The 51,534-nt window shown below is 69.7% G+C and carries 34 protein-coding genes and 1 pseudogene (1 of these 35 cut by a window edge); 12 read left to right on the forward strand and 23 right to left on the reverse strand.

Annotation, left to right across the window (positions count from 1 at the left end; genetic code table 11):
• From AB0O34_RS06530 to AB0O34_RS06540, 3 genes are all read left to right on the forward strand, one after another.
• A protein-coding gene (locus tag AB0O34_RS06530; RefSeq protein ID WP_363913320.1) for an MFS transporter crosses the window boundary here: on the forward strand, positions 1–922 show its 3' portion. 632 nt of this gene lie to the left of the window's left edge; only the last 922 of its 1,554 coding nucleotides appear in the window; its start codon lies beyond the left edge, outside the window; its stop codon occupies positions 920–922.
• Positions 923–982: 60 nt separating this feature from the next.
• Complete coding sequence (locus AB0O34_RS06535; protein WP_363913322.1) at positions 983–1,744, forward strand: DoxX family protein; 762 nt, start codon at positions 983–985, stop codon at positions 1,742–1,744.
• A 403-nt stretch (positions 1,745–2,147) separates the two neighbouring features.
• On the forward strand, positions 2,148–2,720 hold the full coding sequence (locus AB0O34_RS06540) for a dihydrofolate reductase family protein (protein WP_363913324.1): 573 nt from the start codon (positions 2,148–2,150) through the stop codon (positions 2,718–2,720).
• A 267-nt stretch (positions 2,721–2,987) separates the two neighbouring features.
• Here AB0O34_RS06540 and AB0O34_RS06545 read toward each other — a convergent pair whose 3' ends face one another.
• The 4 genes from AB0O34_RS06545 to AB0O34_RS06560 all read right to left on the reverse strand — a co-directional run bounded on the left by AB0O34_RS06545 (position 2,988) and on the right by AB0O34_RS06560 (position 8,908).
• Complete coding sequence (locus tag AB0O34_RS06545; protein ID WP_363913326.1) at positions 2,988–3,332, reverse strand: hypothetical protein; 345 nt, start codon at positions 3,330–3,332, stop codon at positions 2,988–2,990.
• 250 nt (positions 3,333–3,582) lie between these two features.
• The gene (locus tag AB0O34_RS06550; RefSeq protein WP_363913328.1) at positions 3,583–4,590 is read right to left on the reverse strand and encodes a LacI family DNA-binding transcriptional regulator; all 1,008 of its coding nucleotides are present in this window, start codon (positions 4,588–4,590) and stop codon (positions 3,583–3,585) included.
• The gene (locus tag AB0O34_RS06555) at positions 4,587–7,457 is read right to left on the reverse strand and encodes a glycoside hydrolase family 3 C-terminal domain-containing protein (RefSeq protein WP_363913330.1); all 2,871 of its coding nucleotides are present in this window, start codon (positions 7,455–7,457) and stop codon (positions 4,587–4,589) included. The genes AB0O34_RS06550 and AB0O34_RS06555 overlap by 4 nt, the downstream gene beginning before the upstream one ends.
• Before the next feature lie 239 nt (positions 7,458–7,696).
• Positions 7,697–8,908: an ROK family transcriptional regulator gene (locus AB0O34_RS06560; RefSeq protein WP_363913332.1), complete on the reverse strand. Its 1,212-nt coding sequence runs from the start codon at positions 8,906–8,908 to the stop codon at positions 7,697–7,699.
• Positions 8,909–9,240: 332 nt separating this feature from the next.
• Here AB0O34_RS06560 and AB0O34_RS06565 point away from each other — a divergent pair, with 332 nt between their 5' ends.
• The 3 genes from AB0O34_RS06565 (at position 9,241) to AB0O34_RS06575 (ending at position 12,982) form a co-directional block, all read left to right on the forward strand.
• A complete protein-coding gene (locus tag AB0O34_RS06565; RefSeq protein WP_363913333.1) occupies positions 9,241–10,947 on the forward strand; it encodes an extracellular solute-binding protein in 1,707 nt (568 codons plus the stop codon).
• 162 nt (positions 10,948–11,109) lie between these two features.
• Positions 11,110–12,030 carry an ABC transporter permease subunit gene (locus tag AB0O34_RS06570; RefSeq protein WP_363913391.1) on the forward strand — a complete coding sequence of 307 codons (921 nt, stop codon included), beginning with the start codon at positions 11,110–11,112 and terminating at the stop codon, positions 12,028–12,030.
• A gap of 46 nt (positions 12,031–12,076) precedes the next feature.
• On the forward strand, positions 12,077–12,982 hold the full coding sequence (locus tag AB0O34_RS06575; RefSeq protein ID WP_363913335.1) for a carbohydrate ABC transporter permease: 906 nt from the start codon (positions 12,077–12,079) through the stop codon (positions 12,980–12,982).
• Positions 12,983–13,089: 107 nt separating this feature from the next.
• Here the strand turns inward: AB0O34_RS06575 and AB0O34_RS06580 are convergent, their stop codons facing one another.
• From AB0O34_RS06580 to AB0O34_RS06600, 5 genes are all read right to left on the reverse strand, one after another.
• The gene (locus tag AB0O34_RS06580; protein WP_363913337.1) at positions 13,090–13,338 is read right to left on the reverse strand and encodes a hypothetical protein; all 249 of its coding nucleotides are present in this window, start codon (positions 13,336–13,338) and stop codon (positions 13,090–13,092) included.
• A 131-nt stretch (positions 13,339–13,469) separates the two neighbouring features.
• Positions 13,470–17,180 (reverse strand): hypothetical protein, encoded by a 3,711-nt coding sequence (locus AB0O34_RS06585; protein ID WP_363913339.1) that lies wholly within the window; start codon positions 17,178–17,180, stop codon positions 13,470–13,472.
• A 488-nt stretch (positions 17,181–17,668) separates the two neighbouring features.
• Entirely contained in the window at positions 17,669–17,938 is a 270-nt protein-coding gene (locus AB0O34_RS06590) for a hypothetical protein (protein ID WP_363913341.1), read from the reverse strand.
• Between the two features lie 254 nt (positions 17,939–18,192).
• A complete protein-coding gene (locus tag AB0O34_RS06595; RefSeq protein WP_363913343.1) occupies positions 18,193–18,393 on the reverse strand; it encodes a DUF397 domain-containing protein in 201 nt (66 codons plus the stop codon).
• Entirely contained in the window at positions 18,384–19,214 is an 831-nt protein-coding gene (locus tag AB0O34_RS06600) for a helix-turn-helix transcriptional regulator (RefSeq protein WP_363913345.1), read from the reverse strand. Before AB0O34_RS06600 ends, AB0O34_RS06595 begins: the two co-directional genes overlap by 10 nt.
• 238 nt (positions 19,215–19,452) lie before the next feature.
• On the opposite strand from AB0O34_RS06600, the gene AB0O34_RS06605 reads away from it, so the two are divergent.
• On the forward strand, positions 19,453–19,881 hold the full coding sequence (locus tag AB0O34_RS06605; protein ID WP_363913347.1) for an ATP-binding protein: 429 nt from the start codon (positions 19,453–19,455) through the stop codon (positions 19,879–19,881).
• Between the two features lie 242 nt (positions 19,882–20,123).
• Here AB0O34_RS06605 and AB0O34_RS06610 read toward each other — a convergent pair whose 3' ends face one another.
• Genes AB0O34_RS06610 through AB0O34_RS06630 form a run of 5 tightly spaced genes read right to left on the reverse strand, consistent with a single transcriptional unit; the run spans position 20,124 to position 28,580 of the window.
• Entirely contained in the window at positions 20,124–23,084 is a 2,961-nt protein-coding gene (locus AB0O34_RS06610) for a glycoside hydrolase family 3 C-terminal domain-containing protein (protein ID WP_363913349.1), read from the reverse strand.
• Positions 23,085–23,141: 57 nt separating this feature from the next.
• Positions 23,142–24,029, reverse strand: coding sequence for a carbohydrate ABC transporter permease (locus AB0O34_RS06615; protein ID WP_363913351.1), 888 nt, complete (start codon positions 24,027–24,029; stop codon positions 23,142–23,144).
• A complete protein-coding gene (locus AB0O34_RS06620) occupies positions 24,026–24,964 on the reverse strand; it encodes a sugar ABC transporter permease (protein ID WP_363913353.1) in 939 nt (312 codons plus the stop codon). Before AB0O34_RS06620 ends, AB0O34_RS06615 begins: the two co-directional genes overlap by 4 nt.
• Positions 24,964–26,274: an extracellular solute-binding protein gene (locus AB0O34_RS06625; protein WP_363913355.1), complete on the reverse strand. Its 1,311-nt coding sequence runs from the start codon at positions 26,272–26,274 to the stop codon at positions 24,964–24,966. The genes AB0O34_RS06620 and AB0O34_RS06625 overlap by 1 nt, the downstream gene beginning before the upstream one ends.
• Positions 26,262–28,580, reverse strand: coding sequence for a TIM-barrel domain-containing protein (locus tag AB0O34_RS06630; protein ID WP_363913357.1), 2,319 nt, complete (start codon positions 28,578–28,580; stop codon positions 26,262–26,264). The genes AB0O34_RS06625 and AB0O34_RS06630 overlap by 13 nt, the downstream gene beginning before the upstream one ends.
• Before the next feature lie 205 nt (positions 28,581–28,785).
• Here AB0O34_RS06630 and AB0O34_RS06635 point away from each other — a divergent pair, with 205 nt between their 5' ends.
• Positions 28,786–30,738, forward strand: coding sequence for a beta-galactosidase (locus AB0O34_RS06635; RefSeq protein ID WP_363913393.1), 1,953 nt, complete (start codon positions 28,786–28,788; stop codon positions 30,736–30,738).
• Positions 30,739–31,327: 589 nt separating this feature from the next.
• On the opposite strand, the gene AB0O34_RS06640 is transcribed toward AB0O34_RS06635, so the two are convergent.
• From AB0O34_RS06640 to nrdR, 5 genes are all read right to left on the reverse strand, one after another.
• Positions 31,328–32,239 carry an MBL fold metallo-hydrolase gene (locus tag AB0O34_RS06640; protein WP_363913359.1) on the reverse strand — a complete coding sequence of 304 codons (912 nt, stop codon included), beginning with the start codon at positions 32,237–32,239 and terminating at the stop codon, positions 31,328–31,330.
• 188 nt (positions 32,240–32,427) lie between these two features.
• Positions 32,428–33,615 (reverse strand): Cmx/CmrA family chloramphenicol efflux MFS transporter, encoded by a 1,188-nt coding sequence (locus AB0O34_RS06645; protein WP_363913361.1) that lies wholly within the window; start codon positions 33,613–33,615, stop codon positions 32,428–32,430.
• Between the two features lie 52 nt (positions 33,616–33,667).
• Positions 33,668–34,240 carry a TetR/AcrR family transcriptional regulator gene (locus AB0O34_RS06650; RefSeq protein WP_363913363.1) on the reverse strand — a complete coding sequence of 191 codons (573 nt, stop codon included), beginning with the start codon at positions 34,238–34,240 and terminating at the stop codon, positions 33,668–33,670.
• A gap of 259 nt (positions 34,241–34,499) precedes the next feature.
• Complete coding sequence (locus AB0O34_RS06655; protein WP_363913365.1) at positions 34,500–37,373, reverse strand: vitamin B12-dependent ribonucleotide reductase; 2,874 nt, start codon at positions 37,371–37,373, stop codon at positions 34,500–34,502.
• Between the two features lie 135 nt (positions 37,374–37,508).
• Positions 37,509–37,970 carry a transcriptional regulator NrdR gene (gene nrdR / locus AB0O34_RS06660; protein WP_363913367.1) on the reverse strand — a complete coding sequence of 154 codons (462 nt, stop codon included), beginning with the start codon at positions 37,968–37,970 and terminating at the stop codon, positions 37,509–37,511.
• 649 nt (positions 37,971–38,619) lie between these two features.
• On the opposite strand from nrdR, the gene lexA reads away from it, so the two are divergent.
• Complete coding sequence (gene lexA / locus AB0O34_RS06665; RefSeq protein WP_363913369.1) at positions 38,620–39,333, forward strand: transcriptional repressor LexA; 714 nt, start codon at positions 38,620–38,622, stop codon at positions 39,331–39,333.
• 106 nt (positions 39,334–39,439) lie between these two features.
• Here lexA and leuS read toward each other — a convergent pair whose 3' ends face one another.
• Positions 39,440–41,908 carry a leucine--tRNA ligase gene (gene leuS / locus AB0O34_RS06670; protein ID WP_363913371.1) on the reverse strand — a complete coding sequence of 823 codons (2,469 nt, stop codon included), beginning with the start codon at positions 41,906–41,908 and terminating at the stop codon, positions 39,440–39,442.
• 470 nt (positions 41,909–42,378) lie between these two features.
• Here leuS and AB0O34_RS06675 point away from each other — a divergent pair, with 470 nt between their 5' ends.
• Entirely contained in the window at positions 42,379–44,025 is a 1,647-nt protein-coding gene (locus AB0O34_RS06675) for a hypothetical protein (RefSeq protein ID WP_363913373.1), read from the forward strand.
• Positions 44,026–44,056: 31 nt separating this feature from the next.
• Here AB0O34_RS06675 and AB0O34_RS06680 read toward each other — a convergent pair.
• The 3 genes and pseudogenes from AB0O34_RS06680 to AB0O34_RS06690 all read right to left on the reverse strand — a co-directional run bounded on the left by AB0O34_RS06680 (position 44,057) and on the right by AB0O34_RS06690 (position 48,243).
• Positions 44,057–45,336, reverse strand: a pseudogene (locus tag AB0O34_RS06680) (cytochrome P450).
• Positions 45,337–45,390: 54 nt separating this feature from the next.
• Positions 45,391–46,650 carry a cytochrome P450 gene (locus AB0O34_RS06685; protein WP_363913375.1) on the reverse strand — a complete coding sequence of 420 codons (1,260 nt, stop codon included), beginning with the start codon at positions 46,648–46,650 and terminating at the stop codon, positions 45,391–45,393.
• Positions 46,651–46,698: 48 nt separating this feature from the next.
• Entirely contained in the window at positions 46,699–48,243 is a 1,545-nt protein-coding gene (locus tag AB0O34_RS06690) for a GMC family oxidoreductase N-terminal domain-containing protein (protein WP_363913377.1), read from the reverse strand.
• A 180-nt stretch (positions 48,244–48,423) separates the two neighbouring features.
• On the opposite strand from AB0O34_RS06690, the gene AB0O34_RS06695 reads away from it, so the two are divergent.
• A complete protein-coding gene (locus AB0O34_RS06695; RefSeq protein WP_363913379.1) occupies positions 48,424–49,977 on the forward strand; it encodes a long-chain fatty acid--CoA ligase in 1,554 nt (517 codons plus the stop codon).
• Positions 49,978–50,091: 114 nt separating this feature from the next.
• A complete protein-coding gene (locus AB0O34_RS06700; protein WP_363913381.1) occupies positions 50,092–51,399 on the forward strand; it encodes a M14 family zinc carboxypeptidase in 1,308 nt (435 codons plus the stop codon).
• Positions 51,400–51,534 lie beyond the last annotated feature (135 nt).

Consider the following 51,534-nt stretch of genomic DNA (forward strand, 5'->3'; position numbering starts at 1 on the left):
GTGGGACGCGCCGAGCGCGGTGCTCTCCACCCTCGGCATCCTGTTCCTCGCCTTCGGCCTGAAGGAGGCCGGGCACGGCGCGACGCTCGGCTTCGGCCCCGCGATCGCCATCCTCCTCACGGGCGTCGGGCTGCTCGCGTGGTTCACCGCCCGCCAGCGCGGGCTCGCCCATCCCCTGCTCGACATCGGCCTGTTCGCCCAGCGCGGCTTCGCCGTCGGGGTCCTGTGCGTGCTGCTCTCGGTCTTCGCGCTGGTCGGCCTGGAGCTGATGCTCGCGCAGTACCTCCAGCTGGTCCTCGGCGACAGTCCCCTGCGGGCCGGGGTGCGCATGCTCCCCCTCATGGTCGCGGCCATCGCGGGAGGGCTCTGCGCCGCGCACATCCTGCAGCGCCTCGGCCTGCGCGCGACCATGGCGGGCGGCCTCGCCCTCGCGGGGCTGTCCCTGGCGCCCACCATCGCCTGGGGCACCGAGCAGCACCCGCTCATGCTCTGCCTGTGCTTCGCCGGCATCGGCTTCGGCGTCGAGGTCGCGCTGCTCGCCGCCTCCGACACGATCATGGCGTCCGCGCCGGAGTCACGCGCCGGCGGAGCGGCCGCGATCGAGGAGACGGCGTACGAGCTGGGCGCCGGCCTCGGAGTCGCCGTGCTCGGCACGATCACCACGATCGTGTACGCGCCGTCCGTGGGCACCGTGCCCGGGGTCGAGCCCCAGGCGATGGGACAGGCCAGGGAGTCGCTCGCCTCGGCGGCCCATATCGCCGGAGAGGTCGGCGGGCCGGCCGGCGGCGCCCTGATGGAGGCGGCGCGGGCCGCGTTCGTCACGGCGCTGCACTCGACCGTCGTGGTCAGCGTGGTGCTCCTGGGCGTCACCGCGCTCACCGCCGTGCTCCTGCTGCCACGCCGCGGATCCACCCGTGCATGACGGAAGCGATACAGGGCAATTGTCTGTGCAACGCGGACCGACCCCGAGAGAATGGCAACCGTGAGACGAACCTTGCAGGATCTCGCTTCGCTGGCCGCCCGGCTGGGCGTCGGCGGGATCTTCTTCGCGAACGGCTGGCACAAGCTCGAGTTCGGGCTGACCGCGACGAGCGAGCAATTCGCGAAGATGGACGCCCCCGGGCCCGGCATCTGGGCCGCCACGACCATGCTCATCGAGCTCATCGGCGGGGCACTCCTGGTCGCCGGCCTGGCCGTGCCCGCCTGCGGGCTCATACTCTTCGTCGAGGCGCTCGCGGTGTTCGTGCTGGTGAGCGGGGACACCGGCCTTCCGCTGACCGGCGGGGACATCAACCTCATCGTCGCGCTCGGCGCCGCCTCGGTGCTGCTGGCCGTCGTCGGGGCCGGGCGGCTGTCCATCGACCACCTGGTCGTGATCCGGCGGCGCGACGCGGAGGCGGCCGACGAGATGGCCGCCGACGCCGAGGCGGACGACGTGATCTCCTCGTGGCGCGAGACCTCACGCGAGACCACTCCGCCCAAGGACGCCAAGACGGTGGACGCCGACGTGAAGACCCCCGCGAAGGGTCCGGTGACGTTCCCCGAGGAGAAGCCGTCGTCCGGTGACACCGGGGAGGTCACCGCCCCGCGCAAGACGCGGCCCCGCCGACCCGCGCGGCCCGCGGGCGCCGCGGAGGACACCCCGGCCGAAAGCTCGGGCGACGCTCCCTCGGCGTCCGCAGACAAGCGCGACCGCCTCGTCGCCGGCGGCCGGAAGGCCACCACCGACACCGACGCCGGCTAGGCGCCTGACACCGCTCCATCCCGGCTCCTGACCACCGCTTCACCCCGGCCCCTGCCGGACCACCGCCCTGGCCATGCCGGACCACCGCGCCGGCCCCTGCCGGACCACCGCCTCGGCCCCTCTCGCCTCCGCCTGCCTCCGTGCCTTCCCCGGAGCCGGGGGTCTCGTCGCGCGCCCCTTCCAGCGTGCCGCCGCCCCCCTCCCCTCACCGACAACTATTTTCGTCTTGAAAGTTAGTATCGTCGGCCACAGGGTAGTCCTGTTTTCGCAAGAGCCTCTTCGAAAGCGGGCGACATCAAGCGATATAAGCGACACCGAAAGGAGCAGGGACCGAGAAGGCGTTTAAACAAGGCCATGCACATCCATATATTTGATTGCCCGAACGCAGTCACAAGGAGATCCCATGCGAAAGATAATCGTGTCCCTGTTCACGACTCTTGACGGCTTCGCCACGGGCCCGAAAGGGGACATGGGCTGGGTTACCGATAATTTCGGGGAGAACACCGGGAAGTATGCCCATGACCAGCTATTCGCAGCGGACCTTCTCCTTCTCGGACGAGTCACCTATGAGATCATGGCCGGTTCCTGGCCGTCCATGACCGACGACTCCGGGTTCGCCGACAGGATGAACGAGCTCCCCAAGATCGTGTTCTCCAGGACTCTCAAGGAGCCTCTCACCTGGAACAACGCGACCCTCGCCAAGAGCGACATCAAGCGCGAGGTGTCGCGGCTGAAGGACGAGCCGGGCGATGACATCCTCATCTACGGCAGCGTCAGCATCGTACGCGAGCTGATGAAACTCGGCCTGGTCGACCGGTTCCGTCTCTGGGTTCACCCCGTCACGCTGGGGGCCTCCGGCGCCGATTCCATTTTCGACGGATACGACAAGAACGAGCTCAAGCTCGTCGACACGACCATCCTCGATTCGGGGGTGGTCCTGCTCGATTACGAGCCCGTGACGACCTCCGGCGCCTGACGACCACCACGCGAAGCGAACTTCCCAGACATAACGCTCCACGGCCCTCTTCCTTCGACCCCGGCTCCACCGGAAACGGCATCGCCTCGACCGGACACCGAGAACTCCTCCGGCCGAGGCGATACCCCATGGGAACCCCCCGTTTTCCGGTAGGACCGGAAAGATGTCGCCCTGCTCGTGGCGGCCCTCACTAACGAGCACACGAGCCGCGCCCCCGGGCCAGCCGTTCACGCGGACGGCCACTGGACGAGCGGGAGAGCCGGTTGCTCAGCGGCGCAGGGACGCTCTGAGCCTGGTGACGTCAGGATGCGGCTCCCAGCCACGGCCGGCACAGGTCGCCAGGGCCACGCCCGCCGCCTCGCGCAGCGATTCGAGCAGCGCCGCCGGGTCGATCTCCTCGGCGGCCCGGACGGTTGCCCCGTGCCCTCTCAGCTCTACCGCGTACCCATCCCCGCCACGCCTGACCAGTGCTTCGTACGGGCCGTCCATGAAGGTCAGTGCGCATGTGGCGGACGCGCCTCGGACGAGGTCTCCCAGCTCGGCCAGCCACCAGGCGAGGATCGTGACGGGAAAGTCGAACCATCCGGCTTCCGGGAAGTCCTCGCCGCCCACCCGCAGCCAGACGGGGCCGACGATGCAGCCACGTGCCCGGCACGGGTGCCGTCGGCCATGAGCACCGGCGTGTCGCCGGTGAAGCTGTTGCCCAGGCACGCGTTTCCGAGCTTGCCGAGCTGGAACGCCTTGCCGACCACTGACGCCCGAGGTCAAGCCCCGTGGGAAGATCCGGGCCTGGCACGAAGAGCGCCGGGCCGCGCGGGAAGAGCCTGCGCCGGAGAGCCTGGTCGCGGCGAAAAGCCGGTTCTCAGTGTCTTCTGGTGCTGTCGCGGATGGTCAGGCGGGGTTCCAGGAGGGTGGAGTCGGGGACGGTGACGCCCTCGAGCTTGGCCATCAGCAGGCGGACCGCCTGGTGGCCGACGTCGGCGGCGGGGATGAGCACCGAGGTCAGCGCAGGGCTGGCCCGCTCGGCGACGTCGTCGGGACAGATCGCCACCACCGACACGTCCTCCGGCACCCGCCTGCCCAGCACCCGCAGCGCGCCCAGAACGTGGCCGACCGCCGCCTCATTGTGCACGACCAGCCCGGACAGCCCGGGATGCTGTTCCAGCAGCGCCTTGACGGTGGCGCACACCTCGTCGAAGCTCTCCTCGCACGGCCAGGCGATCGTCGTCATGCCGTGCCCCTGACCGGCCTCGGCGAAGCCCTCCATGGTGCGCTCGGCGTACCCGGTGCCGCGCTTGTAGACGACGGTCGGGGCGCCGAGCAGCGCGATCTCCCGGTGGCCGAGCGAGGCGAGGTGGTCGGCGCAGACGGCGCCCGCACGCGCGAAGTCGAGGTCCACGCAGGTGAGCCCGGAGGCGTCGGCCGGGAACCCGATCAGCACGCTCGGCTCGCCCAGCTCGCGCAGCAGCGGCACGCGCTGGTCGTGGATCTCCACGTCCATGAGCACGAGCCCGTCCACGAGCGCGCTCGCGGCGACGCGCCTGAGCCCGTCGGGGCCCTCGTCGGCGGTCATCAGCAGCACGTCGTGGTCGAACTGGCGTGCCGTGGTCACCACCGAGGTGGCGAACTGCATGAGAACGGGCAGGTGCATGCCCGCGCGCAGCGGCAGGACCAGCGCGATCACGTTCGATCGCTTGCTGGCCAGCGCCCTCGCCCCCGCGTTCGGGTGGTAGCCGAGCGCGCGGACGCTGCGCATCACGCGCTGGCTGGTCGTCGCGGAGATCGCCCGTTTGCCGCTCAGCACGTACGACACCGTGCTGACGGCGACCCCGGCGTGCTTGGCGACGTCGGCGATGGTGACCGTTCTCAACGATCGCCCCCCGTGGCTCCCGGCCCGGTCGCCTGTGCGGTTCTCTGTGCGGGCGCCGGTGTGAAGGCCAGCTCGCTCACCGTGACCCCCTCGTTCTCGAACACGACATAAAGATCATGCACCCCGGCGGCGCCCGCAAGCGGGCATCCGACGCCGACGAGGTCGTACCTGTTCCTCGATGGTGCCACCGACACGGCGCCGACGACCTCCCCGAAGAGCGGATCATCGAGCCGCAGCGTCAGTACGCCGCCCTCGGTGCTCGCGACCGTCAGCTCGCACGCGGCGGCGCCGCCGGCGAAGTCGACCTCCTTGAAGGCGATCCACCCGCCGGGGTCGGTCCCCCGCACGGCGTCTCCGGCCACCCGGGTTGCGTCACGGAGCACGATTCCGTCGTACTCGTCGTTGTCCGCCGCGTCCAGAGGGCGGGCGTAGGGATCGCGCGCCGGGATCCGCTCGCCGGCCACGTCAAAGCGCCCGCAGAGCCGGATGTCGCGCGCGGAGCTGCCCACCAGCACCTTGTGCGGCGCGTCCTCCACCACGAACCTGCCCCGGGTGACGTCCCAGAACGCCAGGTCCGCCACCTGGACGGCCATGGTCACGGTACGGCTCTCGCCGGGCGCGAGCCGTACCCGCTCGAAGCCGCGGAGCTGGCGCAGCGGCTGCTTGACGCGGGAGCGCCGCTGGTGGGTGTAGAGCTGGACGACCTCGGTGCCGGGCCGGGACCCGGCGTTGGTGACGGTGACGGTGACCGTCAGCGTGTCGCCCGGCCCCACCGTCGCCGCCGACAGCCGCAGGTCCGAGTACGCGAAGCGCGTGTAGCTGAGGCCGTGCCCGAAGGGGTAGAGCGGTGTGCCCCGGTAGTACAGGTAGGTCGAGTCGGTGGCGATGATGTCGTAGTCGAAAAGGTCGGGCAGCTCGCGCGCCGAGCGGTACCACGTCTGGGTCAGCCTGCCCCCGGGGTCCTCGTCGCCGAACAGCACGGCGGCGAGCGCGTGGCCGTACTCCTGCCCGCCGTGCGAGGACCACACGATCGCGGGCACGTTCTCCTCGGCCCAGGTGACCGCGAACGGGTAGCCGCTGCTGACGACCAGCACGGTGTCGGGGTTGGCCGCGTGGACCGCCTGGACCAGGGCCTCCTGGGCGGGCGGCAGCCCGAGGCCCGCCCGGTCCTCGGTCTCGCGGCCGTTGACGAGCGGGTGGTCCCCGACGACCACCACGGCCACGTCGGCGGTCGCGGCCAGCTCGGCGGCGGCCTGGGCGCCGCTCTGGACGAGCTCCAGGGTGAGGACGGCCGCCGCTTCCGGGTCGTCGGTCAGCCGCAGGGTGCCGTCCTGCGCCAGCCCGACATGGCGGCCGGTGAAGATGTGGCGGAGCGCCAGGGCGCCCCTGGGCCGCTCGTCCAGCCGGAAGGTCTGGCGCACCTCCCATCCGTTGGGGCCCGGCTGGTCGTTGACGAGCAGGCCGTCTTCGCCGGCCGAGACGTACCTGCCGTTGGCGACCGCCCGCAGCGCGTACGAGCCGCCGCCCCAGTCGAACAGGTCGAACCAGGTGACCCGCGCCTCGCACGCGGGCCTGACCGCGAGTGGCGCGCCGCCGTCCTCCCCGGCCGCCACGTACCCGCCCGCGGCGTGCAGGGCCACCCGGTCGACGCCCTCGCGGAACTCGGTGACGCACCGCTTGGACAGTCCGGCGCGGGCCGTCACCGCGTACGGGAGCGTCCCGCTGTACCAGTCCTCCATCAGGGTGTCGGCGAGCGGGCCGATGACCGCGATCCGCGCGGGCTCCGCCAGCGGCAGGATGCCCTCGTTCTTGAGCAGCACGATCGACCGCGTGGCGGCCTGCCGCGCGAGCGCCTGGTGCTCGGGGCGGTTGACGACCTCCCCGGTGATGTCGTCGTACGGCGTCGCGGGGTCGAACTCGCCGAGCCGGAACCGGATGGCCAGCGCGTGACGGACGGCGGTGTCGACGTCGTCCTCCGCCAGCAGGCCGAGGTCCACCGCCTTCCTGATGTGGTTCAGGGTGTCGCCCGGCCGGTCGTCGTCCTGCGTGAAGCTGTCCAGGCCCGCCTTGACGGCCGCCGCGTACGCCTCAGGCGGGTCGTCGTAGTAGGCCTGCAGGCCCGTCAGGTTCGCGGGCGCGTGGGCGTCGCTGACCACCAGCAAATCCTCATCCGTCCAGGACCGGACGAGGTCGTTGATCAGCGGGCTCAGCGTCGCCGGGCGGCCGTTGACGAGGTTGTAGGAGGGCATCAGCGACACGGCGGCACCGGCCTCGATCGCCGGGCGGAAGGCCTTCAGCTCGTACTCGTGCAGCACCCGGGGCGGCAGGCCGCTGGAGGTGACGCACCGGTCGGCCTCGTTGTTGTACGCCAGGAAGTGCTTGAGCGTGGGCGCGGTCTTCATGATCGGCAGGTCACCGCGCAGGCCCCGGGCGTAGGCGGTGCCCATCACGCCGGTCAGCCAGGGGTCTTCGGAGTAGCCCTCCTCGTTGCGTCCCCACCGGGGGTCGCGCAGCGGGTTGACCACCGGCGCCCAGACGTTGAGCCCGGCGCCGGCGGGGTCCTTGTGGTGGAACGCCACGACCTCGTCGCCCGTCGCCGATCCGACGCTCCGCACCAGCTCCGGGTCCCAGGTGCTCGCGAGCCCGATCGCCTGTGGGAAGACGGTCGCCGGGCCGAGCCAGGCCGGCCCGTGCAGGGCCTCGGTGCCCGTGCGGAAGGCGCTCAGCCCGAGCCTCGGCACCGCCGCCTGGTACTGGTGCAGCAGGCCGATCTTCTCCTCCAGGGTGAGCCTGCCGAGGAGGTCGGCGATCCGGTCCGCGAGCGGCCGGGCGGGGTCGCGGAAGGCGGCTGGCGCAGGTTCGTTCATCTGAGGGGACCATCCTTCGCTCACCGAGGGGCGGATCGAAGCGCTTCGACGCCGAACGTCACTGGCGGTCGAAGCGCTGCGACGCCTCGACGTGCGAAGGCCGTCGAAGCGCTTCGACGATGTATACGAGGATTTCAGCGGTGTTACATCCGGGGTTCTCCTGAAGAGTGCCGGTTTACCGGCCCGGGGTCAAGAGCCCACTTACGCCCGCCAGGTCAGCCCTGCTTCGGCCCGCGAGGTCAGCTCTGCGCGGGCAGGCGGCCGGAGTCGATGGAGTCGAGGAGGCGGGCCGCGGCGCCCAGCGCCGCCGCGCCATAGCCGAGGGTGGAGACGACCAGGCGCGTGCCGCCCGAGCCGGGGGCGAAGCTGCGGCGGGCGAGCTCCTCGCGCGCGGCGGGCAGCACCCAGGGCGCGAGCTCGACGTAGTAGCCGCCGAGGATGACGACCTCGGGGTTCAGCACGTTCGCGATGATCGCCACACCCCTGCCGAGGTTGGCGCCGACGGTGGTGAGCGCGTCGAGGACGCCGGCGTCCTCCCCCCGCGCCAGCCGTACGACCTCGTCGATCTCGGGCTCCAGCTCGGCGGGGGTGGCGTCCGGCGCGGTGTGCTGGAGCACGGCGCCGAGGCCCGCGACGGCCTCCAGGCAGCCCCGGCGGCCACAGCGGCATTCGGGACCCGAGGGGTCGATCTGGATGTGGCCGATCTCCCCCGCGAAGCCCTGGCCGCCCCGGCGAAGCCGCCCGTCCATGATGACGCCCGCGCCCACGCCGACCTCGCCGGTGAGGTAGACGAGGTCGTCGGCTCCCCCGTGCGGGCCGAAACGGTGCTCGGCGAGCACGGCGAGGTTGGCGTCGTTGTCGACCAGGACGGGGAACCCCGGATCGCGCAGCGCCTTGGCCAGGTCGCCGGACAGGTCGACGTCGCGCCAGCCGAGGTTCGGGGCGATGCGCACCGAGCCGCTCACGTCGACCAGGCCCGGCACCGCGACGGTGAGGCCGAGCACGTGGCGGGCCTCCTTGCCCATGCGGTTGAGCACCCGCCGGGCGAGCGCGGCCACGGCGGCGACGGCCTGGTTCGGCGTCGCGGTCGCGCCCGCGAAGGAGCGCCGCCACGACAGCAGCTCGGTGCCCGACAGGTCGACGGCCACGGCGGTCAGGTAGTCGACGTTCACCTCGATGCCGATCGCGGCGTACGGCGAGCCGTCGAGGACCAGCATGGTCGCGGGACGGCCGACGCGGTTCTCGGTGAGGCCGGTCTCGCGGAGCAGGCGGCGGTCGACGAGATCGGCGACCAGGCTCGACACCGTGGCCTTGTTGAGCCCGGTGGACGCCGCGATGTCCGCCCGGGAGCAGGGCGCGTTCTCCCGCACGAACCGCAGCACGACGGCGAGGTTGGCGGCCCTGACGTCGGCGAAGTCCGCCGGTTGAGGGCCGGTGTGCGTATTGATCAAAATCAGCCCCGTTTCCGCTGAGCCCCGGTGGGCTCATCATGCCGCATCGTCGAGCAGGTGGTCATACCTCGCCCCTGCGCTCCCTCGTCGCGCCGCGTCATCAATCTGTGACCCCCACCCGGGCCAACGCCCGCGGCCGTCCCTTGTGGCGTAGGTCACCCTCGGGCTAATTTGTTTGGTCGGAAGACGAACTAACTCTACCTCGGAGCCCGCCCCTGCCAACAGCCTTGACAGGGGGCGTCCGCTGACAGAACGAAACGAAGGGAACGTGCCGTGACTCCCCTCGCAGCCGACCTGACCTCTGCTGCCCGTCCCCACGACCGGAGCGCGCCGTGACGCCTCCTCCCGGCGGCGTGACCGCCGGCGACCATCCCAGCCGCCGGGGGTTCCTCGGCCTGGTCGGCCTCAGCGCCGCCGCGCTCGCCGGCGGCGGCCTGCTGACCGCCTGTTCGACCCCTGCCGGACGCAAGCCGGGCAGCGGGGGCGCCACCGCCGCCCTAGCCGACAAGCTGACTTCCCTCACCCCGTCCTACATCCCCTTCCATGGGGTCAAACCGGACATTCCAGGAATCACCTCGACGCTGCTCGGCGTGCCCGACGTGGGCGGTGGTTTCGTGAAATATCCAGCTCTGACCGACGCGATTCCCGGGAAGGCCGGCAAGGGCGGCAGCTTCAAGGCGATGACCCCGCTCTGGGGCCCGCCCCCGCCCGGCCTGGCGGACAACACCTACTTCGAGGCGTGCAACGCCGACATCGGCGCGACCATCGAGTTCCAGATCGCCGACGGCAACACCTACGGGGACAAGGCGACCGCCCGGCTGGCCGCGGGCGACGTCCCCGAGCTCATGGTCGTCCCCCAGTGGGAGATCGAGAAGATGGCCGACTTCAACCTGGCCGTCGACAAGGCCTTCGAGGACCTCACCCCCTACCTGCAGGGCGACAAGGTCAAGGCGTACCCGATGCTGGCCAACCTCCCCACCGCGGCGTGGACGTTCTCCGTCTTCAACGGCAAGCTGATGTCGGTGCCGTTCCCGACCGAGCCGTTCCCGTACGCCCTGCTGTACCGCAAGGACCTCTTCGACGCCCACAGCGAATGGGCCCTGCCCAAGACCGCCGACGAGCTGTACGAGCTGGGCAAGGCCATGACCGACCCGAAGGCCAAGCGCTGGGCGTTCGGCGACATCCACGAGATGGTTTGGCCCGTCTTCAAGGTCCCGCAGGAGTGGCGGTACGAGGGCGGCAAGCTCGTCTACAAGTACGAGACGCCCGAGTACGAGCAGATGCTCGCGTTCATGCGGAAGCTGTTCGAGGAGAAGCTGATCCATCCGAGCGTCGTGAGCAGCAAGGGCGCCAACGAGAAGGAGCTCTTCGCCTCCGGCCAGATCATCTTCTACCGCGACGGCCTCGGTGCCTGGAAGGAACTGCTCCAGCAGCACCGGGGGAACAACCCGGACTTCGCCATCGGAGCCGTCCCCCTGTTCTCCAGCGACGGCAGCACGCCGATCATGTACCACAACAGCCCGGCGGGGATCTTCACCTTCGTCAAGAAGGGCCTCGGCAAGGAGAAGATCGAGGAGCTCCTCGGCATCCTCAACTGGTGCGCCGCGCCGTTCGGCACCAAGGAGTACGAGCTCGCGACCTACGGCGTGGAGGGCAAGCACTTCACCCGCGACGCGCAGGGCGTGCCGCAATACACCGATCTCGGGCGCAAGGAGGCGCAGCCGTCGTACGTCTTCCTCGGCGGGCGGCCCATCGTCGCGGACTACGTCATGTTCCCCGACGCCGTCCAGGGGAACCTGGAGTGGCAGAAAAGCAGCTTCCAGTACATCGAGAAGACGCCGCTCGACGGGATCCGGCACCAGCGGCCCTCCAGGATGTCCGGCCTGCAGATCCCGACCGAGGACAAGTTCACCGACATCATGCGGGGGCGGCGGCCGGTGAGCGACGTCAGGCAGATCGTCACGGAGTGGAAGCGGGACGGCGGGGACGAGGCCCGCGACTTCTACATGAAGGTCCTACGGGACAACGGCCGTGCGTAGACACCCCGCGCACACAGGGTGGGCCACGTGCTGAGAAAGGACGCGGGGACCGGCCCGGCGGGTGACCTGACCTCACCCGCCAGGACCGGCACCCCCAACAATGTCCGCAAGGGGCCCCCTAAGGCAAGCCGGAGCACCAGAAAACCGCCCTCGACCGGCGCGATCGTGCCTCCGAAGCCGTTTCTCGGCCGCCTGAGACGCGACTGGCCGCTCCTGCTGATGACGCTGCCGGCGGCCGGCCTGCTGCTGGTGTTCCACTACGTGCCCCTGCTCGGCAACGTCATCGCGTTCCAGGACTACTCCCCCTATGTCGGCATCAAGGACAGCCCGTTCATCGGGTTCGGGAACTTCCAGTGGCTCCTGCAGGACCAGAGCTTCTGGGACGCGACGCTGAACACGCTGGGCATCACGACGTTCCAGCTGGTCTTCTACTTCCCCATCCCGATCATGCTCGCGATCCTGCTGGACAGCGTCGTACGGCCCCGGCTGCGGCTGTTCATCCAGGGCATCGTCTACATGCCGCACTTCTTCTCGTGGGTGCTGGTCGTGACGCTGTTCCAGCAGATGCTGGGCGGGGCGGGGCTGGTCTCGCAGATCCTGCGCGACCACGGCTACCAGGGCATCGACGTGATGACCAACCCCGGCACCTTCATCCTGCTGCTCACCGGCGAGACGGTCTGGAAGGACGCCGGGTGGGGGACGATCATCTTCCTCGCCGCGCTGGCCGCGATCGACCAGAACCTGTACGAGGCGGCGGCCGTCGACGGCGCGGGCCGGTGGAAGCGCATGTGGCACATCACCCTGCCCGGCCTGCGCCCGGTGATCATCCTGCTGCTGATCCTGCGCCTGGGCGACGCACTCAACGTGGGGTTCGAGCAGTTCTTCATCCAGCGCGACGCGGTCGGCAGGGAGGCGGCGGAGGTGCTCGACACCTTCGTCTACTGGCGCACGCTCACCACCGGTGAGTGGAGCTACGGCGCGGCGGCAGGCCTGGTCAAGGGCCTGGTCGGCCTGCTGCTGATCCTCGTCGCCAACAGAGTCGCCCACCGGTTCGGAGAGCAAGGGATCTACAGAAGATCATGACGCATCCAGCCTGTGACGAGCATTCGATCGGACGGCAAAAACGATCATGACGACCCACATCTCGCGGCCCATCTGGGACGAACGGCCGAGCGTGGCCGGGCGGCTGGCCAAGGGGCTGGTCCTGACGCTCATCGTGATGGGCGTCGTCTTCCCGATCTACCTGGTCGTGCTCACCAGCCTGTCCACCCAGGACACCGTCACCAGAGCCGGAGGGCTGGTGTCCATCCCCGGCGAGCTGTCCCTGGCCGCGTACCGGGAGCTGTTCTCCGGCGGGGTGGTCACCCGCGCCGTCATGGTCAGCGTCGGCGTCACGACCGTGGGCACGGCCATCAGCCTGGTCACGACCGTGCTCGCCGCGTACGGGCTGTCGCGGCCCGGCTCGCTGTTCCACCGGCCGCTGCTGTTCATGATCTTGCTGACGTTCCTGTTCGGGCCTGGCATCATCCCGAACTACCTGCTGGTCAGCTCGCTCGGCCTGATCGACAGCTACTGGTCGCTGATCCTGCCCTCGGCCGTGACGGCGTTCAACCTCGTGGTCATGCGGGCCTTCTTCATGAACATCCCCCAGGAGGTGACCGACAGCGCGCGCATCGACGGCGCCGGGGAGTTCCGCATCCTCGGGCGGATCGTGCTGCCCATGTCCAAGGGCGTCGTCGCGGTGATCGGCATGTTCTACGCGGTGGGCTACTGGAACTCGTTCTTCAACGCCGTGCTCTACCTGAACGACAGCGCCAAGTGGCCGCTCCAGGTCGTGCTGCGCCAGTACGTGCTCCAAGGGCAGTCGCTGGTCGTCGGCCAGACCAGCGACACCATCGCGGGACAGACCCTGCCGCCGAGCCTGGCGATCCAGATGTCGATCGTCGTCCTCGCGCTGGTGCCGGTGCTGGTGGTCTACCCGTTCGTGCAGCGCCACTTCACCAAGGGAGTGATCATCGGCGCCGTCAAGGGGTGATCTCGCGCGCGGGATCTCCGCCCCGGCGTCCGGGCGGAGCCTCCTCACCGCAGGAGCGATCAGGCCGACCCCAGCGGCGTGGTGCGATCGGCGGCGCCGAAGGCGCGTCAGCGCACGGCCGCTCCGACGCGGTCCACCAGCTCGGACACGCCCTTCTCCCTGGCGCAGTGGGCGCAGCAGTACCAGTGGCCGTTCGCCTCGACACCGTGGCCGATGATCCGGCACCCGCAGTGCTCGCACGACGGCGCCATGCCCTGGATCGCGCACTCGAAGCTGTCGTACGTGTGCACCCCACCCTTGGTGTGGATCTCGAAGCTCATGTCATAGTCGTTGCCGCATACTTCACATTTCGCCATGATCTTCCCTCCACGCAGCTTTCTACCGGGGTACCCACGAAAGGCGCCGAGAGGACTCTCCGCCCGCATAGTTGGTGATCCGGCAACAGAGGTTTTAAGGAGAGCCGCCGGCCGCGGGCGCCCAACGGCCTTCAGCCGGAGGTGTCGAGGTAGGTCTTGCGTTCGTCGGGGCTGAGGTCACGCACGGTGCGCTCTCTGGCGAGCGCCAGTACCTGGTCCATCGAGCCGCACACGTCACATCGCCAGATCCGGACGGTCGCGTCGCCGTGGGTCGTCGCCAGACGGCTCCCGTCCGGGGCGAACTTCACGCTTTCCACCGAGGAGCCGTGGCCGCGGAAGACGACGGGCTCGCCCTCGCCGGTCGCCGTCCAGATCCTCACGGTGTTGTCGTTACCACTGCTGGCCACCAGTCGACCGTCGGGACTGAAGGCCACGCTCCACACAAGACCCTGGTGGCCGCGGAGCACGATCGGATCACCGTTCCCGGCCGCGTTCCACACGCGGACCGTACCGTCGTTACCGCCGCTGGCCACTCGCCTCCCGTCCGGACTGAAGGCGACACTCCACACCAGGCCCTGATGGCCACGGAGCACGATCGGATCGCCGTGCCCGTCCGCATTCCAGACGCGCACTGTACCGTCCTTGCCCGCGCTCGCCACCCGCCGCCCATCGGGGGCGAAGGCGACATACCGGACCGCTCCCTGGTGTCCGCGCAACACCACCGGAGGACCGTGCCCGGCGGCGTCGAAGACGCGGACAAGACCGTCGTCACCCCCGCTGACCAGCCGCCTGCCGTCACGGCTGAAAGCGGCGTTCCACACGGCCCCCCGGTGGCCCCGCAGCACCAGCGGGGCGTCGCGCCCGGCCGTGTCGAAGACGCGGACCGTAGCGTCGTCGCCGGTGGCCGCCACCCGCCGCCCGTCGGGGGCGAACGCCACACCGAGCACTTCTCCCCGTCCGGCATGGAGCACCAGCGGATCCCCCTCGCCCGTGACCTTCTCGACGCGTATCGTCCCGTCGCTTCCGGCGCTTGCCACCCGGCGCCCGTCCGGGCTGAAGGCCGCGTCCCAGACCGGCCCGGAGTGGCCTCGCAGGATCGTGGCGTCGCCGGCGTCCGCCACGTCCCACAACCGGACCGTGCTGTCATCGCTGGCACTCGCCAGCGTGCGGCCGTCGGGGGAGAACGTCGCGCTCCACACCGTGCCGCGGTGGCCCCGCAGGACCAGAGGGTCGATGTTTCCGCCCGAGCCCCAGACGCGGACCGTGCCGTCGTTGCCCACGCTGGCGATCCTGCGTCCGTCGTGGCTGAACGCAAGCCCTTCGACCGTGCCGTCGTGCCCGCGCAACACCACCGAAGCGTGGTCACCGCTCACCTCCCACACTCGCACGGTGCCATCGGTGCTGCCGCTGGCCAGGTGCCGCCCGTCCGGGCTGAACGCGACGCCCTCCACCGAGTCCTCGTGGCCGCGCAGTACGATCGGCGGAGCCTTGCCTGTCCAATCCCATATCCGCACGGTGCCGTCGCCGCCGCTACTGGCGATACGCCGGCCGTCGGGGCTGAACCCGACGCCCAGCGCCCGCCCCTTGTGGCCCCGCAGTACCATCGCATCCGCCGCACTGCGTGCGGTACCGCCCGCCTCGACCCCCTTGCGACGGCTGGTGCCCCACAAGACCGCCGACCACACCCGCACCGTGCCGTCGTCGCCCGCACTGGCCAGATGCAGGCCGTCGGGGCTGAAGGCGACGTTCCAGACCGGCCCCCGATGGCCTCGCAACACGGCGGACGAGTGACCACCGGCCAGGTTCCACACGCGTACGGTGCCGTCGATCCCACCGGTGGCCAGGTACCGCCCGTCGGGACTGAACACCGGGCTCCATGCCTCACCCTGGTGGCCTGGAAGCACGACAGGATCGCCCGTCGGGAGGCCCCGCTCGGTCACGCTCCACACCCGTACCTTCCCGTCGCCGTCGCTTGCGGCGAGGTGCCGTCCGTCCGGGCTGAAGGCAACACCGCAGACCTTGCCGGCTTCGACGGGGAGGATGAAACGCACGCGCGAGTCGACGGTGGCCTGCCGGAGCACCGCGGCGGCTTCCTTGGTGTGACTCACCGCGTACGCGCGCTCGGCGACCAGCAGGCCGAGCTGAGGGTCCAGTTGCAGCTGGCCCCGCGCGTCGGCGGCCAGCCGGCGGGAGTAGGCGAGATCCTGGTCGTCCCGGGCTCGCCTCGCCATCACGAACGCCATCGCGGCCAGCACGGAAACCACGGTCGTCACCACTGTCAGGCCGACCAGCGTCGCCCAGAGGCGCCGGCTGCCCGCGGCACGCTCGCGTGCCTCACGCGCACGGCCGGCCTCAAGGAAAGCGCACTCCAGGTCGTTGAGCCGATCGAGCTCGCGACCGTCCCACGCGGCCAGGCGGGTTCCCCTGTAGAGCAGCTCGTCCTCGCGCCCGTGTTGTTCCCACTCCGTCGCCGCCTCGGTGAGGCGTCGGAGCAGGCGGACGAGCTCCCGGTCCTCGGCGAGCCAGCCGCGCAGCCTGGGCCAGGAGCGGATGACCGCCTCGTGGGCCACCTGCACGCCGTCCTCGTCGACGGTGAGCAACCGGGCCTCGGTAAGCCGGGCGAGCACGGTCGCCACCGCCGGGCCGTTCGGCCCTGCCAGAAGCTCGGCCGGAGCGACACGCCTGCGGGTGTCCTCCGTGCCCTCCCCAAGGGCCGTCAGGCGCAGGAACGTGTCCTTGACCAGTCGCCGTTCCTGATCGCCGAACTCGTCGTAGACCTGCTCGGCGCTCTGCGCGATCGCACCCTGGATCCCTCCGACGTCCCGGTACGCGGCCAGGGTCATCGTGCCGGCCTTGCACCTCTTCCACGTCTCCAGCAGCGCGTGCGAGAGCAGGGGCAACGCTCCGGGCTCACCCCTGCAGTCGCGCAGGATGGTCTCGACGAGCGCGCGCTCCACCTTGATCTCCGCCCGCGCCGCCGGGCCGATCACCACCTGCCGCAGATCGCCCTCATCCATGGGTCCGATCAGCAGCTGCCGGTCACGCAGTGCCCTCACCAGCGGGGGATGTTCCGCGCACCGGGCGTAGAAATCCGCGCGGACCCCGAGGACGACCCGCGCCCGCTCCCCGGTGTCATCCGCCGCCGCCAGGAGCCAGTCCAGGAAGCATGCCCGTTCCGCCGCGTCACGGCAGAGGGTGAAGACCTCCTCGAACTGGTCGACCACGATCACGACGCGTGCTTTCCCGGGACGGCCCGCGAGGATTTGGCCGATGATGAGGCGAGCATCGGCGGGCTCGGCCTTCAGGGAGGCATGAAGCGACGGAGCGGGAATCCCTTGCGCGGCCGCCAGGCCTATGGCCAGCTCCTCCAGTGGGTGTTCGCCGGGTTTGAGAACGATCACCGGCCATCCTTGGCTTCCCGGGACGGCTCCGTCCCGCAGCGCCGGAATGAGGCCCGCGCGAAGCAACGAGGACTTTCCACTTCCGGATGGCCCAAATACCGCAAGGAGGGACGTATCACCCAATCGCGTACTTAATTCGGCGACCAACTCCTGGCGGCCGAAGAAGCGGTCCGCGTCTTCCGGGTCGAACGTCACCAGCCCCCGATAGGGCGGATCCTCCCCCGCCTGCGCCCGCTCGCCGGCATCGGCCGAGGTGAGCTCCATCGCCAGTTCCCGCCAGCGCTTCTCCCAGAGCTCCTGATCACCACCGCAAGCCCGCACGTACGCCAGGGTGACGGCGAGCGTGGGGAGGATCTCCCCTCCTGCCGCCTCTGATAACGCCGTCACCGAATAGTGCGCACGCCTGGACAGCTCACGGTAGCTCGGCAGTTCGGCAGCCACCCGTAACTGCCGTAACTCGAACGCGAATCGCTGTAACGGGCCCGCGTCAGGATCAAGAGCGCGTTCCGGCCGCCCCATTTAGCCCCCGTGGCATGCGATCGCCGTTTTCACCCTTCGAGGAGACTACTACCGGGATACGCGCGATGCGACCATGCCTAACGGTTTGCTGTCACGCCAGTCAAGTGGGCGCGAAGTCACAGGTCTTATCGACCTCGCGACACTTCTCTATGCCGATGAAACAGGACGCCACGCCGCGGTACGGCGGTCGCCACATGTGATCACGCGAGGACTTCCACACTCCGCACCGGCCCCCATGAAGATCGATGCGGGTGTCGCCGCCGCACTCTCACCAGCTGGCGTCGTCCGGCGGTGGAGCGCCCGCCCCTCTGGTCCGTCGGGGACGGGCATCCAGAGCGGCGGGCACTTCATCCGGGTACGTTAACGATCAGCCGGCTGTGAACCAGGTCCTTCTCCTGCTCGCCGGTCTACTAATTGTCCCTGTGCAGGTCGGTCTTGCCGTTGCTCGGGTTGTAGGTGCAGTAGGTCTTCAGCCCGTACTGGGTGTTCAGTACGTATGCCCGGTTGAGGCAGTCACGGCAGTTCGAGAAGCTCGGCGGCAGCCAGACGCTGTTGGGGTGAGCCTGCGTCGGAAGGCCGCAGCTGTTCGCGAGGACGCGGGCAGAGTGGCTGCTCGAAGCGGTGGACGCGTAGGTGGCGACCGGGGCGACGAAAGTCGCCCCCAGCAGGGCCGCTGTCACGAGGCCCAGTCCTGCGGCAAGACGCCCACGAGGCTGACGGTTCATGTCCTGTCCCTTCGTCGGTTGGCTGTGGACATCTGTCTAGCCGCCGCCCGGTTGTCCAGCACACATCTCGCTCACTGGACAAACAACGGCGCCGGCGAGCATGACAATCGGGACCCGCCTGAGCAGGCAGGACACAGCGCGACGAAGGTATGCGGCACAGAGCCCTCGGCCCGACTATCCGGCCGAGGGCTCTCGGGGTTCGTCGACTTTCAGCCGGGGAACCGGCCGACCTTCACGCCGCCGAGGAACGACTTCCACTCGCCGGGGGTGGAGACCAGGGCGGGTCCGTGGGGATTCTTGGAGTCACGTACGGCCACCGCACCGGGCAGGTTGGTAGCCACCTCGACGCACTCGCCGCCGTCGCTACCGGACAGGCTGGACTTGCGCCACTGCGCACCGCTCAGGTCCACTCGTGCTTCACCACTTCCTCGATCATCTTGCAGGACAGGTGTTGCGGGTAGGCGTCAGCCCGTAAGGCATCAAAACAGTTGACCAGGTCAGCGATCGTGCTCCTGTCCGTCACCGTTCGTCCCCGAGGCTGCGATTCCACCCGAACCGTATACGGATTACCCCGCATCTCGGCAATGGTGAAGGCGCCATTCAGCCCGGAAAGCGCCTCCGCGCTATAAGGCACGATCTGAACGGTTACTTTGGGATGCTGTGCCATCTCCAGGAGGCGTTCGAGTTGTTCCCGCATGGCGGCGGGACCGCCGATAGGCCGACGAAGAACGCCCTCGTCGATCAGAGTCGTGATCACCGGTGGATTGTCACGTGACAGGACCGCCTGCCTCTGCATCCGGCCCGCCACCCGTTCCTCCAGCAGTTCCGCGGAGATACCGGGCAGTCGCGACAGGATCTGGCGGGCGTACCCCTTGGTCTGCAACATGCCCGGGACGAGCAGCGGGGCCCAGAACCGAAGTGCAGTCGCGCGTTGCTCTTCCACAGCCCAGTCGCGGAAGTGGGCCGGGACGGGGGGTGGGGGCGGCCAGACCTCCGCGTAGAGGCGGGTCATGACGCCGTCGAAGCCGAAGACCTCGTCGCACAGCTCGGCGAACCGCTCGGACGGCCGGAACTTGGACGTCTCGACCATGGCCACCGCGCTGGTGGAGAAGCCGATCCTGCGGCCTAACTGCTTCTGGGTGAGCTCCGCCGCCAATCGGTGCCGGCGAAGCTCGTACGCGAACCGAGCACGCGGCGACTCCTCGGGGTCGATATCGATCATTTTGGTCATGAGGTCCCCTCGCGACACCTGGCCAGACCTGACTCACTGACCTCAGAACAACTCTGAAGTCATTCCGTAGTCAATTCGCTACCAAGCGTAATGCGCCGCCTCCAGGCTTGGGGCAAGAAATCACGACTACGTAGGCGCATCCGGGAAAGCCGAACTCATCGCAAAGCCTTACCACGCCCACGGTGATCGCCTGATTTAGCGGATTGAGTATTCGGTGTTCAGCAAGAGCGAGGGAACCATGACCGGCACCAGAAGGCGGCAACAGTATCTGGAGCTGTTGGCGCGCCCCGAAGCCGCAGCTCAGGCGCGGCGGCACGTACGCCGAGTGCTCTCGGAGTGGAAGAGACACGAGCTCGCCGACACCGCCGAGCTGATCGTCTCAGAGCTGGTCACCAATGCCATCAAAGCCGGCCAGGACCCCGGCACCCAGCAATGCGCCTACGGAAGCGACGAGATCGTGTGGGTGGATCTCTGCCTCCAGGACGCCCACGTGGTGATGGAGGTCTGGGATTCGAGCGTCGCCGTGCCCGCCGTCAACACACCCGAGCCGCACGACGAGGGCGGCCGCGGCCTGTTCCTGGTCGACGCCCTCGCCACCGGCTGGGGCTACAGATGGCCCCCCACCGGCGGCAAAATCGTCTGGTGCACCCTGACCTGCCGCCGCTGACATGGATTCAGTCGCCGCAACCGCTGAGCTCAACTGCCTGATCGTTCTGCACTATGACCGCGACTTCGAAAGCATCGCGAGGACCACAGGTCAACCGGTGGAGTGGCTGGCCCCTCCCGGGTCTTTGAGTTGACGACCGACCTCTGCAGGCGGAAGGACGTTGCGGAGACGACAGATGGCGGAAACGGCGCCCCGCCTCGCGAGAAGAGCGGCGCCGTTCCGCCTATCCGGTCAAGGATCGTCTACTTGGCCAATGAGAAGTCCTTGATGCGGAGGTCGCCGGTGAAGACGAGGTAGACGTCGTGGACGCCGCCGGTCCTCGTCAGGGGAGCCGTGGTCTCGGTGTAGGAGTAGACGCCGCCCGTGGCCGGCACCTGGGCGGTGCCGAGCAGCCTTCCGGTGGGCGAGTCGAGGCGGACCTCGATCTTCCCGGCGGCCGTGGCGGCGACTCCGGCGGTGAAGCCGGTCGCCCCCTTGCCGAGGCCCGCGCCCTTGAAGGAGATCCAGTCACCCGTGTCCGTCTTGCCCACGGCGTCGCCGGACACCTTCGTCTCGTCCACGAGCTCGACGCCCGCGTAGTCGTCGAAGTCGGCGGCCCGCGTCACCTTGGACAGGTCCCGGTCCGGGATCTTCTCGCCCTTCACGCTCAGCGTCGTGCGCTGGCGGACACCGTCGGAGGAGCCGCCCACCAGCACGTCGTGCTCGGCCTTCTCGACGGCCCAGGTGTTCCGGGTGACGTCCCACAGGGCCAGGTCTGCGGCCTTGAACGAGAGCGTCACCGTCTTGGTCTGCCCGGCGGCCAGGTGCACGCGCTGGAAGGCGCGCAGCTGCTTGACCGGCTGCTTCACCCGCGAGGACCGCTGGTGGGTGTAGAGCTGGACGACCTCGTCACCCGCCACCTTGCCGGTGTTGGTGACCTTGACGGTGGCCTCGACCGTGCCGTCCGGCTTCACCGAGTTGGACGCCAGCTTGAGCCCCTGGTAGCCGAACGTCGTGTAGCTCAGCCCGTGCCCGAAGGGGTAGAGCGGCTTGGCCTCGGAGTACAGGTAGGTGGTCCCGGTCTTCACGATGTCGTAGTCGAGGATGTCGGGCAGATCCGCGGCCGACCTGTACCACGTCTGCGTCAGGCGCCCGGCCGGGTTGGCGTCGCCGAACAGCACGTCGGCCAGGGCGTGCCCGGTCTCGGCGCCGGCGTGCGTCGTCCACAGGATCGCCGGGACGTTCGCCTGCTCCCAGCCGATCGTCGTCGGGTAGCTGTTCTCCAGCACCACGACGGTGTTCGGGTTGGCCTTCTGGACCGCCTTGACCAGGGCTTCCTGCCCCTGGGCGAGGTTCATGTCCATGCGGTCGTGGTCCTCGCGGCCGTTGATGAACGGCATGCTGCCGACCACGACGACCGCCGCGTCCGCGCCCTTGGCCGCCGCGACGGCGGCGTCCACGCCGCTGCTCACGGTCTCCTTGGCGAACCTCGCCGCCTGGTCGGCCGTGGTGAGCGCCAGGGTGCCGTCGGCGTTCGCCTTGAGGTACTTGTTCGGGCCGAACCAGTCGTAGGCGGTCTCGTACCCGGCGTACCGCAGGAGGTACGCGCCGCCGGCCTGCGGTTCGAGCTTGAACTGCTGCTGGACGAACCACCCGCTGGGCTGGTCCTGGTCGTTGACGAAGTTCGACCAGTTGTAGCCGACGTACTTGCCGTTGGCGACGCTGCGCAGCGTCAGGATGCCCTGGCCCCAGTCGAAGACGTCGAACTTCTCGGTGTCGCCGGCCGTGGTCGCGCCCTCCTTGAGGACGGCCCCGGCCGCGCCGGTGCCCGCGGTGACGTACTTGCCGGTCGCGACGTCCTTGAGCGCGATGCGGTCGGCGCCCTCGGTGCCGGTGACCGTGCCGGCGCCGCCGAGCCGCTCCTTGATGCCGTCGAGCGGGGTGACGCGGTACGGCAGGTCGCCCGAGTACCAGTCGGTGTACAGGGTCTTGGACAGGGGCCCGACCACGGCGACCTTCCTGGTCGTGGCCGGGAGGGGCAGGGTCTTGCCGGAGTTCTTCAGCAGCACCATGGCCTCGGCCGCCGTCCGGCGGTTCAGCGCCTGGTGCTCGGGGCTGTTGACCACCTCCTTGCCGATCTTCCCGTACGGCCCGCCGTCCGGGTCGAACTCGCCGAGCCGGAACCGGATGCTCAGGATGTGCCGGCCGGCCGTGTCGACGTCCGACTCCTTGATCAGTCCCTGGGAGAGGGCGTTGGTGATGGCCGTGGTGGTCGGGCCCGCGTCGGTGTTGTCGGTCGTGTAGCTGTCGATGCCCGCCTTGAGGGCGGCGGCGTCGGCCTCGGTGAGGCCCGGGTAGTACGCCTGCGAGCCGGCGAGGTTGTTCGGCGCGCTCGCGTCGGTGACGTTGAGCAGGTCCCTGCCGGTCCACGACCGTACGACGGCGTTCAGGTCGGGGTTGGCCGTGGCGGGACGCCCGTTGACCAGGTTGTAGGAGGCCATGACGCCGGTGGCGGCGTCGGCCGCGATGGCGGGCTTGAACGCGGCCTGGTCGTACTCCTGCTCCACCCGGGGCCGCAGGCTGGATGAGGTCGTGTCGCGGCGCACCTCGTTGTTGTTGGCGAGGTAGTGCTTGAGCGTGGGAGCGGCCCTGAGGTGGTCGGGGTCGTCGCCCTGGATGCCCGAGCCGTACGCGGTGGAGATCGCGCCGGTCAGGAGCGGGTCCTCGGAGTAGCCCTCCTCGTTGCGTCCCCAGCGAGGGTCGCGCAGCAGGTTGACGACGGGGGCCCACAGGTTCAGCCCCCAGACCCTCGGGTTCTGGGCGTTGAAGCCGCGCGCCTCGTCGCCGACGGCGGCGCCGACCTTCTTGATCAGCTCGGTGTCCCAGGTGCTCGCCAGGCCGACGGCCTGCGGGAAGACCGTGCCGTTGGCCGTGACGACGTTGCCGCCGTTGTCGACGTCGGTGGACCAGGCCACCCCGTGCAGCGCCTCGGTGCCGGTCTTGAACAGGCCGATGCCGAGGCGCGGGATGGCGGGCTGGTACTGGTGGAGCAGGGAGACCTTCTCGGCGAGCGTGAGCCGTCCGAGCAGGTCGTCGATCCGCTGGGCGAGCGGGAGTGCGGGATCTCGGAAGGGGAAGTCCCCGGCCGCTCTGGCGGGTGCCACGAGCAGGGTCATGAGCAGGCCGAGGACGGCCGCCATCCATAAGGGTCGTCGAAGGGACATGGCGCCTCCAGGTCAGGTGGTTGACGCGGTTTTCGAAAGGGGGGTGCGGGCGCGAAGCTACTTGATGGCGCCCACCGTGACGCCGCGGGTCAGCGTCCTTTGGAAGATCAGGAAGAACGCGACGGCCGGCACGATGCCGAGCAGCGCGGACGCACTGGACATGGTGGCGTCCATCATCTTGTCGCCCTGCAGCACCCCGAGGGCCACCGGCACGGTCTGGTTGTCGTTGGAGATCAGGAAGATCAGCGGCAGGAAGAACTCGTTCCAGGTCCAGATGAAGAAGAAGATCATCAGGACGCTCAGCGTGGGGCGGCTGATCGGCACGACGATCCGCCAGAGCACCTTCCACCTGCCGGCCCCGTCCATGGCCGCCGCCTCCATGATCTCCCTCGGGAAGTCGCCGAGGACGGCCGACAGCAGGTACGTCCCGAAGGCGCTCTGGACGACGGTGAAGATGAGGATCACCGCCAGCCGGCTGTCGTACAGGCCCACCTCCTTGGACAGGTAGTAGAGCGGGTAGGCCAGCGCCTCCTGCGGGAGCGTGTTGGCAACGAGGAAGAGCACGAGGATCCACAGGCGGCCCCGCACCCGGCCGATGCCGAGGGCGTAGGCGTTGAGCACCGACAGGACCACGGCGAGCACCGCGACGGCCGCGCTGATCAGCGTGCTGTTGAGCAGCTTGCGGCCGAAGTCGACGCGGTTCCAGAAGTCGATGATGCCGTCGAGGTAGATGCCGTGCGGCAGGCTCAGCGGCCCGTTCGAGGAGTACTCCGCCGGGGTCTTGACGGCGTTGAGCGTGACGACGACGAAGGGCAGGAGCATCACCAGGGCCAGCACGACGAGCGCGGCCAGGATCGCCCACCTGCCGGGACCGGCACCGTGGGCGGCGCCGCGCGCGTGGCCGGGCCGTACGGGGCTCGCGCCTCGCACTGAGAGGGAGGTCATGGCTTGCGCTCCTGGACCCGCAGGAAGAGGAAGGTCACGATCACGATGATGATCGCGAGCACGGTGGCGATGGCCGAGCCGTAGCCGACGTTGGCCTTCTCGAAGAAGTTCTGGTAGCTGAAGTACGACGGCACCATCGTGGCCTTGCCGGGACCGCCCCTGGTCAGCACGAAGATCGGGCCGAAGACCTTGAGCGCGGCGATCGTGCAGGTCAGCAGGACCACGAAGATCTCCGGTCTGATCTGCGGGATCGTGATGTGCCAGAACCGCCGCCACCAGGACGCGCCGTCGATCTCCGCCGCCTCGTACAGCGCCGGGTCGACCCGCTGCAACCCCGCCATGAAGATCACGACCGGGTAGCCGAGCTGGAACCAGACCATGATCCCCATGACGGAGGCCAGGGCGATGTCGGGGTCGCCCAGCCAGTTCTGCGCCAGCGAGCCGACCCCGACCGCCTTCAGCACCTCATTGAGCGCGCCGTACGACGGGTGCAGCATCCAGCCCCACACCACTCCGGCGACCGCCACCGGCAGCACCTGCGGCAGGTAGTACGCGGCCCGCAGCGCGCTCGCCGTACGGGCCCCGAACCTCTTGCCGATGTAGTCGAACAGGGCCGCGGCGAGCACCAGCCCGAACATGGTCGGCAGGATCGCCATCGCGACGATCAGCGCGACGTTGTGCTGGAACGAGGCCCAGAAGGTCTCGTCGGTGAGCAGCCGCCGGTAGTTGTCGAGCCCGATCCACCTGGGGGTGCCGACACCGCTCCACCTGGTGAAGCTGGTGCCGATGTTCATCAGGAACGGCACGATGACGACCGCGAGGAAGAGCACCGCGCTGGGCACCAGGTAGACCCAGTACCCGGCGCCCCCGCGACGGCGCCGGACCGGCTCGGGCGCCCGCGCCGTGGCCGGGCGCGCCGGAGCGTGGACCGCCATCAGTTGCCGATGTCGGCGAGGTTGTCGTTGTACGGCTGCGCGATCTCGTCCAGGACCTTGTCCGGGGCCTTGCTGCCGTTGATCAGCTCCTGGACACCGGCGACCAGGGTGTCGTAGTAGCCGGGGGCGGGCCAGTCGGGGTAGAACGCGAGGCCGTCCTGTGCCGAGAGCTTGTTGAAGTTCTCGATCAGTTCCTTGTTCTTCTCGTCGGTGATGGCCGTGGGATCGGCCGCGACCGGGACGCCGCCCGCGTTGCCGAGCTTGTTCTGGATGTCCTTCTTCATCGTCAGGTCGATGAAGTCATAGGCCAGGTCCTTGTTCTTGGACTTCTCAGGCACGACCCACAGGTTGCCGCTGGAGCCGGCGCTCATCTGGTTGCCCGGCCACAGGAACGTGCCCCACTTGAAGTCCTTGATGTCGGAGCTCATGCGGCCGTACCACCAGCTTCCCGAGACCATCATCGGGAACTTGCCGGAGATGAACGAGGTGCCCATGTCCTCGGCCTTGATCCCGGCCGACTCGTTGCTGATGTAGCCCCTCTTCACCCAGTCGGCGAAGGTGGTCGCGGCGTAGGTCAGCTCGGGGCCGTGGAAGTCGACCTTGCCCTTGTAGAGCTGGAAGGCGTCCACCCAGGGGCGCTGCGCCTTGCTGAGCGCCAGCTGGTACATGATCTGCTGGGCAGGGTACTCGGCGCCGCCGACGGCGAGGGGCGTGATGCCCGCCTTGGCGAACTTGTCCAGGGCCGCGGTGAACTCGTCGAACGTCGCGGGCACCTTGATGCCCTGCTTCTCGAAGGCATCCTTGTTGTAGTAGACCATCACGTACTCGGCGTAGTTCGGGATGCCGAACCACCTGCCCGAGCCCATGACGCCCCTGTCGTCGTAGCGGGCCGTGGTCTGCAGGCTCGGGCTGAGGAGCTTGTCCCAGCCCCGCTTGGTGGCCTGCTCGCTCAGGTCGGTGAGCAGCCCCTGTTTCGACAGCAGGCCGGCGGTGGCGTTGCCCTTGTTGTACTCCATGAGGTCCGGGGCCTGGTCGGAACCGAGGACCATGCCGGCCGTCTTCTGGATCTGCTCGAAGCTCTTCTCCTCGAACTTCACCTTGACGTTCGGGTGGCTGGCCTCGAACTGCTTGATGGCGTCGGCCCAGGCGACGCCCATCGCGCTGGTCGCCCCCTCGTAGTGCCAGAGGGTCAGGGTCTTCGCCTCGCCGGAGCCGCCCCCGCCGCTCGTGTCCGGGGAACCCGATGAGCCGCAGGCGGCGAGTGTCACCGCCGCCGCGGCCAGCGCGACGACGATCCCTAGCTTGGACATGGTGTTTCTCCAGGGGGTTGCTGGCCGGCGGCGACCGTGGCGGGGGCGCCGGCGACGGGAGCGATCTCGACGTTGGTGATCTGTTTGGGGCCGGAGACGCTGACGTGGAGCACGTCGCCCTCCCGGGTGGCGGTGACCGTCGTGTCCCCGTCGACGTCCCTGATGGTGGTACGCCCGCCGTCGCCGTAGCTCACGACGGTGACCTCGGCGAACGGCTCGGCGCCGACCGTGTCGCGGACCTCGGTGACCGGGATGAGCGCGCCGTGCCGCACGAACAGAGGGATCTGGTCGAGCGGCTTGGTGACCGCGATGTACCGGCCGCCGGTGTGCACCTCATGGGTCCAGTAATCGACCCACTCGCCGGCGGGCAGGTAGACCTTCCGGGTGCCCTCGGGGGAGGTCATCGGGGCCACGAGCAGGTCCCGCCCGAACAGGTACTCCAGGTCGGCCTGCCAGGCCACCGGGTCGTCCGGGTAGTCGACGCACAGGGCGCGCATCATCGGGGCGCCGGTCCGCGTGGCCTCGACCGCCGCCGAGTAGATGTACGGCATGAGCCGGTAGCGGAGCCTGATCGCCTCGACGGCGAGGTGCTCCACCTCGGGGAACTCCCACGGCTCGCGGCTGGTGGTGCCGTGGAAGCGGACCAGCGGGGACAGCACGCCGAACTGCGCCCACCGGACGTACAGGTCGTCGGCCGGGGTGCCGGTGAAGCCGCCCGCGTCGTGGCTCCAGAACGGGATGCCGGACAGGCCGTGCGACAGCCCGCCCCTGATCGTGCTGCCCATCGCCGGGAAGGAGGTGTAGGTGTCGCCGCCCCACTGGGCCGAGTGCCGCTGGCCGCCGAGGAACGACGAGCGGGCCCAGACCATGCCGTGCCCGTTCACCTCGCGGGTCACCTCGGAGACCGCGTCGTTGAACAGCAGCGCGTAGACGTTGTGCAACTCGGTGCCGGTCATGCCGTTCGAGGCCACCGAGTCGGCCGGGACGCCCTCGGCGAAGTCGGTCTTGAAGACCGAGACGCCCTGCCGGAGCAGCGGGCGCAGCAGGCCCTTGAACCATTCGACCGCCGCCGGGCTGGTGAGGTCGACGATGCCGCAGGCCGGGTACGAGCCGTGCCAGGAGTCCGCGACGTAGACCTCACCATCCTGTTTTTTCAGGAAGTATCCGTTGGCCGAGGCCTCGGTGAAGACGGGGCTGAGGTGGGAGATGTACGGGTTCATCCATAGGCAGGTCTCGAAGCCCTGCTCCTTGAGCGTGGCCAGCATCCCCTCCGGGTCGGGGAAGCTCTCCGGGTCCCATCTGAGGTCGGACCAGTGCCCCTTGACCTGCCAGTAGCAGTCCAGGTGCAGGACGTCGCAGGGGATGCCCCGCTCGCGGATCTTGCCGGCCCGCTCCAGCACCCGCTCCTGGGTGTCCTTGAAGAAGCCCGAGGAGATCCAGCTCCCGAAGGCCCACTTGGGCGGCAGCGCCGGGGCGCCGGTGAGCAGGTCATACCGCGCCAGGATCTCGGGGACGCCCGGCCCGCCGATCACGTAGTAGTCGATCAGGTCGTCCGGGACGACGATCTCGACGCAGCTGTGCGTGGCGCGGCAGACGTCGAACTCCACCGGCATGCCGCTGTCCACCAGGAGACCGTATCCCCGGCTGGACACGTAGAAAGGCACGTTTTTATACGAACGATCGGATTCAGCGCCAAAGGCGTCAAAGTTCCACATCAGCGGGCGCTGGCCGCGCTTGTCGAGCGGGGTGAACTTCTCGCCGAACCCGCCGAAGTGCTCGTCGGGCTGGGCGGCCAGGCTCTCCTGGTAGGCCACGGTCACGCCGTCGACCAGGGAGCGCCCGAACGGCAGCGTGCGCAGCCGGCCGCTGATGTCCACGTGGCCCGGATCCTGCTCGGTCAGCAGGCGGCCCTCGGCGTCGGTGAAGCGCAGGTGCCAGGGATGCAGGGTGATCTCCGCCCGTACGGCGCCCGCGTCCACCACGACCCCCGTGTCACCGGTCTCCACCCGCGCGCCCGCGAAGTCGCCGGGGTGGACCATCTCGATGACCCGCGCGGAGCGGGTGCGGGCCTCCGCGTCCTCGCCCAGCCTGACGCGGATCACCCCCTCGCCGGCCACCGCCACCTGGACGACCAGCACCTCGTCCGCCGAGGTCGAGGCCTTGAAGGTCGCGCCCCGCCCGTCCACGGCCGTCAGCTCGGCCCGGGTGAGCGCCGAAAGGCCCTGCTCACCCTGCACGCGCACCGGGAGCTCCGGCGGATCCGCGCTGAAGTACTCGTGCGCGATCAGAGGGGGACGGTACGGCATTGCTGCGCTCCTGTACGACACGAGGGAAGGACTCGCGAATTAGTTTGCCGACTATACGAACAAACGTCAACGCCGCCGGGGCCGTGCTTCTGCCACGTTGACACGACCGCACCCGCGTACTTAGTTTGCTCACCATACGAACTCCGCGCTCGCCGGACGGGCCGGGACGACGGGCGGGGAACGCGGCGTGAAGTGGCCGAGGGGGATGGACGGGCTCTGCTACGGGGGCGACTACAACCCCGAGCAGTGGCCCGAGGAGGTGTGGCACGAGGACGTCGCGCTCATGCGCGAGGCCGGGGTCACCCTCGTCACCGTGGGCGTGTTCTCCTGGGCCTCGCTGGAACCCTCCCCGGGCCACTTCGCCTTCGACCGGCTCGACCACGTGCTCGACCTGCTCGACGCGGGCGGGATCAAGGTGAACCTGGCCACCCCCACGGCCTCTCCCCCACCGTGGTTCGGCCTCGCCCATCCCGACGCGCTGCCCGTGACCGCCGACGGCACCCGGCTGGCGCACGGCAGCCGCGACACCTACTGCGTGTGCGCTCCGGCGTACCAGGAGGCGTCGGTGCGCGTCGCCCGCGCGCTCGCCGAGCGCTACCGGGACCACCCGGCGCTGGCCATGTGGCACGTGCACAACGAGTACGGCACGTGGTGCCACTGCGACCACGTGGCGGCGGCGTTCCGCGACTGGCTGCGCGCCCGGCACGGCTCGCTCGACGCCCTCAACGACGCCTGGACCACCGCGTTCTGGAGCCAGGCCTACGCGGACTGGGACGAGATCGCGCCGCCGCGCGCCACGCAGTACCTTCCGAACCCCTCGCAGGCGCTCGACTTCCGCCGCTTCCTGTCGGACGCCATGCTCGGCCACTACCGCGCCCAGCGGGCCGTGCTGCGCGGGCTGACCCCGGACGTGCCGGTGACCACGAACTTCGTGTTCGGGAGCTGGGTGCCGGTGAACAACTGGGAGTGGGCGGGCGAGGTGGACCTCGTCGCGATCGACCACTACCCCGGCGACCGCGAGCGCGCGGCGGAGCAGACCGCGTTCGCCGCCGACCTGGCGCGCGCGTGGGCGGGAGGGCGGCCGTGGCTGCTCATGGAGCAGGCGGCCGGGATCGTCTACACGGGAACGCGCATGCTGGCCAAACGGCCCGGCCAGATCGCCCTGCACAGCCTCCAGCACATCGCGCGGGGGTCCCGGGGGGCGATGTTCTTCCAGTGGCGGGCCTCGCGGGGCGGGTCCGAGCTCTGGCACGGCGGGATGGTGCCGCACGCGGGGCCCGACAGCCGGATCTTCCGCGAGATCCGCGACCTCGGCCGCCTGCTCCCCCGCCTGGCCGACGTCTCGGGCGACGTTCTCGCGGACGCGGCCATCCTGTGGGACCCGGAATCCTGGTGGGCGGTGGAGGCGCCGGGGCTCCCCTCGCCGGAGGCGCGTTACCTGGACGCGCTCCACCAGGCCCACCGGGTGCTGTGGCGTAGTGGTGTCACTACCGACTTCGCCCACCCGTCCGGCGAACTGTCCGCGTACCCGGTGGTGCTGGTCCCGAGCCTCTACCTGGTCTCCGACGCCACCGCCCGCAACCTCGCGCGGTACGTCGAGGGCGGTGGCACGCTGGTCGTCTCGTTCTTCAGCGGCGTCGCCGACGAGCACGCCCGCGTGCGGCTCGGCGGCCATCCCGGAGCGCTCCGCGACCTCCTCGGCATCCGGGTCGACGAGTTCCTCCCCCTGGACGAGCCCGTGCCGATCCGCCTGCACGACGACGGCGGCGGCGGGCCTCGTACGGTGAACGGCTCGATCTGGAGCGAGCGCGTCGAGACGCGCGGCGCCACGGCGCAGGCGTGGTACCGGGGCGGCGACCTGGACGGCCTGCCGGCGATCACCCGGCACCGTCACGGCGCCGGACAGGCGTTCTACGTGTCCACCCGGCTCGACGACGACGCCTACGCCGCCGTCCTGGCCTGCGCGGGCGTCCCCGCCGCGCCCGTCCCCGTGGGCGTCGAGCTGGTACGCAGGAGCGGCGGCCGGCTGTTCGCCCTCAACCACACGGCCACCGAACACGAGATCGCGGTGACCGGGACGGACCTCGTCACGGGGGCCGAGGCCGGCGGCGTACTCCGCCTCGCACCGGGCGGCTTCGCCGTGGTCAGCACGCTATGACCGGATGGGCGTCCGGCACGCGAGAGAGTGCAAGCGCTTAACAAGAAGACGTCAAGCGGCGGGAGCAATAGTCTGCTCAGGCACTCGGTGCCACGACCGGAGGGAGAAGAGCGATGAGGCGCATCACGATCGCCACGCCCCGAGGGGGCCGCCGCACGAGCAGGGCCTTCGGCCTTGATCTGCGCTCGCCCTCCGGACGCACGCTGCCGTACTAGAGATCTTTACAATAGTCTTAGGCCGTCCTCTGTAGACATCTCATCTAACAGAATCATCACGCCGGGGGGCTGGGATGAAAAGGCTTTCGGTGGTGCCCGCGTACGTGCCACGGCACAAGGTGCGCGACATCCGATCGGCACACGGTCGGAGGCCTTCCAGCGAGTCCAAGGTGGTGCACCTCCAGGCGTACACCGGGCGCAACGTCATCCGCTTCCCACCCACAGGCGGGCCGGCCCCCGCCGCCTGACCGCCACCGCGCGAGATCAGCGCGAGCGGCGTCCGACGGCGGGCACGGCGAGGGCGACCAGGGGAGACGCAGAGCGGCGGCGTGCTCGTACGCGATGAGCGCTCGGCCCCTGCCGCTGGAAGGGTGTCAGCGGGGTAGGGCGGCGGTTCTGGCGAGGGCGTCGGTGGTGAAGCTCTCCGGGTATGGGGAGCGGGCGAGCGCCTCGGGCACCGTCAGCTCTCCGGCCTCGACCGCCCTGCACAGCTCCGCCACCTCGGCGAGCTCGGCACGCTGGCGGGCCACGAACGCGGCGTCCACCGGATCGCCGTGCCCCGGCACGACCGTACGGGCCCCGAGGCCGAGCACCCTGTCGAGAGCGGATGGCCACGCCAGCGGGAAGGCGTCGCCGAACGACGGGGGCGCCCCCTGCTCCACCAGGTCTCCCGCGAAGACCAGGGCGCTGTCGGGCACGTGCACCACCAGGTCATGATCGGTGTGCCCCGGGCCGGGGTGCGACAGCCGTACCAGCCGCCCCCCGAGATCGATCTCAGCGACCCCCTCGACCAGCCTGCCACCGAGGTCGTCCTCCGCGATCCCCTCGACCGGGCCGCGGGTGGTGGTGCCTTCGGCGAGTCTGCCGTCGAAGCCGATCTGGGTCGTGCCCTCGACCAGCCTGCCGGGCAGCACGAGTCGTGCGGCCTCGATGCGTGCGGCCGACTCAGGGGCTCCCTGGTCGCGGTAGTGCCGCGCCCAGATCGCCCGCTGCGCCTCGCCGGTCTGGGCGAGGTCGGTCGCGCAGGCGGGATGCGCCCAGACCGGGCACTCCCCGAACGCCGCCGTGCCGAAGCTGTGGTCGAAGTGCGCGTGGGTCAGCACCACCGACCAGGGCAGGGCGGTCAGCTCTCGCACGGCGGCCGCGAACTCGGCGCCCCCCACCTCGTCGGGGCCCGTGTCGACCACCAGGCAGGCGCGGTCGCCCGCCACCAGGCCGAGCGACAGGTCGAGCTCGGTGTGGCGCCGCACCCAGGCCCGGTCACCGACCTCGACCCACCTGTCCACCCGCCACCTCCACGCCCTACAACGGCCCTAGTGTATGAGGGCCGGCCGGCCACCAGTGCGGTGTCGACGAGCTGCGGGCTCGTACCAGCGGGAACCGGCACGACCGGCGATCGGCCGTGCTCCTCGTACAGCCGCGAACCTCCTGACCCGCATCGGGGCGTGACCGGCCGCCCGCCGGCGCGCGGAGGTCAGGTCGCCGTGAGTGACGGGGCGGGGTCAGCGTCTCGCGGGTGCCTGCCCAGGGCGGAGGCGAGGGGCACGGTGGCGAGGGTCACCACGCCCAGCGCGGCACCGGTCCAGGCGACGGCCGGGTACCCGAGGCCCGCGCCGATGGCGAGCCCGCCGAGCCACGGGGCCACGGTGACCCCGATGTTGAACGCCGAGGAGACCGTGGCACCGGCGAGCGTCCTGGCCTCTCCGGCGATCGAGTAGATGCGGACGTTCAGCGCGGGGTTGACGAAGAACCCGAAGAACCCCAGGAAGAAGACCAGCACCACGACCGCGGGCGCGATGGTCAGGGTCAGCGCGAGCAGCACGGAGACGACGATGATGCCCACCGCCCCCGTGTACAGCGTGCCGAAGGGCCGCGCGTCGGCTACCCGGCCGCCGATCGTGATGCCGATCAGCGCCCCTACCCCGTACAGCGCGAGCACCCCGGGAACCCAGGACTCGTCCAGTCCGGTGGTGTCCGTCAACAGCGCGCCGAGATAGCTGAAGGTGACGACCACGCTGCCGGCCGACAGCCCGGTCATGCCGTACGCGAGCCAGAGACGGGGGTTGGCCATGGTGCGCAACTCCCGGCGCAGGTCCGGCGCGCTCTCGCCGGTGAGACGGCCCCCGGGAACGGTGGCCGGCAGGCCGATCGCGGTGAGCGCGGTCGCCGCGGTGACCGCCCAGAAGGCCGCGCGCCAGCCGAAGTGCTGGCCGACGAACGTGCCCGCGGGGACGCCGAGGATGGTGGCGATGGTGAGGCCGCCCGTGACGATGGACAGGGCCTTGCCGCGCGCGTTGGAGGGCACCATGCCCACGACCGTGACCGCCGTGACCGCCCAGAACCCCGCGTAGGCGAACGCGGCCACGATCCTGGTCGCCAGCAGGACCCCATAGCTGGCCGTCAGCGCTCCGGCGACGTGCGCGACCACGAAGACGGCGACGAAGGTCAGCAAGGACGTGCGGCGTGGCCATCGGAGGGTGAGGACCCCGAGCAGGGGCCCGCCCACCAGCATCCCGAGAGCGAAAGCGGAGATCAGCAACCCGGCGTCGGGGATGGAGACCCCGAGATCCGCGGCGATCTCGGGGAGCAGCCCGGCGAGCATGAACTCGGAGGTCCCCTGGGCGAAGACCGCCAGGCCTAGGAGGTAGACAGCGAGAGGCACGGGTGCTCCATGATTTTGGATTGATCAGTACAAAACGAGGGCGAAGAACCGCTCATAAGGCCGCGAGGGCGGTGGCGACCACGGCTTCCAGCGCCGCACGGTCGGCCCCACCTCGGGCGGCGACCCGCAGCCCACCCGACATGGCGTGGATGAAGTGGGCCAGAGCCAGGGCGTCCCGGCCGGGCGCGATGTCGCCGGCGCGCTTACCCGCCTCGATCGCCTCCCGCATCGCCTCGACGCGCCGGTCGTAGTCACGCTTGAGCAGGCCGGCCACCTCGGGGTCGTGGGAGGCCAGCTCGATGCCGGCGTTGACGGCCAGGCAGCCCAGCCGGTCGCCGCACTCGTCGTCGACCACCTGCAGGAGCAGGGTGCGGAACTTCTCCCGCACGGGGACCTCACCGTCGAGCAGCTCGATCTGCCGGCCGGAGACCGCCTCGATGTAGTGGCTCAGCGCCCTGCCGAACAGGTCGTGCTTGCTCTTGAAGGTGTTGTAGATGCTGCTGCGCCCAAGGCCCGTGGCGTCGCACAGATCCTGCGTCGAGGTGGCCTCATACCCGCCGGCCCAGAACGCGCGCATCGCCGCGTCGACCGCCTGCCCCTCGTCGAACTGCCTCGGCCTCGCCATAGCCAGAACGTAACAGATTCTAGAACGATCAGTACAATATCCACAAAAAACGGTATACGTGGGGATTTCTCAACGCCGAAGTCCGCCAGACCCTTGATGGCCGCGACCCCGAGAACCGCGTGCACATCGACCTCGCCACCACCTCTGCGGCCACGCGGAGCCTCTTCATAGCGAGGAGGCCCGGCCAAAAGGCCGGACCTCCTCGCGATCCCAGCAGCCGAAGCGCCAAGTTCCGGTTGGACCGGATGACTTCGGGGAATCAGCTGCAGCCGCTGGTGCTGCCGCAGCCTTCGCAGACGTAGCAGCTGCCGGCGGGGCGCATCTTGGTGCCGCAGGTCAGGCAGAGCGGCGCGTCGGCCGTACGTCCCTGGTGGCTTTCGAGCGCGGCCGCCGAGCCGTTCGTGCGCGAGGGGGACTCGACGGGGGTGACCCTCGCACCGGTCGCCGGCCTGTCGTCCGCCGCCTTGTCTTCGGTCTTCTCCTCGTGCTTCTCCTCTATGGGCGCGGACTGCGCGAGGGCGGCGGTGTCGATGATGACCTCCTGGGGCGCGCCCGGGTCCTCACCGCGCTGCTGCGCCGCGCGCTCGGCCGCCGAGAAGACGCCGAGGGCCGCCCGCTCGTCGTACGGCAGGTGGTCGAGGGCCAGGCGGCGGAAGATGTAGTCGACCACCGAGGCCGCCATGCGCACGTCCGGGTCGTCGGTCATGCCCGCCGGCTCGAACCGCATGTTGATGAACTTGCTGACGTAGGTGTCCAGCGGGACGCCGTACTGCAGGCCGACAGAGATGGCCACCGAGAAGGCGTCCATGACACCGGCCAGGGTCGAGCCCTGCTTGGACATCTTCAGGAAGACCTCGCCGAGGCCGTCCTCAGGGTAGGACGACGCCGTCATGTAGCCCTTGGCCCCACCGACGGTGAAGCGGGTCGTGGTGCTCGGCCGCTGGTTCGGCAGGCGGCGCCGCTTGGGCTTCGGCACCTCGACGACCTGGACGACCGGCTCCGCGGCCTTCTCTTCGGTCTTCTTGGCGATCGACAGCGGCTGGCCGACCTTGCAGTTGTCGCGGTAGACCGCGAGGGCCTTCAGGCCGAGCCTCCAGCCCTCCAGGTACACCTGCTCGATGTCCTCGACGGTGGCCGACTCGGGCAGGTTCACGGTCTTGGAGATGGCGCCCGAGAGGAACGGCTGGGTCGCCGCCATCATGCGCACGTGCCCCATCGGGGCGATCGCCCGCGCGCCCATGGCGCAGTCGAACACCTCGTAGTGCTCGTGCTTGAGGCCGGGGGCGTTCATCACGTGGCCGTGCTCGCCGATGTACTCGACGATGGCCTCGACCTGCTCGGGCTGGTAGCCGAGCTGCCGGAGCGCCCTCGGGATCGTCTGGTTGACGATCTGCATCGACCCGCCGCCGACGAGCTTCTTGAACTTCACCAGCGCCAAATCGGGCTCAATGCCCGTAGTGTCACAATCCATCATTAGTCCGATTGTTCCAGTCGGAGCCAACAACGAGGCTTGTGCGTTCCTGTAGCCGTTTTTCTCGCCGAGGCGCAGGCACTCCTGCCACTGCTTGGTCGCCTCGTTGAGGATCGGCCGGTCGAGGGCGCTGTCGGCGCGCAGGTCGTCGTTGGCGGCGGCGTGCTTGCGCATCACCCTCTTGTGGGGCTCGGCGTTGCGCTTGTAGCCGTCGTACGGCCCGACGATCGCGGCGAGCTCCGCGCTGCGGCGGTAGGAGACGCCGGTCATCAGGCTGGTGATCGCCGCGGCGACCGAGCGCCCGCCGTCGGAGTCGTACGCGTGGCCGGTGGCCATCAGCAGCGCGCCGAGGTTGGCGTAGCCGATGCCGAGCTGGCGGTACGCCCGGGTGGTCTCCGCGATCTTCTCGGTCGGGAAGTCGGCGAAGGTGATCGAGATGTCCATCGCCGTGATGATCAGCTCGGTCAGCTTGACGAAGCTCTCGACGTCGAGGGTGTCGTCCTCGCGCAGGAACTTCAGCAGGTTGATGCTGGCGAGGTTGCAGGACGAGTTGTCGAGGTGGACGTACTCGGAGCAGGGGTTGGACGCGGTGATGCGGCCGGTCTCCGGGCAGGTGTGCCAGTCGTTGATGGTGTCGTCGTACTGCACACCGGGGTCGGCGCACTCCCAGGCGGCCTTGCCCATCTTGCGGAACAGCGACCTGGCGTCGATCTCCTCGATGACCTCGCCGGTGAGCCGGGCACGCAGGCCGAACTTGCCGCCCGCCTCGACGGTGCGCATGAACTCGTCGGAGACCCGGACCGAGTTGTTGGCGTTCTGGTACTGCACCGAGACGATGTCCTTGCCGCCGAGGTCCATGTCGAACCCGGCGTCGCGGAGGGCGCGGATCTTGTCCTCCTCGCGCGCCTTGGTCTCGATGAACTCCTCGATGTCGGGGTGGTCGACGTCGAGGACGACCATCTTGGCCGCCCGGCGGGTCGCCCCACCCGACTTGATGGTGCCGGCGGAGGCGTCGGCCCCGCGCATGAACGACACCGGGCCGCTGGCCGTGCCGCCGCTCGACAGCAGCTCCTTGCTGGAACGGATGCGGGAGAGGTTGACCCCGGAGCCGGAACCGCCCTTGAAGATCACACCCTCTTCCTTGTACCACTCGAGGATGGACTCCATCTCGTCGTCCACCGCCAGGATGAAGCAAGCGCTCACTTGCTGAGGTGAGGCGGTGCCGACGTTGAACCAGACGGGCGAGTTGAAGCTGAAGATCTGGTGGATCAGCGCGTGCTTCAGCTCGTGGTCGAAGATCTCGGCGTCCTCCTCGGAGGCGAAGTAGCCGTGCTCGCGGCCCGTGCGAGTGTAGACGCCGACGACACGGTCGACGAGCTGGCGCAGGCTCACCTCGCGCTGCGGCGTGCCGACGGCGCCGCGGAAGTACTTCGTGGTCACGATGTTGGCGGCGTTGACCGACCAGGTGTCGGGGAACTCGACGCCACGCTGCTCGAAGTTGATCGAGCCGTCCCGCCAGTTCGTCATGACGACGTCACGGTGCTCCCAGCGCACCTGGTCGTACGGGTGCACACCGGGCGTGGTGTGGATGCGCTTGATCTTCAAGCCCTTGTGGGGCCGCTTGCCCCCACGACCCACTGAGCCACTCACCGTCTCCGTCATGATCTCCCCCTTCCGGGGCCCCAAAGAGCCCTCGTGTCGGAAACACTTCGTCGCGCCGTCCGCATCCCCCGGCGCGGGGGTCCAGCGGTGCTCCTCGGCCTGGCGGCGTGCCGGGCCCGCTTGGATGTCAGATGTTCAGCTGTGTTTCGCGGCCCGCGCCGCCCGCAGTTGCTCGATCTCTTCCTCGAAGTCGGCGAGCGTCTCGAAACCGCGGTAGACGGAGGCGAACCGAAGGTAGGCCACCTCGTCCAGCTCGCGCAGCGGGCCGAGGATCGCCAGGCCCACCTCGTGAGCCGGGATCTCGGCCGAGCCGGTGGCCCGGATGCTCTCCTCGACGCGCTGGCCGAGCTGCGCGAGCGAATCCTCGCTGACGGGCCGGCCCTGGCAGGCACGGCGCACCCCGGCTATCACCTTGTCGCGCGAGAACGCCTCGGTGACCCCGCTGCGCTTGCTCACCATCAGGAGCACCGTCTCCTGGGTGGTGAACCGGCGCCCGCACTCAGGGCAGGTGCGCCGGCGACGGATCGCCGCGCCGTCCTCGGTGGAACGGCTGTCGATGACCCTCGTGTCGGGATGACGACAGAACGGACAATGCATGTCGCCTCCCTTTTCTCGCGGCCCCCACGAGTTACGCCGGCACCACCTCGAATGACGAGGTTCCCGAGGCGCCAGCCTCAGGGATAAGCCGCCGTATGTTTCCGCATTCCACCATGCTTTCGGGCCTTCCCGCCTAAACGGGAATACGCTCACGCACGCACTGCGGATGCTCCGAGTGCGTTGACGGAAACACAACTTATGGATAACCACATCGGTGTAACTACTAGATGTTGTGGTCTAACCGTAGGAGTGCCGCTCCATGAACGCAAGTCGGCCGGACCGAAGAGCGAGAATCGGCCGCCCATCAGGGCGAACGAGCGCCCTCCGGCGTGTCGCGGCCCGCCGGGGGCCGCGGCGCCCCGGACCGGGCCGCGGACCCGACCCACCCGCACGCGGATCGCTCGCGTGATCGACTTGCGGGGCTCCACAGGCATAAGATCGCAAAGTCGAACACGATATCGATCGAACTCCCGTACGATGGCGTTCACCAGATTGTCTTCGAATTCGGCGACTCTCGAACAACTGTTTGATGACGATCTTGAACAGGGTTATTGTCGCTGTGTGCGACATCGGGAACACGTATCGGGAGCCGGCCGGGGCGGGCATGGCGTGACGGAGCGTCCCCCAGGCGCCCGGCGAGGAGGAGCTTATGAGCGAGCAGGACGAGATCGGCACGGTTGTCAGCGATCTGGCGGTGCGCAGGCGTGACTCCCTCGGTCTCACCCCACGGCAACGCAAGATTCTCGAGGTGATCCGCGATTCGGTGCAGCAGCGCGGCTACCCGCCCTCCATGCGAGAGATCGGCGAGGCGGTCCAGCTGACCAGCACCTCCAGCGTGTCCCACCAGTTGACCGCGCTTCAGCGCAAGGGCTATCTCCGCCGTGATCCGCACCGGCCCCGCGCGCTGGAGGTCCGCCTGCCCGGCGAGCCCGCGCTCTGGGTCGACCCCGTCGCCCCCGGCGGGGAGGAGCCCCTGATGACCCGGCCGACGGCCACCTTCGTCCCCCTGGTCGGGCGCATCGCCGCCGGTGGTCCCATCCTGGCCGAGGAGCGGGTCGAGGATGTCTTCGCCCTTCCCAAGCAGCTCGTGGGCGAGGGCACGCTCTTCCTGCTCCAGGTCGCCGGTGACTCGATGATCGACGCGGCCATCGCCGACGGCGACTGGGTCGTCGTGCGCCAGCAGCCGGTGGCCGACAACGGCGACATCGTCGCGGCGATGATCGACGGCGAGGCCACGGTGAAGACCTTCAAGCGCAAGGACGGCCACGTCTGGCTGGTGCCCCACAACGCCAACTACGACCCGATCCCGGGCGACGAGGCCACCGTCCTCGGCAAGGTCGTCGCGGTCCTCCGCAAGCTCTGACCCCGCCGGCCCGGCACACGCCCGCCCCCGCCTGAGCGCCCACCCTGGGTGAGCGCTCAGGCGGTCTTGCTTTCAGCCGCGCCTCCGGCCTGGCCGCGCGACGGGCTCAGGGGACGATGTTGACGAGCTTGGGCGCCCGCACGATCACCTTGCGGGGTGCTCCGGCGAGATGGGCCCGCACCTTGTCGGAGGCCAGCGCCAGCTCTTCCAGCTCCGCCTGCGAGATCGATGGGGAGACCTCCAGGCGATCTCTGACCTTGCCCGCCACCTGGACCACGCAGGTGACGAAGTCCTGCACCAGCAGCGCCGGGTCAGCCTCCGGCCAGCCGCCGCGGGCGATCGTGGGCCCGTGCCCGAGCCGCTCCCAGCCTTCCTCCGCCACGTACGGCGCGACCAGCGACAGCATGACCGCCAGGGTCCCGGCGGCCTCGCGCACGGCCGGGTCGGCCGCCCCCGGGCCGGAGTCGATGGCCTTGCGGGTCGCGGAGGTCAGCTCCATCATGCGGGCGACCGCCACGTTGAAGCGATGGGACTCCACCAGCCGGGTGACCTCGTCGATCGTGCGGTGGGTGACCTTGCGCATCTCGACGTCCCCGGTCGCGAAGTCCACGCCCGGGGCTGAGGCGGCGCCCGCCTCGGCCATGACGCGGAACGCCCGGGCCAGGAACTTCTGCGAGGCGGCGGGCGACAGGTCGGCCCAGTCGATGTCGTCCTCGGGCGGCCCTGCGAAGATCATGGTCAGCCGGACGGCGTCGACGCCGAACGCGTCGATCTGCTGGCCCAGGTCGACGCCGTTGCCCAGCGACTTGGACATGGCCTTGCCCTGGTTGATCACCTGGCCCTGGTTGATCAGGCGCGTGAAGGGCTCGGTGAAGTCGACCATGCCCATGTCATGCAGGACCTTGGTGAAGAACCGGGAGTACAGCAGGTGGAGCACGGCGTGCTCCTGGCCGCCGATGTACTGGTCGATCGGGCCCCAGCGCCTGACCTGCTCGACGTCGAACGGGCCTTCCTCGAAGCCCGGCGAGCAGTAGCGCAGGAAGTACCAGGAGGAGTCGACGAAGGTGTCCATCGTGTCGGTGTCGCGCTGGGCGGGGCCCGCGCACTTGGGACAGGCGACGTTGACCCACTCGGTCGCGCTGGCCAGGGGAGACACGCCCTTCGGGGCCAGCGCCTCGCCACGCAGGTCTGGCAGCGTGACCGGCAGCTGGTCGTCCGGGACGGGGACCTCACCGCAGTCGGGGCAGTGGATGATCGGGATCGGGGTTCCCCAGAAGCGCTGGCGGGACAGCAGCCAGTCGCGCAGGCGGAAGTTGATCGACGCCGTGCCGGTGCCGCGCTCGCGCAGCACCTCGATGATCCGCGAGATGGCCTCGGTCTTGGTCAGGCCGTCCAGCGGGCCCGAGTTGACCAGCGTGCCCTCGCCGGAGGTCGCTACGCCGCTCTCGCCCGGATCGGCCGCGCCGGTGTGGACGACCACCCGCACCGGCAGGTCGAACTTCAGCGCGAAGTCGAGGTCGCGCTGGTCGTGCGCGGGCACCGCCATGATCGCGCCGTGGCCGTAGTCGGACAGCACGTAGTCGGCGGCCCAGACCGGGATGCGCTCGCCGTTGACGGGGTTCACGGCGTAGCGCCCCAGGAAGACGCCGGTCTTCTCCTTGTCGGTGGACAGTCGCTCGATGTCGCTCAGCTTGGCGACCTCGGCGCGGTAGGACTCCAGCGCGGGCAGCCGCTCGGGGGCGCAGATCTCCTCGGCCAGCGGCGCGTCGGCCGCGACCACGAAGAACGTCGCGCCGTACAAGGTGTCCGGGCGGGTGGTGTAGACCGTGACCGGCTCGTCACGGCCCTCGATCTCGAACCGGACGTCGGCGCCCTCGGACCGGCCGATCCAGTTGCGCTGCATGGTCAGCACCTGGTCGGGCCAGCCGCCCGCCAGCTGAGCCATGTCGTCCAGCAGGCGGTCGGCGTAGTCAGTGATCTTGAAGTACCACTGGGTCAGCTCGCGCCGGACGACCTCGGACCCGCAGCGCTCGCACCGGCCGGCGACGACCTGCTCGTTCGCCAGCACGGTCTGGTCCTTCGGGCACCAGTTGACCAGGCCGCCCTTGCGGTAGGCCAGGCCGCGCTCGAAGAAGCGGTTGAACAACCACTGGTTCCAGCGGTAGTACTCCGGGTCGCTGGTGTGCAGGCGGCGCGACCAGTCGAAGGAGACGCCATACCTCTTGAAGGAGCTGGCCTGGGTCTCGATGTTGGCGTACGTCCACTCGGCGGGGTGCGCGTCGCGCTTGATCGCGGCGTTCTCCGCGGGCAGCCCGAAGGAGTCCCATCCGACGGGGTGCAGCACGTTGTAGCCGCGCTGGAACCAGTAGCGGGCGATGACGTCACCGATCGCGAAGACCTCGCCGTGGCCCATGTGCAGGTCACCGGAAGGGTACGCGAACATGTCGAGCATGTACTTGCGGGGACGCTCGTCCGCGGCGTCCTCACCTGCCCGGAAGGGGTCCAGTTCCTCCCACCGCGGCTGCCACTTCGCCTGCAGCGCCTGCGGATCGTACTGCTCGTCACTCACGGCCATGTCCCTCGGTTGACTCAGCGCGGATGGCTTGACCAATAAAGAAACCCCCCGTGACCACGAGGGGCAGCCGCATCGACCGGTGTCTCAGCTCAGTCGACGCGGCCCGCTAAGAAGCAGGGTCCTGCCACGCATAGTCCAAGGGTAGCGCAGCGAGCAATCGGACTTCGTATCGTTTCCACGGCACCCCTGGTGGCCAGGGGAATTCGGTCACACAGCTACTCAATGGGGTAGATCCGTTGTGACCTCATATGTCCCGTTAGTTTACGCTTTTCGCCGTGGTGAACTCGTATGAACCGGAGCGCGGCCCGGATCCCGCGGAGGACGGCCTGCCGATGCAGGACCCTCCGACCGATCCGACAGGCCTGCAGTTCCGCGGGGCTTTCTCCAATTCTCCTGCGGACACCCCCGCTTCGCATGAGATCATGCCGAGCACCCCCAATCCGGGCATGATGTCGGGAGGTTCGCCAGCGATGGCTCCTGAGCACACCAGCCAGCCCACGCGGCCTCCGGCATGGCCGGAGAACCCCCCGGCATGGCCGGAAATGCCCCCGCCTCCCCCGCCCCCTCCGCCGGCCTCGGCATCGGTGTTCGACCCGCTCCCTTACGGCGGCCGCGCCACGTCCGACCCCCAGTCGTCCTGGGAGGCCACCCAGCAGTACGCGCCGCTGACCTCGCGAGAGGCGTCCCAGCAGGCCCCGGTCCAGACGTCGTTCCCCCCGCCGCCGCCCCCGTCCGAGTCGCCCTTCGCGCCGCCCGCCGGACCCCAGCGGTACGCTCCCCAGCCTTCCGGCCCGCAGCAGTACGCTCCCCAGTCCACCGGGCCGCAGCAGTACACCCCGCAGCCCACGGGACCGCAGCCCACGGGTCCTCAGCCGTACGCCCCGCCGTCCACCGGGCCACAGCCGTACGCGCCGCCCGCGACCGGGCCACAGCCGTACGCGCCGCCCGCGACCGGGCCGCAGCAGTTCCCCCAGCAGGGCGCGGCGCGGCAGCAGTACGCCCCGGAGGCGCCCCCGCAGCCGTTCAGGCTCCCCGACGACGCCCCGCCCGCGCCCGCCTACGTCCCGGCCGGCACCGAGGCCACCATCCGCGTCTCCGGGTCGATGAGCCAGATGAGCCAGATGGGCCAGACGGGTCCGGCGGGCACGACGGCGGCCCCCGAGCAGCGCGAGCAGCGCGGGCAGCGCCACGCCGCGTCCCCGCAGGAGCACGACCCCTACAAGCCGTTCGTCACGGCCGGGCAGATCAGCGGCCCGAAGACGCCGCCCCCCGAGCGCCAGCAGGAGCTCTGGAACACCGTCTTCGGCGAGAACTACGAGGCGATGGGCGAGGAGCCCGACGACACCGGGGGCGGCAGGCGGGTGTGGCTGTTCGCGCTCATCGCCTCCGTCGCGGTGGCCCTGGTGGCGGCGTTGCTGTGGGCGTTCCTCGCCGGCCCGCTGCGCTCGTCCGCCGACGGCGCCGAGGCCGGCACGCAGGGCTCGGGCAAGAGCACGCCCAAGGCGTCGTCCTCGTCCTCGGGCAAGCAGGCCACGACCAAGCCGCAGTCCATCGGCAGGCTGCCGAGGTACTCCGGCGAGGCCTCGCCGCGTGCCGGCATCCTCACCGACAAGGCGTCGGCGATCAGCGTGGCCAGGCTGGGCGGCCCCTGGCGGCTCGACCTGCGCTCGCAGCACGTGCAGACGACCTACGGCTTCATGACCCGCCAGTACGTCGCCGCCGGGAGCGACGCGGCCGGCACCCCGCAGTTCGCCCAGGTGATGACCGGCCCGCTCGCCAAGTCTCTGGCCACCAAGTACTCCGCGGACAAGCCCGAGGATCTCACTCCGGTGATCAGCTCGGTGGCGTTCGCGGCGCGCAACAAGTTCTTCCCCGCGGGCAACAAGGTGGCGAAGACGGCGGAGCAGCGTCTTGCCGTCGGCGGCCGTCCCGCACGCGTCGTCGCGTACCAGATCCTCTCGGGCGGCGCCAAGACCACCCTGGTGGTCGGCGCGGTGAGCACCGGCGCCGACCTGCCGGTGATCGTCTACATGTCGGTGCCGGACAGCAAGAAGGAGCTGCTGCCCGACATCAACACGGTCTTCGCCTCGATCCGCCCGACGACGCCCGCCTCCTAGCGGCCCGCCCGGAGAACGGGCCGCAGGAGCCTCAGAAGTCGCAGGGCAGGTGCTTGACGCCGTTGATGAAGCTGGAGAACAACCTCTTCGGCCGGCCCGCCTCGATCTGGGGCACCCGCTGGAGCAGCTCGCGGAACATCACGGTGATCTCCCGCCTGGCCAGGTGGGCGCCCAGGCAGAAGTGCGGGCCCGGGCCGCCGAAGCCCGCGTGCGGGTTCGGGTCGCGGGTGATGTCGAAGCGGTACGGATCGTCGAAGACCGCGCGGTCGCGGTTGGCCGACCAGTAGTACAGGACGGCCTTCTCGCCCTTCCTGTAGTGGGTGCCGTTCAGCTCGAAGTCCCTGGTGACCTTGCGGCGCATGTAGTTGACCGGCGAGGCCAGCCGCACGATCTCCTCGACCGCCCTGGGCGCGTGGCCGTCCACGTCGGTCAGCCACCGGGCCTTCTCACCGGGGTTGCGCGTGAGCGTGAGCAGGCCCTGCGAGATGGCGTTGCGCGTGGTCTCGTTGCCCGCCACCACCAGCAGGATGAAGAACGAGCCGAGCTCCCGCAGGGTCAGCCGCTCGCCGTCGATGTTGGCGCTGACCAAGGAGGACGTCAGGTCACCCGTGGGGTTCTCCGTTCGGTACGCGGCGAGGTCCTGGACGAGCTGCTGGAGCTCCAGACCGGCGTTGAGCATGGCGGACACCACGCTGTCCATGTCGCCCTCGGGGACGTACTCGGGGTCGGAGGCCCGATGATGATGTTCGAGCGGTCGAAGATGAAGCGGTAGTCCTTTTCCGGGATGCCCATCATGTCGCAGATGATCTTCAAGGGCAGGCGGGCCGCCACCTCGGTGACGAAGTCGCAGCCCGGCCCGGTCTCCAGCAGGTCGTCGACGATGCGGGCGGCTGCGGTCTGGACGTCCTCCTCGAACTTCTGGATCATCTTCGGCGTGAAGGCCCTGGACACGATGCGCCTCAGGCGCGCGTGCCGGGGGTCGTCCATGTTGATCATCGAGCCGAAGTACTCGGCGAACTCCGCGGGCATGTCCGCGATGTTGGTCGCGCCGCCGTCCCCCGAGCTGAAGACGCCGGGGTTGCGGCTGATCTCCAAGATGTCCGCGTGCCTGACGATCGCGTGGTATCCGTCGCCCCTCGGCGCGAAGGACAGCTCCGGTTCCTCGAAGAAGACGGGGGTCTCACGGTCGCGGAGCAACTCGAAGGCGTGCTCGCGCTCGGCCATGGGGCGGGCCCAGAACTCCCAGTCGGACAGGTTGATCTGGTCGTACGAGGTGATCGGCTTGCGTTCCGGAGGCGTCCCCACAGTCATGGTTCCATGATTGATAAAAGCGATTACTTACGTCAAACCCGGCATACGACCGCGCTAGCTCGTCCGGTAGCCCAGGTGCTTGATGCCGTTGATGAAGTTCGACAGCAGGTAGTCGGGCTCGCCGGTCGAGCGGATCTCCGGCAGCCGGGTGAACAGCTCGCGGAACATGACCGTGACCTCGCGTCTCGCCAGGTGCGCGCCGAGGCAGTAGTGCGGGCCCGGCCCGCCGAACCCGACGTGCGGGTTCGGGCTGCGGGTGATGTCGAAGGCGTCGGGATCGGCGAACACCGCCTCGTCGCGGTTGGCCGAGTTGTAGAACAGCAGGACCTTGTCGCCCTTCTTGTACTCCTGCCCGTTCATCTCGTGGTCCCGGGTGAGCGTGCGCCGGAACTGGATCACCGGGGTGGAGTACCTGATGATCTCCTCGACCGCGCCCGGGATGTGGGTCTCGAAGTCCCCCAGCAGCAGCTCACGCTGCTCTGGGTTGTCGGTGAAGAGCTTCAGACCGTGTGAGATGGCGTTGCGCGTGGTCTCGCTGCCCGCGACTACCAGCAGGATGAAGAACGACCCGAGCTCCTGGGAGGTCAGGTGCTCCTCGCCGTTGACCAGCATGCTGGTGAGGTCGCTTGTGGGGTTCCCGCGCCGCTCCCGGCCGAGCCGCCGGGCCAGGCCGCTGAGCTCGTGCCCGGCGCGGAGCAACTTCACCAGGCCCTTGGCGACGTTCCATCGCGTGATGTCGGGCCGGATGCCGGTGTACTCGGCGTCGGCGTTGCCCAGGATGACGTTCGTACTGCGGAGCACCATGTCGTGGTGGGCCGGAGGGATGCCCATCATGTCGCAGATGACCTGCACGGGCAGCCGGGCGGCGATCTGCGGGACGAAGTCGCCGGGGCCCTCGGCGATCGCCCGGTCGACGATCTCGCCTGCCGCCCTGGCGACGTCCTCCTCCATCTTCTTGAGGATCTTCGGGGTGAACGCCCGGGACACGATGCGCCGCAGGCGCGCGTGCCGGGGGTCGTCCATGTTGATCATCGAGCCGAAGTAGACCGCCAGCCACCTCGGCATGTCGGGGATGCTGTTGGAGGTGGGCTCGCTGCTGAAGACCCCGGCGTTGCGGCTGGCCTCGCTCACGTCCGCGTGCCGCACCAGCGCGTAGAACCCCGCCCCGGCACCGATGAACGGGGTGTGGTTCTCCTTGGTGAAGACCGGCCGGTCGAGCTGACGGAGCCGCCTGAAGGCGTCGTTCCGCCGGCCCTGGGGCAGCCCCCAGAAGGGGATGTCCGAGAGATCGATGTCCGTCGCGCCTGCGGTCATCCCTGACGCACCTCCGGGCTCCATGGTTTGAGAAAGCGGCCGCTTACGTCAAGAGGCCTTGATGAGATCCGCCGCCTTCTCCGCGATCATGATCGTAGGGGCATGGGTGTGGCCCCGGTTGAGCAGCGGCATGACCGATGTGTCCACCACGCGCAGCCCCGGAACCCCGATGACGCGCAGCGACGGGTCGACCACCGCGTCGTCGTCGATGCCCATCTTGCAGGTGCCCGCCGGGTGGTAGAGCGTCTCGCTGTGCTCGCGCACGAACCGGGCCAGCTCCTCGTCGGTCTCCGAGCCGTCGTACGGCTCCATGGGCCCGCCCGTGTACGGCCGGAGCGCCGTGGTCGCGAACACCTCCTTGGCCCGCTTGAGCCCGGCCACCAGCCGCCGCACGTCGCCCTCGGCGGTCAGGTAGCAGGGGTCGATCACCACCTCGCCGTCGTTCAGCGTGATCCGGCCGCGGCTCTCGGGCTGGAGGAGGATGACGCCGATGGTGACGCCGTGCCGGGGAGGCGGCGTCAACCCGTGGTCGGAGAACGGCACCGGCGCGAAGAGCAGCTCGATGTCGGGGGCGGGCTCCTCGGGGGTGGTCCTGAGGAAGGCGACGGCCTCGCCGACGTTGGACGTCAGCATCCCGGTGCGGTTCAGCAGGTAGCGCGCGTAGTTGCCGAGGGACTCCGCCGCGGCGAGCGTGACGGGCTCGGGGCACTCCAGCATGACCGCCGAGGCCAGGTGGTCCATGAGGTTGCGCCCCACCCCGGGCAGCTCGTGCCTGGGCTCGACGCCGGCGGCGCGCAGGTCGTCCGGGTCGCCGATCCCCGAGAGCATGAGCAGGTGCGGCGACCCGATGGCCCCCGCCGAGACGATCACCTCCCTGGCGGCCGTCACGCGCCGGCCCTCGTCGTACTCGACGCCGGTGGCGCGGCCGTCCTCGTCGAGCAGCACCCGGCGGACCCGCGCGGCGGTCAGCACGGTGAGGTTGGGACGGCCCATCGCCGGGCGCAGGTACGCGTCGGCGGCGCTCCACCGCCGCCCGCGGTCCTGGGTGACCGGCGTCTGGGAGAACCCCTCGTTGGAGTCGCCGTTGAGCTCCTCCAGCCTCGTGAACCCGACCTCCTCGCAGGCGCGCAGGAACGCCTGTGTCGTCACGTTGGGGCTGCGCAGTTCGGAGACGTAGATGGGACCGTCGGTGCCGTACACCCCGCCCCGGTTCGACCCGACCCGCCGCTCGGAGCGCCTGAAGTACGGCAGGACCTCGTCGTAGGACCAGCCGGGCAGGTTCCAGCCGTCGTAGTCGGCGCGGACGCCGCGGATCCACATCTGGGCGTTGATGGAGGACGAGCCTCCGAGGGTCCTGCCACGCGGCCAGTACAGCTCGCGCCCGAACATCTCCGCCTGCTTGGCGGTGCTGTAGTTCCAGTCGTAGCGCGTCTTGAACAGCTTCGAGAAGCCCGCGGGCACGCGGATCTCCAGCTTGCGGTCGGCGCCGCCCGCCTCCAGCAGGGCCACCCGCACCGAGGGGTCCGCGGAGAGCCGGTTCGCGAGGACACAACCCGCCGAACCCGCTCCCACGATGACGTAGTCGTATCGCATTGTTGCCTCCGGGGGATGCTGAGCAACCTTTCACGTACTTACGCCCGTTGTCGCCCCACGTCCACGCTCGTTACCGATTAGTAGCTATCGGCTGCCAAGATGTCGCAGACGCCGGCGGCGTCGCGGCCTCGGCCGCCCGCCCCGACGGAAGTAGCCGGCCTCAGCGAGGAGGAACCAGCCATGCTCAACCTGTCGGTCGTCCTGGAGGACAGCGCCCGGGAGCATCCCGACCGCACCGCCGTGGTCCTCGGGGACCTGCGGATGCCGTACTCCCTGGTGAACACCCTGGCGAACCAGGTGGCGAACCTTCTGGCGTCGCGGGGCATCGGCAGGGGCGACAAGGTGGCGCTGGCGTGCCCGAACCTGCCCTACTTCCCGTTCGTCTACTTCGGCATCCTGAAGTCGGGCGCCACGGTGGTGCCGCTCAACGTGCTGCTGCGGTCGCGGGAGATCGCCTACCACCTGCGCGACTCCGACGCCAAGGCGCTGTTCTGCTTCGAGGGCACCCCCGACCTGCCGCTCGGCGAGCGGGGCCACGCGGGGTTCCGCGAGGCCGTCCCGGCCGGCGGGCCGCACGCCGACGACTTCTTCCTGCTGCCCGCCACGCCCCTCGCCACCGACTCGGGCATCGAGGGCGTGCGGACGGTGTGGAGCGCGCTCGACGGCATGTCCGGGGAGTTCGAGACCGTGGCGACCGCCCCTGACGACACGGCCGTGATCCTCTACACCAGCGGCACCACCGGGCAGCCCAAGGGCGCCGAGCTGAGCCACCAGAACATGCTGATGAACGCCATCGTCTCCGACGAGATGTTCGAGCTCGCGGGCGACGACGTCTTCCTCGCGACGCTGCCGCTGTTCCACTCGTTCGGCCAGACCGTCATCATGAACGCCGGCTTCCGCCGCAGGGCGACCCTGGTCCTGGTGCCGCGCTTCGAGCCGGCCGCCGCGCTGACGCTGATGCGCGACGAGGGCGTCACCCTGTTCGCGGGCGTCCCTACCATGTACTGGGCGATGCTCACCTCGGTGCACGCCGACGGCGCCGAGGTGCCCGTCACGCTGCGGACGGCGGTCGCGGGCGGCGCGTCGTTGCCCGTCGAGGTGCTGAAGGACTTCCAGAAGACCTTCGGCCTCGCGGTGGTGGAGGGGTACGGCCTGTCGGAGACCTCGCCGGTGGCCAGCTTCAACCAGCCGGGCAGGCCGGCCAAGGCCGGGTCGATCGGCACCCCCGTGTGGGGCGTCGAGATGAAGCTGGTCGACGCGGGCTGGGAGACCGTCGAGGGCGAGGGGCCGGGCGAGATCGCGATCCGCGGCCACAACGTGATGAAGGGGTACTACAACCGGCCCGAGGCCACCGCCGAGGTCATGAGGGACGGGTGGTTCCGCACTGGCGACATCGCCACCAGGGACGCCGACGGCTACTACTCGATCGTCGACCGCGCCAAGGACATGATCATCCGCGGTGGGTTCAACGTCTACCCGCGCGAGCTGGAAGAGGTCCTGATGACCCACGAGGCGGTCTCGCTGGCCGCCGTCGTCGGCGTCCCCCACGCCTCGCACGGCGAGGAGATCAAGGCGTACGTGATCCTCAAGGCGGGCGCGGTGCTGACCGAGGACGAGCTGGTCGGCTGGTCCAAGGAGAACATGGCGGCCTACAAGTACCCCCGCCTGGTGGAGTTCCGCGAGGCGTTCCCGATGACCGCGAGCGGCAAGATCCTCAAGCGCGAGCTGCGCTGACACTCCGGCCGTTCACGCCGACGGCTTAGATGCAATCGAACTCCCACAAATAGGGGCAAAACAACGAGGAGGCCGGGTCGAGGAATCTCGGGGCGAGCAACTGGAGGCGATGCCATGGACGTGCGCGAGCAGATGCGAGGGGTCCCGGACTTCGACAGGTTCCCCAGCGTGGACGAGATGCACGCCGAGCTGGACGAGTTCGCCAGGCGCCACCCCGGCCTCGTACGGCTGCGCGGGATCGGCACCTCCCGGCTGGGCGAGCCGCTGCGGGCGCTGACCGTGGGGAGCGGCGCCCGCGACGCAGTGATCATCGGGGGGCCCCACCCCAACGAGCCGATCGGCTCGCTCACCGTCAGCCGGCTCATCCGGCGGCTGTGCGAGGACGCCGAGCTGCGGGAGGGGCTCGGCTACCGCTGGCACCTGATCCCCTGCGTGGATCCCGACGGGGCGCGGCTGAACGAGGGCTGGTACGCCCGCCCGGGCGACCGCCGCCACTACGCCCGGCACTTCTACCGGCCCGCCTGGAACGACCAGGTCGAGTGGACGTTCCCGCTCAGCGGCGACGGTTACTCCTTCGAGCGGAGCCTGCCGGAGACCGAGGCGCTGATGCGTCTCATGGACGAGGTGCGGCCCACGTTCGTCTACTCCCTGCACAACGGCGAGTACAGCGGCGCCTACTTCTACCTCAACCGCCACGACCCCGTCCTCGCGGCGCGGCTCACCGAGCTGCCGGCCTTGGAGGGCATCCCGCTGCACCACGGCGAGCCCGAACTGCCCGGCGCCACGATGATCGCCCCGGCCGTGTACCTCACGCCGGGCGGCACGCGGCAGGCGAAGGTCTTCGGCGGCGGGGGCGGCAGCGCGGACTACGCGGCCAGGTTCGGCGCGCTGCACCTGATCACCGAGCTCCCGTACTGGGCCGACGAGCGGATCTCCGACGCGACCCCGACCGCCACGTCGTACGGTGAGGTGCTGAAGACGGGGCTGGCCGCCCAGCGGGAGCTGCTCGACATGCTGCTGGCGGCCATGGACGCGGTGCGCCGCGATCTGACCGTCCACTCGCCGTTCCGCCGCTCGGCCGAGGACATGTTCGGCACGTACCGGAAGTTCGCCGACGAGTGGGAGGGCCACCCCGGGGCGGACCGGCCCGCGACCGTCGCGGAGCAGTTCGGCAACCGGCAGACGCTCCACATGCGCCGGCTCCGTTTCACCGGCACCTTCTGCCGCATGCTGGACGCCGAGTTCGCGGCGGGGAACCTCACCCCGGCCATCCGCGCGCAGCGCGCCCGGCTCGGCGAGCTGTTCGAGGGGTGGTGCGACGAGGCGGCCGTCGAGTCCGCCGGGCGGCCGCTCGCCATCCGCACGCTGGTCGCCGTCCAGCTGGCCGCCGCCCTGGTCGCGGCCGAGCACGCGCGCGGCTGAGCGGGGCACGCGGCTGAGCAAGCTGCACGGCTGAGCGGACTGTAGGGCTGAGCAGGCTGTACGGCTGAGCGGGCGACGACGCTCCTGAGGTGTCACCGGAACGAAAGCCGGCGCCCCGCCTGGTGGCAGGCGGGG

The organism is Sphaerisporangium sp. NPDC088356 (genome assembly GCF_040685555.1).
GTDB lineage: Bacteria > Actinomycetota > Actinomycetes > Streptosporangiales > Streptosporangiaceae > Sphaerisporangium.

What these genes read in the sequence shown, in the direction of transcription:
- AB0O34_RS06540 (WP_363913324.1), top strand. Translation starts at nt 2,148, where the DNA reads ATGCGAAAGATAATCGTGTCCCTGTTCACGACTCTTGACGGCTTCGCC.
- AB0O34_RS06555 (WP_363913330.1), bottom strand. Translation starts at nt 7,457, where the DNA reads ATGAACGAACCTGCGCCAGCCGCCTTCCGCGACCCCGCCCGGCCGCTC.
- AB0O34_RS06575 (WP_363913335.1), top strand. Translation starts at nt 12,077, where the DNA reads ATGACGACCCACATCTCGCGGCCCATCTGGGACGAACGGCCGAGCGTG.
- AB0O34_RS06580 (WP_363913337.1), bottom strand. Translation starts at nt 13,338, where the DNA reads ATGGCGAAATGTGAAGTATGCGGCAACGACTATGACATGAGCTTCGAG.
- AB0O34_RS06600 (WP_363913345.1), bottom strand. Translation starts at nt 19,214, where the DNA reads ATGACCAAAATGATCGATATCGACCCCGAGGAGTCGCCGCGTGCTCGG.
- AB0O34_RS06605 (WP_363913347.1), top strand. Translation starts at nt 19,453, where the DNA reads ATGACCGGCACCAGAAGGCGGCAACAGTATCTGGAGCTGTTGGCGCGC.
- AB0O34_RS06610 (WP_363913349.1), bottom strand. Translation starts at nt 23,084, where the DNA reads ATGTCCCTTCGACGACCCTTATGGATGGCGGCCGTCCTCGGCCTGCTC.
- AB0O34_RS06615 (WP_363913351.1), bottom strand. Translation starts at nt 24,029, where the DNA reads ATGACCTCCCTCTCAGTGCGAGGCGCGAGCCCCGTACGGCCCGGCCAC.
- AB0O34_RS06620 (WP_363913353.1), bottom strand. Translation starts at nt 24,964, where the DNA reads ATGGCGGTCCACGCTCCGGCGCGCCCGGCCACGGCGCGGGCGCCCGAG.
- AB0O34_RS06625 (WP_363913355.1), bottom strand. Translation starts at nt 26,274, where the DNA reads ATGTCCAAGCTAGGGATCGTCGTCGCGCTGGCCGCGGCGGCGGTGACA.
- AB0O34_RS06630 (WP_363913357.1), bottom strand. Translation starts at nt 28,580, where the DNA reads ATGCCGTACCGTCCCCCTCTGATCGCGCACGAGTACTTCAGCGCGGAT.
- AB0O34_RS06635 (WP_363913393.1), top strand. Translation starts at nt 28,786, where the DNA reads ATGGACGGGCTCTGCTACGGGGGCGACTACAACCCCGAGCAGTGGCCC.
- AB0O34_RS06650 (WP_363913363.1), bottom strand. Translation starts at nt 34,240, where the DNA reads ATGGCGAGGCCGAGGCAGTTCGACGAGGGGCAGGCGGTCGACGCGGCG.
- AB0O34_RS06655 (WP_363913365.1), bottom strand. Translation starts at nt 37,373, where the DNA reads ATGACGGAGACGGTGAGTGGCTCAGTGGGTCGTGGGGGCAAGCGGCCC.
- nrdR (WP_363913367.1), bottom strand. Translation starts at nt 37,970, where the DNA reads ATGCATTGTCCGTTCTGTCGTCATCCCGACACGAGGGTCATCGACAGC.
- lexA (WP_363913369.1), top strand. Translation starts at nt 38,620, where the DNA reads ATGAGCGAGCAGGACGAGATCGGCACGGTTGTCAGCGATCTGGCGGTG.
- leuS (WP_363913371.1), bottom strand. Translation starts at nt 41,908, where the DNA reads ATGGCCGTGAGTGACGAGCAGTACGATCCGCAGGCGCTGCAGGCGAAG.
- AB0O34_RS06675 (WP_363913373.1), top strand. Translation starts at nt 42,379, where the DNA reads ATGGCTCCTGAGCACACCAGCCAGCCCACGCGGCCTCCGGCATGGCCG.
- AB0O34_RS06685 (WP_363913375.1), bottom strand. Translation starts at nt 46,650, where the DNA reads ATGACCGCAGGCGCGACGGACATCGATCTCTCGGACATCCCCTTCTGG.
- AB0O34_RS06690 (WP_363913377.1), bottom strand. Translation starts at nt 48,243, where the DNA reads ATGCGATACGACTACGTCATCGTGGGAGCGGGTTCGGCGGGTTGTGTC.
- AB0O34_RS06695 (WP_363913379.1), top strand. Translation starts at nt 48,424, where the DNA reads ATGCTCAACCTGTCGGTCGTCCTGGAGGACAGCGCCCGGGAGCATCCC.
- AB0O34_RS06700 (WP_363913381.1), top strand. Translation starts at nt 50,092, where the DNA reads ATGGACGTGCGCGAGCAGATGCGAGGGGTCCCGGACTTCGACAGGTTC.